We start from the raw sequence: 55,833 nt of genomic DNA, 5'->3' as shown, positions 1-55,833 counted from the left end.
CACCTTCACCGGCCCGGCCGTGTACACCGACGCCAAGAAGTACCAGAAGATCGAGTTCAAGGACATCGAGAACGGCAAGGTCGATATCCCCCGCGATTCGCCCAATGGTTATGTGGCCATGGTGCAGCATTACTTTGCCGCCGCCTGGCTGCTGGCCGACGGCACCCAGCGCGAGCTGTTCACCCGCAAGGTGGACACCAACCTGTACTCGGTGGGCATGCTGACTTCCCTGGGTGCCATCGAGCCCGGCACGAGCAAGACCGTGGACGCGCGCCTGTTTGCGGGCCCACAGGTCGAGACCATGATGGAGAAGCTCTACCCCGGCCTGGAACTGGTCAAGGACTACGGCTGGCTCACCATCCTGTCCAAGCCGCTGTACTGGCTGCTGGACCAGCTGCACAAGCTGCTGGGCAACTGGGGCTGGGCGATTGTGGGCCTGGTGCTGCTGCTCAAGATCGCGTTCTACTGGCTCAACGCCAAGGCCTACGCGAGCATGGCCAAGATGAAGGCCATCAACCCCAAGATCATGGAGATGCGCGAGCGCCTCAAGGACAAGCCGCAGCAGATGCAGCAGGAGATGATGCGCATCTACCGCGAGGAAAAGGTCAACCCCATGGGTGGCTGCTTCCCCATCATGATCCAGATCCCTGTGTTCATTGCGCTGTACTGGGTGCTGCTGTCCAGCGTCGAGATGCGCAATGCGCCCTGGATCGGCTGGATCCATGACCTGTCCACGCCCGACCCGTTCTTCATCCTGCCCCTGCTGATGACGCTCAGCTCGCTGCTGCAGACGGCCCTGAACCCCGCACCGCCCGACCCGATGCAGGCCAAGATGATGTGGTTCATGCCGCTGATCTTCAGCGTGATGTTCTTCTTCTTCCCGGCCGGTCTGGTGCTGTACTGGCTGACGAACAACATCCTGTCGATTGCACAGCAGTGGATCATTAACACCCGCATGGGCGTGCCACCGCAGTTCAATCTGCCCAGTTTCAAGTGATGGTGCTGCGGCAACGCTTGACGCCACCGAACTGACCCAAAAAGGCCGCGCAAGCGGCCTTTTTCTTGCCCACCCACCCTGTACAGTCGCCCCATGCTTGCCCGCCACCACGACCCCATCGTTGCCATCGCCACTGCCCCCGGGCGCGGGGCCGTCGGTATCGTGCGGGTGTCGGGCAAAGGGCTGGCAGCGCTAGTGCAGGCGCTGTGCGGCCGCACCCTCAAGCCCCGCGAGGCGACCTACCTGCCGTTTCGGGATGCGCAGGGCCAGGCCATCGACCAGGGGCTGGCGCTGTATTTCCCCGGCCCGCACAGCTACACCGGCGAGGACGTGCTGGAGCTGCAGGCCCACGGCGGCCCCGTGGTGCTGCAACTGCTGCTGGCGCGCTGCCTGGAGGCAGGTGCCGCCACCGACCCGGCCACGGGCCAGCCCTGCCTGCCGGGCCTGCGCGTGGCCCAGCCGGGCGAGTTCACCGAACGGGCTTTCCTGAACGACAAGATCGACCTGGCCCAGGCCGAGGCGATTGCCGACCTGATCGACGCGAGCACCGAGGCCGCAGCCCGCAGCGCCAGCCGCTCGCTCACCGGCGCGTTCTCGGCCGAGATCCACACACTGCGCGACGCGCTCATCCACCTGCGCATGCTGGTGGAGGCCACGCTGGACTTTCCTGAAGAAGAAATTGACTTCCTGCGCAAGGCGGATGCGCACGGGCAGCTATCGAACTTGCAGCAAACACTGGCCTCGGTCATGCAGCGGGCGCGCCAGGGCGCCTTGCTGCGCGAGGGCATCAAGGTGGTGATTGCCGGGCAGCCCAATGCGGGCAAAAGCTCGCTGCTCAATGCCCTGGCCGGGGCCGAGCTGGCCATCGTCACCCCCATTGCCGGCACTACGCGGGACAAGGTGCAGCAGACCATCCAGATCGAGGGTGTGCCCCTGCACATCATCGACACTGCGGGCCTGCGCGACAGCGAGGACGAGGTGGAGCGCATCGGCATCGCCCGCGCCTGGGACGAGATTGCGGGTGCCGATGCGGTGTTGTTCCTGCACGACCTGTCGCGCCAGGATGCTATGGAATACATAGCTGCTGAGGCAGAAATAGCGAGCGCACTGGCCCAAAAACTGCCCCAAACCATCCCGGTGATCGATGTCTGGAACAAGCTGGACCGCGCCCCGGCGGCGGCGGCCATCGCCGCAGAAGGGGCCGGGCAGGCCGAAACCCGGCGGGGCGTGTGGTTGTCTGCTCGCACGGGCGAGGGGCTGGACGGGCTGCGGCGCATCCTGCTGGAGGTGGCGGGCTGGCAGTCTGCGCCCGAAGGCCTCTACATCGCGCGCGCGCGCCACATCGAGGCGCTGCGCGCCGTATCGGCCCACCTGCAGGAGGCCGCCGACCAGCTGCAGGCCCAGGGCCCGGCCCTCGATCTGCTGGCCGAGGAGCTGCGCCTGGCCCAGAACGCCCTGAGCGCCATCACCGGCGAGTTCAGCTCCGACGACCTGCTGGGCGTGATCTTCTCCAGCTTCTGCATCGGCAAGTAGTTCTGGCGCCCGGCCAGGGTGCCCGCGCCGCCGCCTGTCGCTTATGTTGTAAACGGACGTAAACAGCGCTTGTGTCTGATCTGTAACAACGGTACTTTCGACGCATCATGAATGCCCCCACCCCCGCTGCCATCAAGGTTGACCTCAAAGGTTTGCTGGACGCCATTGCGCAAACCACCGCTGACGACAGCATGACCAACCCCCTCTCCCCCGCGCAGTGGGAGGTGCTCTCGTCCTACCTGCTGCCCGTGGTGCTGCCCGCCGGGCAGGTGCTTTTCAGCCAGGGGGCCACCGACCGCACCCTGTACCTGGTGGAGAGCGGCAGCCTGAGCGTGCACTACCAGGACGAAAAAGAACGCCTGCGCCTGGCCATCGTGGGCGCGGGCTCCGTGGTGGGCGAAGGAGCGTTTTTCTCGCACCGCGCGCGCAGTGCCACCGTGCAGGCCAGCGCGCCCTGCAAGCTCTGGAGCCTCACGGCCATCCGCTTCACCGAACTCACCAACCGCCAGCCCGCCATAGCCCTGGGCCTGGCGATGGCTGCCGGGGCGGTGCTGGCCAAGCGCCTGGGCAACCGCCGCCGCCGCGTTGCGGCGACCTGACAGGCGCCCCGCAGACGCGGGATTTGCGGGCTTGTTCGGGGCTGTGCAAGGGGTACAGCAAGTTACACTCGATTTGGATTTTGTCCAGGCACCATCCGAAGAAAGCAAGCCATGTCCCTGTTCAGCTGGTTCAGCCGCAAACCCGCCCCCCCCAAGCCCCGGCCAGCCGCAGAACCGTCGGGTCTGTTGAATGCCGACGCCACCGTGCCGCTGCACCCTGGCCGCTCGGGCAAACCCCTGGTCGAGCCCCCACCCCTCGAACACGCGGCCAATCGCAAGAACGAGCGCATGGAGCGCCGCGAGCTGCTCTACACCGTGGTGCGCGATGCCATGGTGCGCGCTGGGGTGCTGTCGGCCAGCTACAAGTTCAAGGTGCTGTCGCTGGACCAGCGTGGCCGGCAGTTCCTGGTGATGATGGACCTGGCGCGCGAATATGGCGGCGAGACGGTGCGCCTCTCCGAGATCGAGGCGCTGATCGCCCAGACCGCCAAGACCCGCTACGACATCCTGGTGACGGCCGTGTACTGGCGCATCAACGACCACGTGGCCGTGGGCATTCCCCAAAAGGGCGTGGCGCCCCAGGGGGCGGCGCTGCCTGTGCCACCGGCGCCGGTGGCCGCAGCACCGCTGCGCAAGCCGCCCGTGGCGGCGCCCGCCCCAGTAGTGGCACCTGCCAACCCCATCTTCCCCATAGCGTCAGCGCCAGCGCCTGCACCCACGGCCGCACCCGCCGCCGCAGCACCCCAGCGCCCGGCCCCTCCCCTGGTCGCCGCTGCGCCGTCCCGGCCCCCCGTGGCGGCGCCGGTGGGCGAGCCGCGCCCAGCCCCCCGGTTCGAACCCATCGAGGCCGACGAAGTGGCTGCCTTCAAGCGCGCCCTGGCCAACGCCGCAGGCGCCACGGCGGCCCCGGCAGCGGCTGCCAAGCCGGGTGTGCCTGTGCGCTCCGGCCCCCTGCTGCCTCCGGCGCAGCCCACCGGGTTTGAAGACACCGAAATGCCTGGGGCAGACAGCCCTTCGCCCGACCTGAGCAGCACCCAGTACGGCGAGCTGCGCTGAGCGCCGGGCGCGGCCTCCCAACAAAAGAAGCCCTCCATGCGGAGGGCTTCTTTGCTTGTGGCGGGTGCTGCAGGGCCGGGATTGCGGCGCGGTCCCGCCTGGCGCGTCAGCCAGGAAGTGATTCAGTGCCCCGCAAAATCCACCAGCGTGTACAGCGGCAGGCCCGATGCGCGCAGGCGCTCCGAGCCGCCCAGCTCGGGCAGATCCACGATGGCCGCGCCTTCGGTCACCGTGGCGCCCAGCTTCTCCAGCAGGCGCCGACCGGCCATCATGGTGCCGCCGGTGGCGATGAGGTCGTCGATCAGCAGCACGCGGTCGCCCGCCTTCACGGCGTCGGTGTGCAGCTCCACGGTGGCGCTGCCGTACTCCAGCTCGTAGGTCTCCTCCACCGTGGTGAAGGGCAGCTTGCCCTTCTTGCGGATGGGCACGAAGCCCACGTTGAGTTCATAGGCCACCACCGCACCCAGGATGAAGCCGCGCGCATCCAGCCCGGCCACCACATCGGGGCGCAGGGCCTTGTCCATGTAGCGGTGCACAAAGGCGTCGATGAGCACGCGGAACACCTTGGGGTCCTGCAGCAGTGGCGTGATGTCGCGGAACTGCACGCCCGCTGCGGGCCAGTCGGGCACGGTGCGGATGTGCTGGCGGAGGTAGTCGTTGACGCTGAGTGGCTGCATGGGAAAAGAGAAGGGGATCAAGGGGCGCAGGTGTGGGTGAGCCGGACAACGGCATTTCCGCGCGAAGGGCTGAAGTGTAATCAGCCGCCTGCGTGCGCTTTTCTGCGCTCCCGGGGCCACCGCCAGCCCCCATAATGTTTCACTGCTGTTACACCCTCCGGCACGGCTGCATTGCAGGCGGCGCCCCCCACAGAAGATTGGCCCATGCCCATCTCCATCCTGCTGATTGAAAGCGACCACACCCATGCCCAGGCGGTGGCGGGCGCTTTGGCAGACCCCTGGTCCGGCTGGCAGGTGGAGGTCTGTGCGTCGCTGGCACATGCGCGTGAACACCTGCAGCAACCGCATCGGCGGCCCGACATCGTGCTGGCTGCCCAGAACACCCTGGGGGGCACGGCCTTCGATTTGCTGCAGCTGCTGGCCGGTGTGCCCGCCATCATCATCGTGCGCATGGGGGCCGAAACCCATGCTGCGCAGGCCATGCGGCATGGTTTTGACGACTTTGCCGTGCAGGACCCGGCCCTGGACTACCTGCTCACATTGCCCGCGCAGATCGATGCGGTGCTTGAACGCAGCTCCAGCGACCGTGCGCGGCTGGCGGCCGAGGCCATGCTGGCGCGCCAGCACCGGCTGCTGCAGGCCATCTCGCGCGCCCAGGCCATGTTCATCGCCAGCTCCGGGCCCCGGGCGGCGTTCGAGGCCTTGCTCGAAGAACTGATGTCGCTCAGCCAGAGCGCGTTTGGCTTGGTGGGCCAGGTGCAGCGCGCGGCCGACGGGCACCCCTTCTTGCGGGTGCACGCCATGACCGACATCAGCTGGGACGCCGCCTCCCGCGCGCTGTACGCGCAGCACGCCGAGGAGGGCATGGTGTTTGACAGCCTGCACTCGCTGGTGGGCGCGGCCCTGGTGTCCGGCGAGCCCGTGATCAGCAACGACGCCTGCCACGACCCACGCGCCGCAGGCACCCCGCCGGGCCACCCCACGCTGCACACCTACCTGGGCCTGCCCATCCACGCGGCGGGCGAACTGGTGGCCATGGTGGGCCTGGCCAACCGCGCCGAGGGCTACTCGCAGGCGGATGTGGCGTTTCTGCAGCCCCTGCTCAATACCGTGGGCCAGCTGGAGACCGCACGCCGCGCCGAGCTGGCCCGCAGCACGGTCGAGGCCGAGCTGCTGCGCACCAGCGACCTGCTGGGCGAGAAAACCCAGGCGCTGGAGGCCACGCTCGCCAACATCTCCCAGGGCATCACCAACGTGGATGCCGAAGGGCGCATCCGCGTCTACAACCGGCGCTACCTGGAGCTGCTCGACCTGCCCGAGGACCTGCTGGCCAGCCAGCCCAAGGTGGAGGATGTGGTGCGCTTCCAGACCGAGCGGGGCGACTTCGGCCCGCAGTTCCAGCTCATCGAGCCCATGGCGCGCAACTACGTGGCCTCGGAATATGCAGCGCATGGCGGGCAGCTCACCATGCCCGACTCGTATGTGCGGCGCACGCACAGCGGTCGCTACATCGAGGTGCGCACCCGCGCGCTGGAGCCCGGCGGGCGGGTGCGCACCTTCACCGACGTCACCGACTACCTCAGCACCCTGGAGGCCCTGCGCCTGAGCGAGGCGCGCTGGCGCAGCCTCACGCAGCTCTCGTCAGACTGGTACTGGGAGCAGGATGCGCAGTACCGCTTTGTGCGGCTGGACGGCAATGCCCAGCAGAAAACCGGCGTGCCCGACGAGGTGCACTACGGCCTCACGCGCTGGGAGCTGCCCGACACCTTTGTGGACGAAGGCCAGTGGCGTGACCACCGCGCAGTGCTGGAGGCGCACCAGGTGTTCCACGATTTCGAAATGCAGCGGGTGACCCACGACGGCCAGCCCATCTGGGTGTCGATCAGCGGCGAGCCCATCTTCGATGCCGAAGGCACCTTCACCGGCTACCGGGGCGTGGCGCGCGACATCACCGAGCGCAAGCTGGCCGAGGCCCAGATCCAGCGCCTGGCGTTTTATGACGAACTCACTGGCCTGCCCAACCGGCGCCTGCTGATGGACCGGCTGGAGCGCGCCGTGGCCGCCAGCACCCGCGAGGGCTGCCACGGCGCCCTGCTGTTCCTCGACCTGGACAACTTCAAGGGCATCAACGACACCCTGGGCCACGAATGGGGCGACCGGCTGCTGGTGCAGGTGGGCGCCCGCGTGAGCGCCTGCGTGCGCGCCACCGACACCGTGGCACGCCTGGGGGGCGACGAGTTTGTGGTGGTGATCGAGGGCCTGCATGCCGAAGAGGCCGAGGCCGCCGCCGAGGCCGAAGCCGTGGCGCAGAAGGTGCTGGCTGCGCTCAACCAGCCCTACCAGATCGAGGGCTGCGAGATGCACAGCACGCCCAGCATCGGCATCGCGCTGTTCCGGGACGCGCAGCAGCCGGTGCAGGAGCTGCTCAAGCGCGCTGACCTGGCCATGTACCAGGCCAAGGCCCAGGGGCGCAACATGCTGTGTTTCTTCGATCCCGCCATGCAGGCAGCCGCGTCCGCGCGTTCGGCGCTGGAGGGCGACATCCGCCTGGGGCTTGCGCGCGCCGAGTTCCTCCTGCACTACCAGCCGGTGGTGGACGCCACCGGCCAGCTGCTGGGCGCTGAGGCCCTGGTGCGCTGGAACCACCCGCAGCGCGGCATGGTGCCGCCCGCCGAGTTCATCCCGCTGGCCGAGCAGACCGGCCTCATCCTGCCCCTGGGTCGGCAGGTGCTGGCCATGGCCTGCCACCAGCTCGCGCTGTGGGCGGCCGACCCCGCGAGGGCCAGCTGGACCCTGTCCGTGAACGTGAGCGCGCAGGAGTTTCGCCAGAGCGAGTTTGTGCAGGACGTGCTGGCCGTGCTGCGCGACTCGGGCGCGGATGCGCGGCGGCTCAAGCTGGAACTCACCGAAAGCCTGCTGCTGCACGACGTGGAGGACAGCATCCTCAAGATGCAGGCCCTGCGCACGCTGGGCGTGGGGTTTGCGCTGGACGACTTTGGCACGGGCTACTCGTCGCTGAGCTACCTCAAGCGCCTGCCGCTCGACCAGCTCAAGATCGACCAGAGCTTTGTGCGCGACGTGCTCACCGACCCCAACGACGCCGCCATCGCCTGCACCATCATCACCCTGGCCCACAGCCTGGCCCTGGACGTGGTGGCCGAGGGCGTGGAAACCGAAGGCCAGCGCGCGTTCTTGCTGCGCAACGGCTGCCAGCGCTTCCAGGGCTACCTGTTCGGGCGGCCCGGGCCTGCCGCTCTGCTCTGATTGCTATTAAATATATAGCTACAAAGGCAGGATGGACGCGCGGTGAGGTCGTTTTTATTCAAGGTTTTGCACGCTCCCTGCAACCGGTGCGCCCCTGGCCAGGGCTGCTGAGCAAGGGCAGCCCCGCAACCGCCCAGGGGGTCACCCTCGGAGCAGTTTGTCTTCCGCCAACGCCAGCGCCGCCGGGTGCCCCGAAAGCACCAGCGTGTCGCCCTCGGCCAGCAGGGCCTCGTCCACGGCGGCACTCATGTGGCCGTTGCCGCGCCGCAGGTTGACCACGCGCACGCCCATCGCGGGCAGGGCCAACTGGCCCAGGCTGTGGCCCAGGGCGGTGGCGCCGGGGGGCAGGTTCAAGGTGGACAGGCGCTCCTGGTCGCGCTCGTTCACCGTGTCATCGTCCGCGCCGTGGAAGTAGCCGCGCAACAGGTTGTAGCGCGCATCGCGCTGGTCCTGCACCAGGCGCAGCACGCGGCGCATGGGCACGCCCACCAGCGCCAGGGCATGGCTGGCCAGCATCAGCGATCCTTCAATCGCCTCGGGCACCACCTCGGTCGCACCGGCTTCCTGCAGTTTGTCGAGGTGGGCGTCGTCCTGCGTGCGCACCACCACCGGCACCTGCGGCGCGTGCGAGCGCGCATTGGCCAGCACCTTCAGCGCGGCGGGCACGTCGATGTAGGTCACGGCCACGGCGCTCGCGCGCACCAGGCCGGCGGCCATCAGCGCCTGCAGGCGGGTCGCATCGCCGTAGACCACCGAATCCCCGGCGGCGGCGGCCTGGCGCACACGGTCCGGGTCCAGGTCCAGCGCCATATAGGGGATGCCCTCATGCTCCAGCATGCGCGCCAGGTTCTGGCCGCAGCGGCCGTAGCCGCAGATGATCACGTGTTTGCTGGTGTTGATGGACTTGCGCGCAATCGACGTCATCTGCAGCGACTGCTGCAGCCAGTCGCTGGCCACCAGCTTCATCACGATGCGGTTGCTGTACATGATGAGGAAGGGCGTGGCCAGCATCGACAGCACCATGGCCGCGAGGATGGGGTTCATCAGTGCAGGCTGCACCAGCCCGTTGCCCTGCGTGAGCGACAGCAGCACAAACCCGAACTCGCCCGCCTGCGCCAGGTACAGCCCCGTGCGCAGCGCCACGCCCGTGGTGGCACCCATGCCGCGCGCCAGCACCAGGATGATCCCCAGCTTGAGCAGCAGCGGCACCACCAGCAGCGCCAGCACCAGCGCCCACCGGTCCACCAGGATGTGCCAGTCCAGCATCATGCCGATGGTGATGAAAAACAGGCCCAGCAGCACGTCGTGGAAGGGCCGGATGTCCGTGCCCACCTGGTGCTTGTATTCCGTCTCGGACACCAGCACCCCGGCGATGAAGGCGCCCAGCGCGAGGCTCAGGCCCGCCACCTCGGTCAGCCAGGCCAGCCCCAGCGTGATCAGCAGCAGGTTGAGCATGAACAGCTCGTCGCTCTTGCGCCGCGCCACCAGCGTGAGCCACCAGCGCATCAGCCGCTGCCCGCCGGTGAGCAGCAGGCCCACCAGCACCGTGGCCTTGATCAGTGCCCAGCCCAGGGAGGTGAGCAGCTGGTCGGGCGAAGATCCGAGGGCCGGAATCAGCACCAGCAGCGGCACCACGGCCAGGTCCTGGAACAGCAGGATGCCCATCACGCGGCGGCCATGTTCGCTCTCCAGCTCGGCCCGTTCGGCCATCAGCTTCACCACAATCGCCGTGCTGCTCATGGCCATCACACCCGACAGCGCCAGCGCCGTCTGCCAGCCCATGTCCCACACCCCGCCCGCCCAGCGCGACAGCACCAGGGCCAGCACCGTCAGCACCACCATGGTCAGCACCACCTGCATCAGCCCCAGGCCAAATACCTGTTTGCGCATGGCGCGCAGCTTGGGCAGGCTGAATTCAAGCCCGATGGCGAACATCAGGAACACCACGCCAAACTCGCCCAGGTGGCGCACGCCTTCGGAGTTCTGCGCCAGCGCCAGCGCATGCGGGCCAATCAGCACTCCGGCCGCCAGGTAGCCCAGCATGGGCGGCAGCTTGAGGCTGCGGCAGGTCACCACGCCCAGCACTGCGGCCAGCAGGTAAAGCAGGGTGAGGGCAAGAGAAGACATGGGTTCGATGCTATCCGAGGCTTGTGTGCCAGCAAGGATGTTTTCTGCAGGCGATGCACGGTCCGTGCCAGAGGGCATCCGTTGGCAGGGCCCGCCGGGCGTGCCCGGTCGATAGAATCCCCGGATGACTCCCGCCCCCGCCGCGCTGCCCCCTTTTGATGCCGACCAGGCCCTGCGCCTGGCCCGCGAAACCTTCGACATCGAGGCTGCGGCCCTGACCGGACTGGCGGCCCGCGTCGATGGCGTGTTTGCCCAGGCCGTACACATGGTGCTGCAGGCCCGGGGCCGTGTGGTGGTGATGGGCATGGGCAAAAGTGGCCATGTGGGCCGCAAGATTGCTGCCACGCTCGCATCCACCGGCACCCCCGCCTTTTTTGTGCACCCTGCCGAAGCCAGCCATGGCGACCTGGGCATGGTCACTGGCGACGACCTGGTGCTGGCCATCTCCAACAGCGGCGAAAGCGGCGAACTCACGGCCATCCTGCCCGTGCTGCGGCGCCTGGGAGCCCCGCTGATCGCCATGACCGGCGGCCTGCAGTCCACCCTGGCGCGTTATGCCGACCTGGTGCTCGACTGCAGCGTGGAGCGCGAAGCCTGCCCCCTGAACCTGGCCCCCACCGCCAGCACCACGGCCCAGCTGGCCATGGGCGACGCGCTGGCCGTGGCCCTGCTGGACGCCCGGGGCTTTCGCCCCGAAGACTTTGCCCGCTCGCACCCCGGCGGTGCGCTGGGCCGCAAGCTGCTCACCCATGTGAGCGACGTGATGCGCTCGGGCAGCGAAGTGCCGCGCGTGGCGCCCGAGGCCTCGTTCAGCGACCTCATGCGCGAGATGAGCGCCAAAGGCCTGGGCGCCTCGGCCATCGTGGACGCCGCCGGGCAGGTGCTGGGCATCTTCACCGACGGCGACCTGCGCCGCCGGATCGAGGCCGGAGCCGACTTGCGCGCCGCCACCGCCCGCGAGGTCATGCACGCCAACCCGCGCCGGATTGCCCCCGACGCCCTGGCCGTGGACGCCGCCGAAATGATGGAAGCCCACGCCATCACCAGCGTGCTGGTGGTGGACGCAGCGGGCGTCCTGGTGGGCGTGGTGCACATCGGCGACTTGATGCGCGCGAAAGTGATCTGACGATGGCGCTGTCCCCGCAGACCTCTTCCTCCCCTGTCCTGCAGATCGACCCCGAGCTGCTGCTGCGCGCCCAGGGCGTGCGCGTGGCCTTTTTCGACGTGGACGGCGTGCTCACCGACGGCGGGCTGTACTTCAGCGAAGCGGGCGAGACCATCAAGCGCTTCAACACGCTGGACGGCCACGGCCTCAAGCTGCTGCAAAAGGCGGGCATCACGCCTGCCGTGATCACGGGGCGCGACTCTGCGCCGCTGCGCGTGCGCCTGAAGGCTTTGGGCGTGGAGCACGCGGTGTTCGGCACCGAAGACAAACGCCCCGCCGCCGAGCAGATTCTGGCCGCCCTGGGCCTGACCTGGGCCCAGGCCGCCGCCATGGGCGACGACTGGCCCGATCTGCCCGTGATGCGCCGCAGTGCCTTTGCCTGCGCGCCCGCCAATGCCCAGACCGAGGTGCGCCACGCTGCGCATTTCGTCACCCAGGCGCGCGGCGGCGACGGCGCGGCGCGCGAGCTGTGCGACCTGCTGCTCGTGGCCACGGGCCGCTATGCCGCGCTGCTGGCGGACTACACCGCATGATCCGTGTGATCCGCCAGGGCTGGGACCAGCTCTCGATCTACCTGCCCGTGCTGCTGATGGGCCTGCTGGCCCTGGGCACCTGGTGGCTGGTGCGCAATGCGCCCATGCCGCAATTGCCCGCCATCGACCGCCCCGTGAAGCACCAGCCCGACTACTTCATGAAGAATTTTTCGGTGAAGAGTTTTGACGCCACGGGCCGCCTGCAGAGCGAGGTGCAGGGCGTTGAGGCGCGGCACTACCCCGACACGGACACGCTGGAGATCGACCGGGTCCGCATGCGCTCCATTGGCCCCGATGGCCGCCTCACGGTGGCCACGGCCGATCGCGCCCTGAGCAATGCCGATGGCTCGGAGGTGCAGCTGTTTGGCAACGCCATCGTCACCCGCGAGCCCCTGCCCGCCAAACCCGGGGCGCCAGCGCAGCCGCGCATGGAGTTCCGGGGCGAGTTCTTGCATGCCTTCACCAACACCGAGCGCGTGCGGTCGGACCAGCCTGTGACCCTCACGCGGGGCAACGACCGCTTCACGGCCGATGGCATGGACTACGACAACCTCGACCAGGTGCTGCAACTGCGCGGGCGCGTGCGCGGCATGATCCTGCCGGGCAAAAAATGAGACAACCCCCTGAGTCGCTTCGCGCCTTCCCCCCCGTCTCTCTACGCGCTTCGCGCCAAGGGATGGGGGATGCAGCCAGCGCGGCGGCCCCCCTTGCGCGGCTGCCCGTGCATGGTGCTCGCCAGTTTCACGCGCTGCGGGTGATTCACGGCACAACGGATAACTGAGATGGCCACCCCCCTTGTTTTCATCACCGGCGCGTCCAGCGGCATTGGCCAGGCACTGGCCCTGCGCTTTCACCAGGCCGGATACCGGCTGGCCCTGGCTGCGCGCCGCACAGAAGAGGTCAAAACATGGGCTGCCGCCCAAGGGATAAGCGCTGATAGCTATGAAATTTATAGTGCTGACGTGGCGGTGGCTGACAGCATCGTGGCCGCAGGCCAGGCCTGCCTGGCGCGCCAGGGGGTGCCCGACGTGGTGATTGCCAATGCGGGCATCAGCGTGGGCATGGACACGGCCGTGCGCGGCGATATCGATGTGATGGCGCGCACCTTTGCCACCAACAACATCGGCATGGCCGCCACCTTCCAGCCCTTTGTGGACGGCATGGTGCAGCGCGGCAGCGGCACGCTGGTGGGCATTGGGAGCGTGGCGGGCATCCGGGGCCTGCCGGGGCACGGCGCCTATTGCGCCAGCAAGGCGGCCGTCATCAGCTACTGCGAAAGCCTGCGTGGCGAAATGCGCCCGCATGGGGTGCGGGTGGTCACCATTTCGCCGGGCTACATCGACACGCCGCTCACCCAGAAAAACCGCTACGGCATGCCTTTCCTGATGCAGCCCGGGGATTTTGCCGACCGCGCCTACCGGGCCATCACGGCGGGCGTGAGCTACCGGGTCATCCCTTGGCAGATGGGTGTGGTGGCCAAACTGCTGCGCATGCTGCCCAATGTCGTGTTCGACAAGGTGCTGGCTGGGCGCCCGCGCAAACGCCGGATAGACGAGTAGCACTCTGAGGCGCTGCTCGACGGCCCTTGCGCAGGAGCGCTGGCCGGTGCAGCGCCAGCTTTGCAGGCGGTGGGCCGTCTCAGCTTCGCCCAGGTTGGGCAGGACTGAATGCCTTTCACATCGCGGCATGAAAAAAGCCCCCGAAGGGGCTTTTTGCAAGAGAACCGGATGGTGGAAGACTCAGTAGCCGCCGTTGCCGCCACCGCCGTAGCCGCCGCCACCATTGCGACCGCCGCCACCGCCGTTGCGCGAGCCGGAGCCGTAGGGGCTGCGGAAACCGCCTTCGCCACGGCCGCCGCCACCGTAACCGCCGCCGCCATCGCGGCCACCGCCACCGTAGCCACCACCGCCGCCTTCACGGCCACCGCCGTAACCACCGCCACTGCGGCCACCGCCGCCGTAGCCACCACCACCGCCGCCAAAACCGCCACTGCGGGGCGGCCGGGGCTCCATGGGACGGGCTTCATTGACCACGATGCTGCGGCCGCCCAGAGGCTGGCCGTTCATGCCATTGATGGCCGCCTGGGCTTCTGCGTCGCTGCCCATTTCCACAAAGCCAAAGCCCTTGGAACGGCCTGTGTCGCGCTCCATCATGACCTTGGCACTGGTGACCGCGCCGAATTGGCCAAAAGCCTGTTCCAGATCGTTGTCGCGCACCGAGTACGGCAGGTTGCCGACGTAGAGTTTGTTGCCCATCGAGGGACTCCTCAAAAACACATGAATAAAGCGATGGAGTCCCGAAAACGCAGCCAGCTAATCTCAATGACGCTCTCAGCGCGAAACTGACGGATCACCGCAAACTTGGAAAGCGGGAACACCCCGCCGACCCATTATGCGCCACACTTTTGTGGAAAAAGCAAGCGGCAATGTGCGCTGTGGCGCCCATGCTGCGCGGGCGCCGGAAATGCCCCCGGGCGCCAGTTCCACGCAGGCCTGCGACCCCGGGGAAGGAACTGTTCCGCAGGACGGTTCAACAATAAAAAAAGGAGCCCGAAGGCTCCTTGTTTTGCCATCTGCAGACGCGAGCGCCTGCAGAAAAGGTCTTTTTAGTAACCGCCGCGGCCACCGCCGTAGCCGCCACCGCCGCCTTCACGGCCACCGCCGTAACCACCGCCACCATAGCCGCCGCCACCGCTACGGCCACCGCCGTAACCGCCGCCGCCGCCATTGCCGCCACCGAAGCCACCGCTACGGGGAGCGCGGGGCTCCATAGGACGGGCTTCGTTGACCACGAGGTCACGGCCGCCAAAATTTTGACCATGCACGCCTTGGATGGCGGCTTGTGCTTCGGCATCGCTGCCCATTTCGACAAAGCCGAAACCCTTAGAACGGCCGGTGTCGCGCTCCATCATGACCTTGGCGCTACCCACAGAGCCGAACTGGCTGAAGGTTTGCTCCAGATCTTGGTCGCGGAAGGAATAGGGCAGGTTGCCCACGTAGAGTTTGTTGCCCATGAAGGACTCCTGAAAAAACATGAAAACGCGATGGAGCCCGACGCAATCAACAAACCTGTGACGACTTCAAAGACGCGAAACTGACCAATCACCGCTAAGTTAGCTGCCCCTCTGCAAGCAGAAAAGCGAACCCATTATCAATCACTTTATGGGCAGTGTGGGTGTTTATTTCTGGGCCGGATGCCCCAAAACAGGCGATTTGCGTGGTTTTGAGGCCAATCTCCGGACAAACCATAGGGTAAAATCGCCGGGTCTTTGGGGAGTAGCCCGCCCGGCTGTGCAATGCGCCGGGGGCATGCGTCAACAAACTTGGGCCCGGTGGGCCTATGGCGTATGCGGTTTTTGAGCTGGGCGAGACCATTGACTGCATGCCGATCCAAATGGCCGGAGTCGGGGTGCAGTCAATGCGTTTTCCACCCATCCGGCCGGATAGGACCCCCACATGGAACCGTTTTTTATCTCCACCGCCATCGTCGCGCTCGCCGAAATGGGCGACAAGACGCAGCTTCTGGCGCTGGTGCTCGCCGCCCGCTTTCGCAAACCCTGGCCCATCGTGCTCGGCATCCTGGTCGCCACGCTGGTCAACCACGGCCTGGCCGGGGCTGTGGGCGCGTGGGTCACCACCTTCGTGGGGCCGCAGGTGCTGCGCTGGATCCTGGGCGCGTCGTTCATCGCGATGGCCATCTGGATGCTGATCCCCGACAAGCTCGACGAGGGCGAGGCCGATGGATCGCCGCGCTGGGGCGTGTTTGGCACCACCGTGGTCGCTTTCTTCCTGGCCGAGATGGGCGACAAGACGCAGATCGCCACCGTCATGCTGGCCGCGCAGTACAACGCCTACCTGTGGGTGGTGGCGGGCACCACGCTCGGGATGATGATCGCCAACGCGCCCGTGGTCTGGCTGGGCGAGCGCATCACGCGCCGCGTGCCGATCCGTGCGGTGCACGTGGTGTCGGCGGTGATCTTCCTGGTGCTGGGGTTGCTGGCGATCTTCGCGCCCACCGGCAACTGACGGACACGGACATGGTCACAGCGGCAGGCGCTTTTGGTATATTTGCCGGACGCGCCGATTTGCCACAGCTTGCGGGCGCTTTATAAATCCTGCTAAAGACCCGTCCGACACATCTGCCCGGCCTCGTTTTTAGCGACGCCGGGTTTTTTTATGTCTTTTTTTGCCACGCCCCAGTCCATGCATTTTCCGGAGGTGCTCCCGCTGCAAAGCGGAGCGTCCATCCGCGACTACCACCTGGCCTACGAGACCTACGGCACGCTCAATGCCGACCGCTCCAACGCCGTGCTCGTGTGCCATGCCCTCAACGCCTCTCACCATGTGGCGGGCGTGTATGCCGGGCAGGACAAGAGCGAGGGCTGGTGGGACAACATGATCGGCCCGGGCAAGCCCGTGGACACCGACCGATTCTTCGTGGTCGGCGTGAACAACCTGGGCTCCTGTTTTGGCTCCACCGGCCCCATGCACAACCATCCCGATACGGGCGAGGTTTATGGTGCGGACTTCCCCGTGGTCACGGTGGAGGACTGGGTCAATGCCCAGGCCCGCCTGCTCGACCGCCTTGGCATCCAGCAGCTGGCCGCCGTGCTGGGTGGCAGCCTGGGCGGCATGCAGGCATTGAGTTGGACGTTGCAATACCCCGAGCGCATGCGCCACGCCGTGGTGGTGGCCAGCGCGCCCAACCTCACGGCCGAGAACATCGCCTTCAACGAAGTGGCCCGCCGCGCCATCGTGACCGACCCGGACTTCCACGGCGGCCACTTTTACCGCCACGGCGTGATCCCCAAGCGCGGCCTGCGCATCGCGCGCATGATCGGCCACATCACGTACCTCAGCGACGACGTGATGAACGAGAAGTTCGGGCGTCAACTGAGAGAAGGCCTGGAGCTGAAATACAGCACCCAGGATATTGAATTCCAGATCGAAAGCTACCTGCGCTACCAGGGCGACAAGTTCAGCGACTACTTTGACGCCAACACCTATTTGCTGATCACGCGCGCGCTCGACTACTTCGACCCCGCCCGCAAGCACGGTGGCAATCTCACGCGCGCCCTGGCCCGCGCCACGGCGAAGTTTCTGCTCGTGAGCTTCACCACCGACTGGCGCTTCTCGCCCCAGCGCAGCCGCGAGATCGTCAAGGCCCTGCTCGACAACCGCCGCCGCGTGAGCTATGCCGAGATCGACGCGCCCCACGGGCACGATGCCTTTTTGCTCGATGACGCCCGCTACATGGGCGTAATGCGCTCTTACTTCGATAGCATTGCCAAGGAGTTGCAAGCATGACGGACAAAGCGGCGATGCAAGCCCTGGCGCGCCTGGTGCCCCCCGGCTCGCGCGTGCTCGACCTGGGTTGTGGCAACGGCGCCATGCTCGACTACCTGCAGCGCAGCAGAGGCTGCAGCGGCTACGGCGTGGAGATTGACGACGCCAACGTGCTGGCCTGCGTGCAGCGCGGCGTCGATGTGATCCAGCTCAACCTCGACGAAGGCCTCGCCATGTTTGGCGACAACAGCTTTGACGTGGTGCTGCAGATCGACACGCTGCAGCACCTGCGCAATGCCGAAACCATGCTGCGCGAAACGGCGCGCGTGGGCCGCACGGGTGTGGTGGCGTTTCCCAACTTTGCGCACTGGCCCAACCGTCTGTCCATCCTGCGCGGGCGCATGCCCGTGACGCGGCGCCTGCCCTACCAGTGGTACGACACGCCCAACATCCGCGTGGGCACCTACAAGGACTTCGAAGTGCTGGCCACCAAGAACAGCCTGCGCATCCTGGACTCCTTCGGGCTGCAGGATGGCGAAGAAGTGCGCTGGCTGCCCAACGCGCGCGCGGGCACGGCTGTCTTCCACTTCGAACACGCGTAGCGCTTACCGGGGTGTACGCCCCGGCGACACGCCGCTGTCAACCGCATCGGCTAAGGTGCGGGCTCCGTTTAGAGGAGATCCGCATGAAACGCATTGCACTGCGCGCCGTGACTGCTGCCGCGCTGCTGACCACCTGGGCGCTGGGCGCCGTCGCCCAGGCCTGGCCGCCCACCCCCACCGTCATTGCCCACCGGGGCGCCTCGGCCCTGCGGCCGGAGCACACGCTCGCCGCGTACCAGAAGGCCATTGACGACGGCGCCGACATCATCGAGCCCGACCTGGTCATCACCAAGGACGGCGTGCTGGTGGCCCGGCACGAGAACGCCATCGCCATCCTGAACGCCGACGGCTCGGTGAAGGAAGCCACCACCGACGTGGTGGACCGCCCCGAGTTCGCGGGCCGCAAGACCACCAAGACCATCGACGGCCAGGCCATCACCGGCTGGTTCACCGAAGACTTCACGCTGGCCGAACTCAAGACCCTGCGCGCCCGCGAGCGCATCCCCGCGCAGCGCCCGGCCAACGTGGCCTACAACGGCCAGTTCGAGGTGCCCACGCTGCAGGAAGTCATCGATCTGGCCAAGGCCCAGAGCGCGAAGACGGGCCGCACCATCGGCATCTACCCCGAGACCAAACACCCCACCTACTTCCAGTCCATCGGCCTGCCGCTGGAGGCGCCGCTGCTGGCCGTGCTGGAGAAGAACGGCTGGAACCACAAGGATGCGCCTGTGTTCGTGCAGTCGTTCGAGGTCAGCAACCTGCAGGCGATCCGCAAGCTCAGCAGCGTGCGCCTGGTGCAGCTGGTGGCACCCTCGGGCCGGCCGTATGACTTTGTGGCCCAGGGTGCGGCCAACACGCGTGCCTATGCCGACCTGATCACGCCCGAAGGCCTGAAGCAGGTGGCCACCTATGCCAATGCCATTGGCCCGTTCAAGACCCTGGTGGTGCCGGTCAAGGACGGCGTGCCGGGCGAATCCACCCCGCTGGTGGCGCGCGCCCGTGCCGAAGGCCTGGGCGTGCATATCTGGACGCTGCGGCCCGAAAACGCCTTCCTACCCGCCGGGCTGAAAAAGGCACCCGCCACCGACGGCACGGTGCGCGGCGACAGCGTGGCCGAGATCACGGCCTACCTGCGTGCAGGCATCGACGGGTTCTTCACCGACGACCCGGCCGTGGGCCGCGCGGCGGTGTCGGCCTTCACGTCGGCGTCGAAGGTGTCGTTGTTGCCGAAGCCGTAGCCGTAGCCGAGGGCGACACCACCGGCCGTGCGCTGCGGTCCGGTGGCCCGCGCCGGGCCTGCCGGTTGCCCAGCTGGCGCGCGGCGTTCACCCACTGCGCCAGCCGCTCGGTGCTGGCGCTGCGCACCGGGCCAAAGCTGTGCACCCGTACGGGCCGGATGCCGCAGAACTCCAGGATGGCCTTCTTCATCTGGTGGTGGCCCGGCATGCGCGTGACCCAGCGGAAGTACCAGGGCGGTGAGTCCATGGTCACCAGCAGCTCGGCCGAGCGCCCGGCCAGCAGCTTGTCCCACAGCGACGAACCCTGGCGGTACTTGAACGCGTACCCCGGCAGCAGCACGCGGTCGATGAAACCCTTGAGCAGCGCGGGCATGGCGCCCCACCAGATGGGGTAGACCCACACCAGGTGGTCCGCCCAGCTGATGTCGGCCTGCGCGGCCAGCAGGTCGGGCTCCAGCGGCTGCGCCGCGCCATAGCCCTGGAACAGCGGGTTGAACGCGAGCTGCCCCAGGTCCAGAAAGCGCACGTCGGCGCCCGTCTGGCGCGCGCCCTCGGCATAGGCGTGTGCCATGCCCGCGCACAGGCTGTCGGCGGCGGGGTGGCCCAGGATGACCAGGATGTGTTGTTTTGTCACGGAATCTCCATCACACAGAAGTTGTTGATGGAGGCATGCTCACCTTGCCCCATGGGGCAGAGTCAAGCGGTCAGGTCAAAAGATGCCGATGTGGTGTCGAACGACGTGCGGAATGTGCAGATGGCGGCTGGTCCACCAACGCGCTGGGCGCCACGCAGGTCTGGGGCGTGGCGGGTACGGCTAGCGTGTCGCAGGTGTGCAGCTCGGCCTCCAGCACGGCCAGCTGGGCGTCCAGCGCAGCCAGGCGGGCCAGCTCCTGGGCCACGGCGGCGCGGCGCTGGGCCACCAGCTGGGCCATGCGCTCCCAGCCCGCGGTGGTGTCGATGTGGGGCAGGCCGTCCAGCTCCGCCAGCCGAAAACCCAGCGCCTGGGCCTGGCGGATCAGCAGCACACGCGCCACATCGGCCTCGCCATAGTGGCGGTAGCTGCCCGCACGCGCCACAGCGCCCATCAGGCCGCGTGCTTCGTACAGGCGGATGGCCTTGGGCGTGGTGTCGGTGCGGCGGGCGAGTTCTCCGATGCGCATGGTGGGCGGGCGTTTTGTGGGTTGAGTGTAATGCTATCAAAATTGTAGCTACAAAGGCATGTTCATCGCGCGCAGAAGGCCTTTTTTGCTTGCACTTTGGGTGTGGTGTGCGAGGGCGTGCGCGCCGTGCAGGATAAGCTGCCGCGTTCTCCTTGCGTTCCTTGTTGTCTTGCGCCCCCGCCTGCCATGCCCCAGTTCGCCGCCAACCTGAGCCTGATGTACCCCGAGCTGCCCTTCCTAGACCGTTTTGCCGCCGCCGCGCGCGACCGGTTCACAGCGGTGGAATGCCAGTTCCCCTACGCGTTCGCGCCCACCGAGCTGGCCGCGCGGCTGGCGGACCACGGCCTGCAGCTGGTGCTGATGAACGCCCCGGCCGGTGGCGCCGACCGCGCCGCCATGGCCACGGCCTGGGAGCAAGGTGCGCGGGGCACGGCCGCGCTGCCCGGGCGCGAGGCCGAGTTCCGCGCGGGCGTGCACGAGGCGCTGCGCTATGCCGAGGCGCTGGACTGCCCGCACATCCATGTGCTCGCGGGCATCGTGCCGCCGGGGGTGGAGCGTGAATCCCTCAAGGACCTGTGCACGGGCAACCTGCGCTGGGCGGCTGCCGAGGCCGCGCGCGCCGGGCGCAAGGTGTTGATCGAACCCATCAATCTGCGCGACGTGCCGCGCTATTTCTTGAACCGCCAGGACCATGCGCACGAACTGCTCGACGCCGTGCAGGCCGACAACCTCCAGGTGCTGATGGACCTGTACCACTGCCAGATCGTGGAGGGCGACGTGGCCACCAAGCTGCAGCGCTACCTGCCCACGGGCCGCGTGGCGCATGTCCAGATCGCGGGCGTGCCCGGCCGCCACGAACCCGACCGGGGCGAGCTGCACTACCCGTTCCTGTTCGAGACGCTGGACGCGCTGGGCTACCGCGGCTGGGTGGGGTGTGAATACCGCCCGGCGGCCGGCACGTCCGAAGGCCTGGGCTGGCGGGATCGGGCACTGATGGTGTCAGCAGTGAGCGCCTAAGCGCAATCGCCCCGCGCCTCCAGTCCGCGCAATTGCGTAAGGGAATGCGTGAATAAATGTAACAAGACTCTGGCCGTAGATTCAGAGCAGACCGGCCCAGCCGGCTTTGTGCATTTGTATTCACCCGCAGGAGACATCCCCCATGGCAGCATCCCTGGCCAACAACCGTTCTGTCGCGCGGCAGGTCACGCTGGCCGCCATTGGGCTGGTGGCCCTGGTGCTGGTGCTGGTGGGGCTGGCGATTGCGGTGCTGACCGAACGCAGCACCCGCGCGCAGGTGGTGGCCAGCGTGGGCGACACGGCGCAGAGCGTGGCGCAGTCGCTGGACGCGGCCGACAACACCAACCGCGAGCTGGTGCAGCTCACCATGAAGGGCTTCCAGCGCTACTTCGAGGCCACCATGCAGCTTGACGAGGCCACGGGCGAGCTGCGCAGCTACGGCGCGCTGGTTAACGAGGACTATGGCTCGGTCGATAAATTCGCCAACGAAACCGGCGGTATCGCCACGGTGTTCGCCAAGAAGGGCGACGACTTCATCCGCATCACCACCTCGGTGAAGAACGACAAGGGCGAGCGCCAGCAGGGCACACCGCTGGGCAAGGACGACCCGGCCTATGCCACCGTGTCCAAGGGCGAACCCTACACCGGCGTCACCGTGGCGGGCGGCAAGCCCTACATGGGCCACTACCTGCCCGCCAAGGATGCTTCGGGCAAGGTGATTGCGCTGCTGTTCATCGGCAACGACATCAGCGTGTTCCACGCCATGCTGCAAAAGCAGGTCACGCAGACCAAGTTCTTCGAACACGGCGGCACCTACGTGATCAACCCCGGCACCTCGCTCGACAAGGCGGTGTTTGTGTACCACCCCACGGCACGCGGCAAGCGCGTGCTGGAGGCCTACCCGCAGGCCCGCCCCTTCTTTGAAGCCCTGGCCGCGTCACAGGACGGCTTTGTGCGCGAGGCCGCCCCCGTGCTGGGCGCGGGCGCCACGGACCCCTGGGCACTGGTGCGCAAGACCGGCGGCGGCTGGTGGGTGGTGGCCGAGGTGGCGGATGGCGAGGCCATGGCCAGCCAGCGCCGCGTGACGCTGGCCGTGTGGGGCCTGATGGCCATGGCCGTGGTGCTGCTGGCCATCGGCCTGTTCGTGATGCTGCGCCGGGGCGTGAGCCGCCCGCTGCAGGACCTGACCCAGGCCATCACGCTCGTGGCCCAGGGCGACCTGACCGAGGCCTTCCGCACCACGCGGCGTGACGAGATCGGCGCGCTGGTGCAGGAGGTCGAGGGCATGCGCCAGCGCTACACCCAGATGCTGCAGCAGGTGCGCACGGCGGTGGACAGCATCACCACCGCCAGCGCCGAGATCGCCAGCGGCAACCAGGATCTGTCGGCCCGCACCGAGGCCACGGCCAGCAGCCTGGCCCAGACCGCGCAGAGCATGGACCAGCTCACCGCCACCGTACGCCAGTCGGCCGACGCAGCGCGCCAGGCCAACCAGCTGGCCAGCAGCGCCGCCGAGGTGGCCGCACGCGGCGGCCAGGTGGTGGGCGAGGTGGTCACCACCATGGGCGACATCAACCAAAGCTCGCGCAAGATCGCCGACATCATTGGCGTGATTGATTCCATCGCCTTCCAGACCAACATCCTCGCGCTCAACGCGGCCGTGGAAGCCGCCCGTGCGGGCGAACAGGGCCGGGGCTTTGCCGTGGTGGCCAGCGAGGTGCGCAACCTCGCCGGGCGCAGCGCCGAGGCCGCGCGCGAGATCAAGGCGCTCATCGGCGCCTCGGTGGAGCGGGTGGAATCGGGCGCGCGCCTGGTGCAGAACGCCGGCAGCACCATGGACGAGATCGTGGGCTCCGTCAAACGCGTGGGCGACATCATTGGCGAGATCACGGCCGCCTCGGGTGAGCAGTCGGACGGCATTGGCCAGGTCAACACCGCCGTGAACCAGCTCGACCAGATGACCCAGCAGAACGCCGCGCTGGTCGAGCAGTCGGCCGCTGCCGCACAAAGCCTGCGGGAGCAGGCGACGCGGCTGGCGGGCGCGGTGCAGGTGTTCAAGCTGCACCACGGTGCGGGTGACGGGCATGAGGACCTGCAAGCCCTGGCCGCGCCACAGGCTGGCAGCGGTCCCGGCCCGGCCCTGCGGGCGCCGGGCAGTGCCCCCACTGGTGGCCGCCGCCGGGGTGAACCCGCGCAGCTGCACTGAACCGTGCCCTCAGTCCCCGGAGTGCGGAAAGGGCGGATGGTGCCAGCCCGCCGCCGGGGCGCCTGGGGGATGGCACATTGCTGTTTCGCGCGCCGCGCCGCTTGGTTTATGCTGGGCTGACCCACCACCCCTCCCACAGGCCCCCCGCGCTCCATGGCTGCCCACGTTCCCACCATGCTGGCAATGATCATTGTCAGCTCGCTGATGATGGCCGCCTCCATGGCGGTGGTGGGCTGGGGGCGCCGGCGCGACGGCCTGGGGCGCTGGGCGGCGGCCCTGCTGGTCAACGCCATTGGGCACGGCCTCATCATGCTGCGCGGCCTGGTGCCCGACCTGCTGTCTGTGGTGCTGGGCAACCTGCTGCTGTCCTGCGTGTTTGTGGGCATGATTGCAGCGATCCGCCAGTTCCAGGGCCGCCCGGCCGGGTGGGGGCTGCTGCTGGTGCCCCCGGCACTGGTCACCGGCTTTGTGATCGCCTTCATCGACAACTTTGCGGCCCGTGTGAGTTTTGTGGGCCTGGTGATCAGCCTGCAGGCCGTGTGGGCCCTGGCCACGGCGCTGGAGCGCCGCGATGCCACGGTGGGGCGCGGGCAGTGGCTGCTGGTGGCGGGGCTGGCGCTGGAGGCCGTCGTGCTCAGCGGCCGCGCCCTGCTGGCGCTGAGCAGCACGGCCGTGGCCTCCGGCATCCTGCAGGCCAGCGCGCTGCAGACGCTCACCTTTCTGGCCACGTTTTCGGTGGTGCTCATCAGCTCCATGGGTTTTGTGTTCATGGCGCGCGACCAGGCCGACGAGAACAACCGCATCATGGCCGCCATCGACCCGCTCACCGGTGTGGCCAACCGCCGCTCGCTGATCTCCGCGCTGGACCGCGATGTCTCGCGTGCCGTGCGCACCCGCGAACCCATCGCACTCATGATGGTGGACATCGACCACTTCAAGCGCGTGAATGATCGCTACGGCCACCCGGTGGGCGACCAGGTGCTGTGCCATGTGGTTGAGGTGCTGCGTGGCCGGGTGCGCGCGCAGGACCTGGTAGGCCGCTACGGTGGCGAGGAGTTCATGGTGGTGCTGCCCGACACCACGCTGCTGGGCGCCGAACAGCTGGCGCGCGAGCTGTGCCGCGCGGTGGCCGAGTCCCGGTGCCGCATTGGCAGCACCGAAGGGGGCAGCGACACCCGCACCGAGCCCGGCGGCACCAACATTGCCGTCACCGTGAGCATTGGCGTGTTCGGCGGCCGCCTGGAAACGGGCGACAGCTGGGACATGCTGATCGCCGCCGCCGACCGCGCGCTCTACCAGGCCAAGGAGAACGGCCGCAACCGCGTGGAGGTGGCCACGGGCCTGCGGCGCCCGTCCGCACAGCGCGCCAACCTGGACAACCCCGAGACCCATCCCGTCTCCCGGTACTGAGCCGCGCGAAACCCCGGCGGGTGCCCCGCCGGCGCCAGGCACATGCTGCGGCGCAACAGAGCCCTTTGCAGGTGTTTGGCCGCGCCCGGTGGCATATGCACGGGGCTTGTGTTGGAATGCTGGTTTTGGCCCACAAGAACCTGTTGGCCGTCCCGTCGCAACCCGAACGGGACGGCACTCAGGCTCCCATTCCCCCCATCCAGGAGAGCTGTCCATGAACGCCCGAGTCCCCGCCCACGCCCTGCAACCCGCCCTGGCCCTTGAACGGGTCAGCCAGGCCTGGGACAACGACATTGTTCGCCAGCTCACCGACTACATCGCCATCCCCGCCAAGTCGCCCATGTTCTCGCCCGACTGGGCCGCGCAGGGCCTGCTCGACACCGTGGTGCGCAACGCCGCCGCCTGGGTTGAATCGCAAAAGGTCGAAGGCCTGAAGCTTGAAGTGGTGCGCCTGGAAGGCCGCACCCCTGTGCTGTTCTTTGAAATCGACGCTACCCAGGCGGGCGCCACCGACACCGTGCTCATGTACGGCCACCTGGACAAGCAGCCCGAGTTCAGCGGCTGGCGCAACGACCTCGGCCCCTGGACGCCCAAGTACGAGGACGGCAAGCTCTACGGCCGGGGCGGCGCCGACGACGGCTACGCGGTCTACGCCAGCATCGCCGCCGTGCAGGAACTCAAACGCCAGAACGTGCCCCACCCGCGCATCGTGGGCCTGATCGAAACCTGCGAAGAAAGCGGCTCGCGCGACCTGCTGCCCTACATCGAGGCCTTGAAGCCCCGCATGGGCAACGTGGCGCTGGTGGTGTGCCTGGATTCGGGCGCGGGCAACTACGACCAGCTGTGGCTCACCACCAGCCTGCGCGGCATGGCCACGGGAACGCTCAAGGTCGAGATCCTGACCGAAGGCATCCACTCCGGCGACGCATCGGGCCTGGTGCCCTCGTCGTTCCGCATCATGCGCCAGGTGCTCGACCGCCTGGAAGACAGCGCCACCGGCCGCCTGCTGCCCGCCAGCTTCCACTGCGAAGTGCCCGCCGACCGCCTGGCGCAAGCCCGCGCCACTGCCGCCATCCTGGGCGACGAGGTGTACAAGCGCTTCCCCTGGGCGCACTACGACTGCGGCGGTGCCACCACCTTTGCGCTGCCCACCACCACCGATCCGGTGCAGGCGCTGCTCAAGCGCACCTGGGAGCCCACGCTCTCTGTGACCGGTGCCGAGGGCTTCCCCGCGCTGCAGGACGCAGGCAACGTGCTGCGCCCCTACACCGCCTTCAAGCTCAGCCTGCGCCTGCCGCCTCTGGTGGACGCCGCCGCCGCTGTGCAGGAGCTCAAAGCCCTGCTCGAAGACAACGCGCCCTACCAGGCCAAGGTCACCTTCCAGGGCACGAGCGGCGCCACGGGCTGGAATGCGCCCAGCACCACGCCCTGGTTCGAACAGGCGCTCAACGAGGCCTCGCAGGCGCACTTTGGCGCACCCTGCGGCTACATCGGCCAGGGCGGCACCATCCCGCTCATGAACATGCTCAGCGAAGGCTTTCCCACCGCGCAGATGATGGTCTGCGGTGTGCTGGGCCCCAAGAGCAACGCGCACGGCCCCAACGAGTTCCTGCATGTGCCCTATGCCAAGAAGCTCACCGCCGCCGTGGCGCAGGTGATTGCGGGCATGGCGCAGCACCAGGCTGCAGCCACCACTCAGGCCGCCTGACCCCGGTCACCCACCGTCCCTGAAAACAGGCTCTGAGGGGCTGCAGTCCATGCAGCCCCTTTTTTTTGCGTTGGGCTTTTGAAGCCTGCCGGGTATGCTGCGTGCCATCCCCCTGACAGCCCCGCTGCCCATGAACGCCGACGACCTGACCCCCTCGACCCTGACCACCTTCACCGCCAGCGACGGCGAAACCCTGGCCGTGCAGGACTGGCCTCTGCCCGAGGGCGAACCCTGCCGGGGCACCGTGCTGCTGGTGCATGGCCTGGGCGAGCATGTGGGCCGCTACGACCCTGTGGCGCGCAGGCTGAACGACTGGGGGTTTGCCGTGCGTGGCTACGACCATTACGGCCACGGCGAATCGACCGGGCCACGTGGCGGCCTCACCAGCGACCTGCGTCTGCTCGACGACCTGACCGACCTGGTGGACGCCACCCGCGCCCGCATGCCGCAAGGCCAGCCCCTGGTGCTGCTGGGCCACAGCATGGGTGGCCTGGTCGCCGCGCGGTTTGTGGCCATGCACCTGCGGCCTGTCGATGCGCTGGTGCTGTCATCCCCCGCGCTGGACCCGGGCCTGAACGCCGTGCAAAAGCTGCTGCTGGCCACGCTGCCCCGTGTGGCTCCCAACCTGCGCGTGGGCAACGGGCTCGATGCGCAGTACCTCTCGCACGACCCGGCCGTGCCCGCCGCCTACCTGGCCGACCCGCTGTGCCACGACCGCATCAGCGCCCGCTTGGCGCGCTTCATCGCTGACGGCGGCCCCGCCACCGTGGCACGCGCCGCGCACTGGAGCGTGCCCACGCTGCTGATCTGGGCGGGCAGCGACAAGCTGGTGAACCCCGCAGGCAGCCGTGCCTTTGCCGCTGCCGCGCCCCAGGCCCTGGTGCAGTCGCACTGTTTCGAGCCGCTATACCACGAGCTGTTCAATGAAAGCCCTGAGCTGGCCGCGCCCGTTTTTGACAGGCTGCGCGGCTGGCTGGTGCAGCACTGCCCCTTGCCACGGTGAAGAATCAACGCGGCTTTCTTGGCGCCCATTTGCGGGCGCCGGGGGCTGTCGGAACTTTTTGAGCGAACAGTGGCTGCGGCGCTTACTGAGACTGAGAAAGCGCTGATAGCTATCAATTTAGAGACGACCCGTGCTCTGGACCGACCGCTGGCGCCAGCTGCTGCTGCCGTCGGTACATCACCGTGCCATAGAGCCCCAGGGTATACACCGCAGTGAACGCCAGCGCCACTACCCAGCCCCCGGCGGTGCAGGCGTCTAGGCTCTCCAGGGCGTCGCTCCAGCTGGGGTCGTCCAGCGTCTGCAAGTCGCGCCGCACTGCCAGCACCTTGGCCGTGGCAAAGTACAGCAGCATCTGCGCCGCCGCCACACGGCTGCGCCGGTAAAGGCCCCACCCCAGCGCGGCGATCAGGACCACGTCCAGCCACATCCAGGGCACATAGTTGAAGCCATTGGTGCCCAGGCTGGCGCCCAGGGTGACGGCCGCAGTCATGGAGCCCGTGAGCAGCGCAGCGATCCAGGCGGCGCGGATGCAGCGCACGCCCGCAGGCGCAGGGGTCACAGCCAACGATTGTCGCCCAGCACAATCTTCTTGTAATAGTCGCGGTTGGCTTGGTAGGCGAACAGGCCAATCCAACCACCCGTGTAATGCACGCCGTCCAGCAGGTGACCAAAGCCCGCCAGGCTGATCAGCGTCTCCAGCATCACGATGCCCGCCAGCCCTAGGCCGACGTAGGCCAGTCCCCGCTTCCACATGCCCTTGGTGGCGTAGTAGATGGGGCCGAACAGGCCTGCCAGCAGGTTGAAGTTGCAGCGTATGCGCTCGCCAAAACTCAGGTCCTTGAGCCGGGTCATCTTCAGGCCGCCAGCGCGTTCGATCAGCTCGAACCGCTTTTTCCACACCTCCGGCAGGCCGGGTGGCAGGGGGGTGGTGGCGGTGTTGGGCCCTGCGATGGCCGTTGCGGCCGCAGCCAGGGGATCGGTGCCGTGGGCTGCCGGGTTGCCGTTGCTCATGCTGAAAACTCCCTCGAAGTGTTGTGTGTGCGCTCGGTCACCCCGGCAGCGTCCGTTCGTGGCAGGCAGCGCTGGCCGGGTGGTGGCCCGGGATGCTAGGGGACTCTTCGGGGAAAAGGGTGTGAGCAGTTCTCTGAGTTGTTTGCAACGGTAACCGGCGTCCGTGCGCGGGGGCCTGGAGAGAGAAAAATCTCCTCGCGTGCTCCCATCAAGCGCTAGAAGCTATCATTTTTGAAGCAATCCACCCAGCATCCCCAACAGGTCGCTGGCATTGCCAAACCCGCCCTGCGGCGCATGGCCCTGGGGGCTGAGCTGGTCCACCAGGCCCGGCAGCACCTGGGCCAGCTGGCCTGCGGCGGCGCTGCTGCCCACGCCCAGCTGCGCGGCGATTTGTGATAGCGGCCCGCTGCCCAGCACCTGCGACAGCTGCTCGCCCGAGATCGCCTGGTTGGGCCCGCTGCTCAGCCACGAGGCAATCACATTGCCCAGCCCCGCCTGCTGGAACTTGGCCATCAAACCCGGCAGCCCGCCCAGCCCGCCGGCCGAGGCCTGTGCGCCGCCCTGCGACGCGTTGTTGATGACGGCACCCAAGACGGAATCGAGCAAGCCCATGGTGATCTCCTGCGGAAGAAAAAAGAAAGGGGAAGGGAGGAAGAAGGACGGATGAGAGGAACCCGCCCGCAGGCGCCCCAGGGCGGATGGTACGCACCCGGGCCGATGCCCTGTGTCAACAAACGTGAATTCTTCCGGTCTTTTCTTCCACTACCTGCGCCGGGGCGGTGCCCTGGCTTCGACGGGCTCAGCCCGAACGGATGGAGGGCTTTTTACTTCTTCCGTTTTTCCAGCAGCGGCTCGCTCACCCCCTGCACACCCACCAGGCCCAGAACGGTGATGAGCGAGGTCTGCGCGCCTTGCCAGGCGTCGGTCAGGTCGATCCACTCCGACAGCGCATGAAAGCCGCCCGTCTTGCCGCCGCCGCCCATCACGATGGCCGGGATGCCCAGCGACATGGGCACGTTGGCGTCAGTGCTCGCCCCGCCCAGGGTGGTCTTGCGGCCGTGCGCGCGGTTGGCGCGCACGGCGGCCTGCACGATGAGGGCGTCCGATGCGGTCTGTCCGCCCGGGCGGTCACCAATCAGCTTGTGCGACACGCTGAGCGACTGCACGCCCCAGCGCTGGTTTTCTTCGGCCACGGCCTCGTCGATGGCGGCGAGGATTTTCTTTTCGGTCTCCAGCAGCGGCGCCATCGCGTCCGAGCGGATGTCCACCGCCATGCGCGCATCGGGCGCAATGGTGTTCACCGAGGTGCCGCCACCCACCGTGCCCACGGTGAAGGTGGTCTTGGGGTAGCTGGGGGTCTTGATGTCGGCGATCTTGGCAATGGCACGGCCCATGCCGTGGATGGCGCTGGGCACGCGGCCAAATGCGGCGTAGCTGTGGCCACCCGGGCCCTTGAAGGTGACCTCGTAGCGGTGGCTGCCCGTGCCCAGCACCAGCACGTTGCCGTCGGCGGCGGGCTCCAGGGCCACCATGCCGTCGATGTCGCGGTGCTCGGCAAACAGGTGTTTCATGCCGCGCAGGTTGCCCAGCTCCTCCTCGCCCACATTGCCCACAAACAGCAGGTCGCCCACGGTCTCGATCTTCTGCTCGTTCAGCACCTTGAGCCACGACAGCAGCACGGCCAGGCTGCGGGTGTTGTCCGAAATGCCGGGGGCCATTAGCTTGCCGTCCTGCTCTTTCACCTTCACATCGGTGCCCGCAGGGAACACCGTGTCCAGGTGGGCCGAGATCACCAGCTTGGGCCCCTTGCCCGTGCCCTTGCGCAGGCCCACCACATTGCCTTCGGCGTCGATGGTGGCGTGCGTCAGGCCCAGGGCCTGCAGCCGCGCCAGAAAGGCCTCGGCGCGTTTTTGCTCCTTGAAGGGTGGCGCCTCGATCTCGGTGAGCATCTTCAGGTCGTCGATGGAGCGGGTGTGGTCGGCCCGCACCGCGTCCATCAGCTGGGTGATGCGGGGCGCGGCCAGCAGGCGCGTGAAGGCCGTCTCCACGGCGGGACTGAGCTTCTCTGGCGCCGAGGCCACGGCGCTTTGTGCGGCGGCGGGCGCCGTCCAGGTGGCGGCGGCCAGGGCAATGGCGCACAGCGCGTGGGTGGCGTGGGGGCGGCGGATGCGGGAGGGAGTGGATGTCATGGAAAGGTAGGGCAAAGCAAAAGCAGCAATGAAAGGCGCAGCTCCCCACCGTGGGCGCGGAGCTTGCATGCCCCGCATCGTCGCGCGAGTGCGCGGCGCCCGCTTTGCTTTAATTTGGCGGGCTGAAAGTTTTTCTTACACCTCCCCGCTTTGCCTGCCCCTTCCATGCACCGCCACATCCCCAGCACCCGCGCCCTCCTGGCCTTCGAGGCCGTGGCCCGCCACCACAGCGTGAGCCAGGCGGCCGAGGAGCTGTGCATCACGCACAGCGCCGTCAGCCAGCAGATTCGCCACCTGGAGGCCCAGCTGGGCGTGCTGCTGTTCGAGCGCAGCGCGCGTGGCTCGCGCCTCACGCCCGCCGGGCGGCGCTACCACGGCCAGGTGGTGGGCGACCTGCTGCGGCTGCAGAACCATACGCTCGAAGCCATGGCCCAGCGGCCCGACGGCACGCGCCTGCTGGTGGGCTGCGTGCCCGTGTTTGCCGAGCGCTGGCTGCTGCCGCGCCTGCCTGCCTTTCTGGCCCGGCACCGCCACTGCAGTCTGCATTTGCAGGTGTTTCCCACGCAGACCTACATGGCCGAGCTGCCGTTCGACCTGGCCGTGCAGTACGACGATGCGAGCTGGCCCGGCGCCCAGGCCACGCCGCTGATGCGCGAGGTGGTGGTGGCCGTGTGTGCGCCCGGCGCGCGCCACCGGCGGGCCATGGCGAGGGGCGACTTCCGCGCCGCGCCGCTGCTGCAGCTCAGCTCGCGCCTGGGTGCTTGGGACGACTGGTTTGCGCGCGCGGGCATCACCCGCGTGCCGGAACACCGGCTGGGCGGCCACCGGTTCGATCTTTTCTCGATGCTGGTGGAGGCTGTGCGCGCCGACCTGGGCGTGGGCCTGGTGCCGCAGTATTTTGTGCAGCGCGAGCTGGACGCGGGCACGCTGGCCCTGGCCCACCCACATGCCGACACGGGGGCCCGGGGCTACAGCCTGTTCATGCCACCTGCGCGCGAGCCCGACCCCACGGTGGCGGCTTTCACGCAGTGGCTGCAGGCCGAGGTGGCGGCCTCTGGCGCTGGCGTCACACCACCGCAGCGCGGCGGCGCTGCAGCGCCAGCCACAGCAGCGCCAGCCCGGTGAGGGTGATGGGCACCAGCGACCCGGCGTTCAGCAGCGTCCAGCCCTGGGTGGTGACCAGCACGCCGGATGAAAACGCACTCAGCGCCAGCGTGGCGTACACGCAGAAGTTGATGGCTGCCTGGGCGCGGTCCTTCTCTTCCGGGCGGTAGGCCGTCATCGCCAGCGTGGTGGAGCCGGTGAACAGGAAGTTCCAGCCCACACCTAGGAAGAACAGCGCAATGCCGAAGTGGTGCAGCTCCAGGCCCATCAGCGCCACGGCCACGCAGGCAAAGTTCAGCAGCACGCCCACGCCCATGACGGGCAGCACGCCAAAGCGCTTGATGAGGTGGCCGGTGACAAAGCCGGGCGCGAACATGCCGATCACGTGCCATTCCAGCACCAGCGCCGAGGCGTCGAAGTCAAAGCCACACACCTGCATGGCCAGCGGCGTGGCGGCCATCAGCAGGTTCATCACGCCGTAGCCCAGCGCGGCGCCCACAATGGCCACGATGAAGGCGGGCTGGCGCATCAGCACGGTGAGGGGGCGGCCCTGCTCGCGCTGGCCCGCTGCATTGAGCACCACGGGTTGCGCCTCGAAGCGAATGGCCGACATGCACAGCATGGACAACAGCGCCACGCCGATCAGCGCAATGTAGGCGCCCGCAAAAGGCACCGGGAACAGCGTGCGCGTGGCGCTGGCCAGGTTGGGGCCCGCCACGGCCCCCAGCAGGCCACCGGCCAGCACCAGCGACACGGCCTTTTCACGGTAGTCCGGCGTGGCCAGTTCGGCCGCGGCAAAGCGGTACAGCCCGCCATTGGCGCTGTAGTAGCCCGCCACCACCGTGGCGGTGCACAGCAGCCAGAAGCTGGCGCTGAACGCCGCCCAGGCACACAGGGCGGCCGATGCCACGGCCACGGCCAGCCCGATCTGGAACGACACCTTGCGCCCCCAGCGCGACTGCGTGCGCGCCACCAGCGGGGTGGACAGTGCCCCGCCCACCACGTAGCCCATCACCGGCAGCGTGGCCATCCAGCCAAACGGCGCGAGCTGCAGGCCCACCAGCCCGTTGATGGCGATGAAGACGACGTTGTTGGTGAGAAAAAGGCCTTGGCACAGGGCCAGCAGCCACAGGTTTCTGTTCATGCGAGAGCGCCACACGGGCAGGAGGGGCCGCGTAAAGCTGCGGCGAAGGGCGGGATCACCTGGGGCGATTGTGCACAAGCGGGCGGCGGCGCGCCGTCTTGTTTCGGCAGCGTGGGCTGCAGGGGCCGCGCAGTCTGCATTCGCTGCAGTCGCGCACACGACAAGCCCGCCCCGCGTTGTTTGCGACGATGTGCCCGCCCCGGTAAAGAGGGCTCTGCACCGGCCCCCTATGGGTGCCGCGATGCAGCAAGGCGCACATCCTAGGAGACAACGGCAATGCAGCAGCAGCACCAGCCCGGCAGCATGATGGACCGACCCTTACTGATTTCGGCCATTCTTGAGCATGGCGAGAACCAGTACGGCGATCAGCAGATCGTCTCGCGCGATACCGATGGAAGCCTGCACCGTTACCGCTTTGCTGACATGGCCCAGCGCGCCCGGCAGCTCGCCAACGCATTGCAGGCGCTGGGCCTGCGCCCTGGCAGCGTGGTGGGGTCGCTGGCCTGGAACAACCACCGCCACCTGGAGGCGTATTACGCCGTGTCGGGCAGCGGCATGGTCATGCACACCTGCAACCCGCGCCTGCACCCCGAGCAGCTCGCCTACATCGTCAACCACGCCGACGATGAGGTGGTGCTGTTTGACACCAGCTTTGCGCCGCTGGTGCGTGCCATTGCGGCGTCGTGCCCCCGCGTGCGGCACTGGGTGGCGCTGTGTGATGCCGACACGCTGGGCTCCATCGACCTGCAAGGAGTCACCGGCGTCGAGGCGTACGAGACGCTGGTGGCCCGCCAGGCCGACCGCTTCACTTGGCCCCTGTGCGATGAAAAGGCTGGCGCGGCGCTGTGCTACACGTCGGGCACCACCGGCAACCCCAAGGGCGTGCTGTATTCGCACCGGGCGCTCGTGCTCAGCGCCCTGTCGGCCTGCATGCCGGGCGTGCTCAGCATCAGCGCGCGGGAGACCATCCTGCCCGTGGTGCCCATGTTCCACATCAACGCCTGGTGCCTGCCCTATGCGGCGCTGATCGGCGGCGCCAAGCTGGTGCTGCCCGGCCCGCGCCTGGACGCTGCCAGCCTGTACGAGCTGATGGAGACCGAGCGCGTCACCGTCAGCGCGGGCGTGCCCACCATCTGGATGGGCCTGATCCAGCATGTGGAGCAGCACGGGCTGCGCTTTACCACCATGCGGCGCACGGGCGTGGGCGGATCGGCCATGCCCAAGGCGCTGATCGCCAAGTTCAACGACGTGTACGACGTGGAAGTGCGCCACGGCTGGGGCATGACCGAGACCACGGCCATTGCCACCATGAGCGTGCTGGGCGCGGCCGATGCCGAGCTGCCGCCCGAGGACCGCCACGCGCTGGTGGCCAAGCAGGGCAAGTCGGTGTTCGGCATCGAACTCAAGCTGGTGGATGAAAACGGCGCCAGCCTGCCGCGCGACGGCGTGGCGCAGGGCGAGCTGATGGTGCGCGGCCAGTGGATCGTGGACCGGTACCACAAGGCCGAGCGTTCGGCGCTGGTCGATGGCTGGTTCCCCACGGGCGACATCGCCACCATCAACCCGCAGGGCGTGGTGCAGATCCGCGACCGCACCAAGGACGTGATCAAGTCAGGCGGCGAGTGGATCAGCTCCATCGACCTGGAGAACGCCGCCGTGGCCCACCCTGCGGTGGCCATGGCGGCGGTCATCGGCGTCAAGCACCCCAAGTGGGACGAACGCCCGTTGCTCTTCATCGTGCGCAAGCCAGGCCAGTCGCTGGACAAGGCGCAGATCCTGGACTTTCTGGCGCAGCGCGTGGCCAAGTGGTGGCTGCCCGACGACGTGCTGTTTGTCGAGAGCCTGCCGCTGGGCGGCACCGGCAAGGTCCAGAAAAACGAGCTGCGGCAGCGCCATGGCGCGGTGTTTGGCGGCGAATGACACGGCCATGCGCTGACGGCCTTCGGTTTTGGCTTTCCTTTCTTTCCCAACCACCCACCCCACGGAGACAGACATGAATTTGGTTCCCCGGAAATGGCCGCGCCATTGGTTGAAGGCCGGCGCATGCGCCGCAGCGCTGGTGATGTCCGCGCATGCCGGTGCGGCCGAGACGGTGAAGATCGGCTTTATCGACCTGCTGTCCGGCCCGTTCGCGCTCACCGGCCAAAGCTCGCTCAACCAGCTGCGTGAGGTGGTGGCGCAGGTCAATGCCAAGGCCGGGCCCAACGAGCCCAAGTTCGAGGTGATGGACTTCGACAACAAGGGCACACCGCAGGAGAGCCTGAACGCGCTCAAGGCCGCCACCGACCGGGGCGTGCGCTACATCACCCAGGGCGGTGGCTCGGGCGTGGCGCTGGCGCTGGTGGATGCGCTCAACAAGCTCGCCGAGCGCGACCCCGAGCGCGCGACCGTGTACCTGAACTACGCCGCCATGGACCCGCAGCTCACCAACGAGCGCTGCAGCTTCTGGCACTTCCGCTTCTATCCGTCGAGCGAGATGAAGATGGAGGCGCTGACCACCTACCTGCAAGGCCGCAAGGACGTGAAGCGCGTGTATCTGCTCAACCAGGATTACACCCACGGCCGCCAGGTTTCCAAGGCCGCCAAGGAATACTTGGCGCGCAAACGGCCTGACATCGAGGTCGTGGGCGATGACTTCATCCCCATCGCCCAGACGCGCGATTTCGCCTCGTACGTGGCCAAGATCGCCGCCACCAAGGCCGACACCGTCATCACCTCCAACTGGGGCAGCGACCTTACGCTGTTGTTCAAGTCCTCGCGCGACTACGGCCTGAACATCAACTACTTCACGCTCAACGCCAACAACCCCGGCACGCCCGCGCAGATCGGGCCCTGGGGCGAAGGCAAGGTCGGGGTGATCTGGAACTGGGTGCACAACGCCCCCACCCCCGAGCTGGAAAAGATCTACGTGGACTACAAGAAGAAGACAGGCGACGACTTTGTGTTTGCCGCTCACTGGAACAGCATGCACATGCTGCGTGAGGCCATGCGCAAGGCCCAGTCCACCGACGCCAAGAAGGTCGCTTTTGCGCTGGAAAACATGACCTACAAGAGCCCCATGGGCGAGGTGCGCATGCGCAAGACCGACCACCAGCTCGAAGCCCCGCTGTACCTGGGCATCTGGGCCAAGCAGGGCAGCAAGGGCGTGAAGTACGACGCCGAAAAGACCGGCTACGGTTTCCGCTCCGAAGTGGCATGGGACAACTACATCAGCGCCCAGCCCACGTCCTGCCAGATGAAGCGGCCGTCCTAAGCGCCCTGTAGCTCAGACGTTCCCTCGGCAGCACGCCGCGCACGCTGCGCAGGCAAGCTGGCGACGCTTTGGTGGGCGTCGTCGGCATGGGCCCCGTTCCCTCTCGCCTGGGAGCGGGGTCTGCACACGTTCAAGCGCTTTGTACGTGATGGCTTCAACGCGTCGCCCGGGGCACACAGTCCGCAGCCCCCGCTGACGGGCGCCCCATACCTCCAAGCCCCCTTCGCTGCAGGCTCTGTGTCGGTGTGCGCCACCGGGGCCTCTTGCGCCGCCGGTGGCGCCTTCAAGCCCCTGGCTCCCTGCTGGTGCGCAAGCCGCAAAGAGACAAGTCCTTTCTCCGCAGAGATTGCGGCCAGCCCGGGCCCCTTCTTTCGCTCTCTGCGTTCCCATCAGATGATTTGGTTGTAAAGAAAACGATTTTTATTCGTTTGGTTTTTGCGGACCCCCGCATAAATTGGTGGCTATCCCCACCCAAAACCGCTTTCCCCCACGTTCCAGGAGACCCCGTCCATGTCCGCCGAAGCCCTTGAGATCGCCCTGCCCGAAGCCTTGGAGGCTGCCCGCGCCGATGCCGCTGCCCAGGGGCTGAGCTACGCCGGTGGCGTGCGCCCGGCGGTGGCGTGGGCACTGGTGCAGTCGGGCCAGGCCGTGTTGGTGGACGTGCGTTCGGCCGAGGAGCGCAAGTTTGTGGGCCATGTGCCCGGCAGCCAGCATGTGGCCTGGGCCACGGGCACGGCGCTCACACGCAACCCGCGCTTTGTGCGCGAGCTGGAAGCCAAGCTGGCCAAGGACGGCGGCAAGGACGCCGTGGTGCTGCTGCTGTGCCGCAGTGGAAAGCGCTCGGTGCTGGCGGCCGAGGCGGCGGCGGCCGCCGGGTTTCACCACGTGTTCAACGTGCTCGAAGGCTTTGAGGGCGAGATCGATGAACTGCAACACCGGGGCGGCGGCGATGGCTGGCGCTTTCACCAGTTGCCCTGGGTGCAGGACTGAACAGCGCGCTGGACCCCCGAACTTTTGCAGATTGGAAAGACCGGCACAGCCGGCATGACACCCCATGGCCCTTTTCGACATTGAACAGATCGCGCAATCGCTGAGCGCGGCCCGGCGCGAGTGGCGCGATGCGCACAACCGCGTGCAGGATGCGGGCGAGCGCGAGTTCCCCTCGCGCGACGCCCTCGCCCAGGTGCTGCACCAGCTCAAGGGTGCGCTCTTCCCCATGCGGTTGGGGCCTTACGACCTGCGCCAGGAGAGCGAAGATTTCTATGTGGCCCACACGCTGGACAGCGCCTTGCATGCGCTGCACGTGCAGATCGGGCTGGAGCTGCGCTACAGCGCCCGCCGCCAGGCGCTGGACGGGTCGGATGTGGAAGCACAGGCGCGCCGGTCGGCCCAGGCGTTTGCGCAGTCGCTGCCCGCCATCCGCCGCCTGCTCGACAGCGATGTGCTGGCGGCCTACCAGGGCGACCCGGCGGCGCGCAGCGTGGATGAGGTGCTGCTGTGCTACCCCGGCATCCTGGCCATGATCCACCACCGGCTGGCGCACCGGCTCTACCAGCTGGGCCTGCCCCTGCTGGCCCGCATCGTGGCGGAGCTGGCGCACAGTGAAACGGGCATCGACATCCACCCTGGCGCGCAGATTGGCGCAGGCTTTTTCATCGACCACGGCACCGGCGTGGTGATTGGTGAGACGGCGGTGATCGGCGAGCGCGTGCGGGTGTACCAGGCCGTCACGCTGGGTGCCAAGCGGTTTCCCACCGGTGCCGACGGCCATCTGCAAAAAGGCCTGCCCCGCCACCCGGTGGTGCAGGACGATGTGGTCATCTATGCGGGCGCCACCATCCTGGGCCGCGTCACGCTGGGTCGGGGTGCCGTGATTGGCGGCAATGTCTGGGTCACGCACGACGTGCCCGCTGGCAGCCATGTCACGCAGGCCAGTTCGCAAGAGTCGGACCGTTTTGCCTCGGTACTGGCGGGGGCTGCGCTGTGAGCACGCTGGTCCAAGGTTTTGGCCTGGCCGTGCGGCAGTCGCGCGAGGCCCGGGGCTGGTCGCAGGAGCGCCTGGCCGAACACTCCGACCTCAACCGCTCCTATGTGGGCGAGATCGAGCGCGGCAGTGTGATCGCCTCGCTCGCCACCGTCGAAAAGCTGGCCGGTGCGCTGGGCGTGGCGCCGTCGGGCCTGGTGGTGCGGGGCGAGGCCGTCCAGCGGGCCCAGCTGGTGCGAGGCATCCAGTTGGCGGCTATAGCCTGTTGAGGCCACCTGCCTCGCCACAGGACACTGCGCGCATTCCATTTTTCATCACTGATTTTTTACCCCAGGGAGTTTCACTATGTCGGCAACAGTGGGCGGCACGACCGCACTTGGCGATAGCGCCGCACGGCAACTAGCCAATGCAACCAAGACCGTCCCCCAACTGGAGACCATCAGCCCCCGCTGGCTCACCCATCTGCTGCAGTGGGTGCCGGTGGAGGCGGGCATCTACCGCCTCAACAAGGTCAAGAACCCCGAGGCCATCAAGGTGGCCTGCACCGCCAAGGAGTCGGAGAACCAGCTCCCGCGCACCTTCGTGGACTACGAAGAAACCCCCCGCGAGTACCACCTGAATGCCGTGAGCACGGTGCTCGACGTGCACACCCGCGTGTCGGACCTGTACAGCAGCCCGCACGACCAGATCAAGGAGCAGCTGCGCCTGACGATCGAAACGATCAAGGAAAACCAGGAAAGCGAGCTCATCAACCACCCCGACTACGGCCTGCTGGCCCAGGTGACGGAAGAGCAGCGCATCTTCCCCCTCACCGGTGCCCCCACGCCCGACGACCTGGACGAGCTGCTGACCAAGGTCTGGAAAGAGCCCGCCTTCTTCCTGGCGCACCCCCTGGCGATCGCTGCATTCGGGCGCGAAGCCACCCGCCGTGGCACGCCGCCCCCCACCGTGAGCCTGTTCGGCTCGCAGTTCATCACCTGGCGCGGCATTCCGCTGATCCCTTCGGACAAGGTGCCCGTGGCCGATGGCAAGAGCAAGATCCTGCTGCTGCGCGTGGGCGACAAGCGCCAGGGCGTGGTGGGCCTGTTCCAGCCGGGCCTGCCGGGCGAACAGGGCCCCGGCCTGTCGGTGCGTTTCATGGGCATCAACAACCACGCGATCGCGTCGTACCTGATCTCGCTGTACTGCTCGCTCGCCGTGCTGACCAGCGACGCGCTGGCGGTGCTGGATGACGTCGAGGTCAACAAGTACCACGACTACCCTGACACCTACAAGTAATCTGCGGTGAGCAACATTCCTTCCACCTCTGTGGGCGTGCCTGACGCGCCGGAGGCGCCGATCCATCCGGCGCTGCTGGCACAGATGGCCACGGCGTTTTTCTCGGCCCGGCCGGGTGAGACGCCTCAGCTGCCCACCGGCAACCCTTCTAGCCCGGCAAGCCCGGTGGCTGGCCTGGGGTTGCCATCGACACCACCGGCCACCGTCCCGAGCTTTGCCCAGGCATCGCCCGGGCCGGCCGGTGTGCAGGCACCGGTCAACATCGCGCCTGCAGGCTCGCCGCTGGCCAGCCCTGCGGGCTTCGGGCCCAGCGTGCCCGGTACGCCGTTCCCGCAAGGGCAGGTGCCGGGCGCCAATCTGGCGCCGGCCTCGCCCACGCCCGTGCTGTCGCTGGCGCACAGGGCGCCTGCACTGCTGCCCCACGCCACCGCAGCCAATGGCGTGCCCGACACCGTGGTCACTGCCGTGCCCGGCTACGAGCCCCGGTTTGGCAGTGGCGTGCTGGGTGTGCCCGAGGCGGCGGGTGCCAGCGGTGCATCGGCTGGCAGCGACCCTGCAGCCAGCGCATCGCCGTTCTATTTCCTGTCGCCCCAGCACGGGCAGCCCTCGCCCGGTGGCCACATCGGCACGCCAGGCAATGCGCTGGGCCCCACGCGTGTCAGCGACGAACTGGCCCGCCAGCCGTTTGCCAACCTGCAAGGGGTGGACCTGCGCGGCACACCTGCGCCTTCGTCCGCACCTTTGGCGCAGGCGTCTCCCGGCACCGCACCGCAGTTCTACTTTGCCGATGCGGTGGTGCTGCCCAGCGGCTATGTCACCCCGGCCAAGCCCGCGCCGCACGCCACGGTGCCGCTGGCGGGGCAGGGGCAGCATCCGCCGTTTGACGTGCATGCCATCCGCCGCGACTTTCCTGTGCTCTCCGAGCGCGTGAACGGACGCCAGCTGGTGTGGTTTGACAACGCGGCCACCACGCACAAGCCCAAGGCGGTCATCGACCGCATCAGCTACTTTTACGAGCACGAGAACTCCAACATCCACCGCGCTGCCCATGAACTGGCCGCACGCGCCACCGACGCCTACGAAGGCGCCCGCCAGCGCGTGAAGAACTTCATCAACGCGCCGGATGTGAACGAGGTGATCTTTGTGCGCGGCACCACCGAGGCCATCAACCTCGTGGCCAAGAGCTGGGGGGCGCAGCACATCGGCGAGGGCGACGAGATCATCGTCAGCCACCTGGAGCACCACGCCAACATCGTTCCCTGGCAGCAGCTTGCGGCCGCCAAGGGCGCCAAGCTGCGCGTGATTCCCGTGGACGACTCGGGCCAGGTGCTGCTCGATGAATACCAGAAGCTCCTGAACGACCGCACCAGGATCGTGTCCGTCACGCAGGTGTCGAACGCGCTCGGTACGGTGGTGCCCGTCAAGGAGATCGTGGCCCTGGCGCACCGCGCAGGGGCCAAGGCGCTGGTCGATGGCGCGCAGTCCATCTCGCACATGCGGGTGGACGTGCAGGACATCGGCGCCGACTTCTTCGTGTTCTCGGGCCACAAGGTCTTCGGGCCGACCGGCGTTGGCGTGGTGTGGGGCAAGCGCGAGGTGCTGGAAGACATGCCTCCCTGGCAGGGCGGCGGCAACATGATTGCCGACGTGACCTTCGAAAAGACGGTGTTCCAGCCCATTCCCAACAAGTTCGAGGCAGGCACCGGCAACATTGCCGACGCCGTGGGCCTGGGGGCGGCCATCGACTACGTGAACCGCGTGGGCATCGAGAACATTGCGCAGTACGAGCACGACCTGCTGGTGTACGGCATGCAGCAGCTCGGCGCCATCCCGGGCGTGCGCTTGATCGGCACGGCGGCCCACAAGGCCAGCGTGATGTCCTTCGTTCTCGCGGGTTACACCACCGAGGAAGTGGGCAAGGCCCTCAACCAGGAGGGCATTGCCGTGCGCACGGGCCACCACTGCGCCCAGCCCATCCTGCGCCGCTTTGGCGTGGAGACCACGGTGCGGCCGTCGCTCGCGTTCTACAACACGTTTGACGAAATCGACTGCCTCACGACCGTGGTGCGCAGGCTGGCGGCACAACGGCGCTAGCCAGAGCGCACACCGGTTGCAGTGGCAGCCGGTTGGCGATCAAAAAAAGGGGAAGTGGGTGTTGTGCCCACTTCCCCTTTTTGATGGCGGTGCGGATGTGCTGGGGCCAGCCGCGGTCAACCCACCACCAGTTCAATCGCGGCGCCGTGGGTCAGCTCCCGATGCCATGCCTGGTGTGGCTGTGCGGCCGGTGAACCGGTGCCCAGCACCACGGCAAACGGGCCAGGGCCGCGCTTGGCCAGTTGGTGCGCCTGTGTGGTGTGCGGCGCGGCTCCAGGGATCGGCTGCGTCAGCACCAAGGTGGTGGCGCCCAGGGCAATGGTAGCCACCCGCGCTGCAGCGCCCGGCAACACAAAGGGTGTGCCAATGTGTGTGCCCTGCGCGTCGCCCAGCAAGGCGCGGTAGCGGGCCAGGCTGGCGTCCAGGTCTTGCACGGCAATCGACAGGCTGAGTACAGCACGTGCGCCGTTGGGGTGCACGCGGGCGTCGCCCTCGGGCACCCGCAGCGCGCGGGGGGTGATGTCTCCGCACAGAAATGGCAGGTCGGTCGATGGCGGGCGGGAGGTTTGCCACTGCAGCCGTTCGCCATCGGGCCGCAAGCGGCCTCCGTCGTGGGGGCCGCTGTAGGCCAGGCCCCGTTCGTTGGCTCCCTTCACGGTGACCGCCGTTCCGGGCGGCAGCAGGGCAAAGTCCACGATGCCTTCGCCATGCTGGTTCAGCAGCTCCCACCAGCGGTCGCCGGGCGAGGGGCTGCGCCAGGCGATGAGTTCAAAGTAGGCGCCATCGGCCAACACGACCAGCGCGTTGTAGGTGGGTCGGCCCGGGTGCTCGCCGCCCTGCAGCACGTTGAAGCCAAGGGCGCGGTAGTCGGTGATGGTCTGCTCCAGATCCTTTACCGCGATCACGATGTGGTCGAGTGTCAATGCCATGGGGTTCCTTGGGGGCTTCTCGGCGTTCAGGCCGCCACCGCGTCTGCGGTGGCGCGTTGGGGTGCGGAGGCGGCGGAGTTCACCAGCTTCACCTCGGCGTGGATGTGCTGCGGGTTGCGCAGCAGGTTGAGGATGGGGCAGGTCTGCTCGACCGCCTGGAACAGCGCGTCGATATCGGCCCGGCTGGCGGGCGAGTCGATGTGCACCGTGTAGGCGATGTTGTGTGGCCAGATGGGCGTGGCCTCATGCCCGGGCTTGCCGCCGCGCGGGTCGATCACGCCGCTGACTTCCACCTCCAGGCTGGTCAATGGCACCTGGCCCAGAGCCGCCTGGATCAGGAAGATGTGCGTCACGCAGCTGCCCAGCACCCCCAGTTGCAGCTCGGGCGAGCTGGGGCCCAGGTGGTAGCCCGCGAAGTCGGGCGGGCTGTCGCTGATGACCTGGTGGTCGCGGATGCGGATGCGGCGTACGCCGCTGCGGCCCTCGGCGCTCACGCGCGCGTTCAGGGCGGCCGGTTGTGCAGTGCCTGCATCAATGGCGGCGTTACGTGCCAGCACGGCGGCACGTTTTTCCGCCAGGTAGTCGTTCAGATGGGTCATGAATGCTCTTTCCAACGCCTTCCGCGCCCGGACATCGGGCGTGGGGAGGGCAGCGTTGCACACCGATTGTTCGAGTCCACACCCGCGCTGGAAACAAACAAAACTGCGCTCGCATATGCAGGTTTCAGATATGCCCGGCGGGGCCGGGTGCTGCGACCTGCTTCGTCGTTTTCCGAATATGCATGCTACGTAATAGGTGCACGTTTGGATGGTGCGTCGATAGCATGCATACACATGAATCGGCCCACTTTGGGGCCGGTGTTTCATGGTCTGTCAATGCCGGTCCGGCGACGAGGTACGAACGTGTTTTCTCTGAAGAAATCAATGGGATGGAGGGTGTGGGGTGCGTCGGCGCTGGCGCTGGGCGTGCTGGTGGCGGGCTGCTCCAAGCAGGCCAGCGAGCCAGCCGCCACGGCCGGTGCGTCCACAGACCAGCCTGTGCAGGGCGGCACGCTGGTGTACTTGGAGCAGCAGGCGCACACCAACCTGTACCCGCCGGCTGGGGGCTTCTATCCCAACGGCGGCGTGCTCAACCAGATCACCGACAAGCTCACCTACCAGGATCCCAAGACGCTGGAGATCCAGCCCTGGATCGCCGAGTCGTGGGAGGTGAACCCTACCGCCACCGAGTACACCTTCAAGCTGAAGAAAGGGGTGACCTTCTCGGACGGCACCCCGCTGGATGCCGCCGCCGTGGCCAAGAACTACGACACCTATGGCCTGGGCAACAAGGAGCTCAAGTTGCCCGCGTCCGAAGTCATCAACAACTACGAACGCAGCGAGGTGGTGGACCCGCTCACGGTCAAGTTCTACTTCAAGAAGCCTTCGCCGGGTTTCCTGCAGGGCACGTCGGTCATCGGCTCGGGCCTGGTGTCGGTGGCCACGTTGGCACGGCCGTTTGAAGAGCTGGGCGATGCGACCAAGATCATCGGCTCGGGCCCCTTCGTGGTGAGCAGCGAGACGCTGGGCAAGGAAATTGTTTTCACGGCGCGCAAGGACTACGCCTGGGGCCCCGCCAAACACGCCCACCAGGGCCGCGCGCGCCTCGACGAAATCAAGCTCATCGTCACGCCCGAAGACAGCGTGCGCATCGGCGCGCTGCTGTCGGGCCAGGCGGGCTTTATCCGCCAGGTGCAGGCCTATGACGAAAATCGCGTGCTGGACCAGAAGTTCGCCATCTACGCGCCCTCCACGCGCGGTGTGAACAACAGCGTGGTCTTTCGCCCCGACAACGCGCTGGTGGCCGATGTGAAGGTGCGCAAGGCGTTGCTGCATGCCACCAACACCAAGGAGATCGTGCAGACCCTGTTCTCGGCCAACTACCCGCAGGCCACCTCGGTCATCGCGTCCACGGCCCTGGGCTATGTGAACCTGTCGGCCAAGCTGGGCTACGACGAGGCCAAGGCCAGGCAACTGCTCGATGAAGCAGGCTGGAAGCTCAATGCCAATGGTCTGCGCGAGAAGGATGGCAAGGAGCTGGTGCTGGCCGCCTATGAATCGCTGCCGCAGCCGCAGAACAAGGAAACCCTGCAGCTTGTAGCGCAGCAGTGGGCCAAGGTGGGCGTCAAACTCAACGTGCTGGCGGGCGACTCCGGCAGCCGTACCGTGGACAGCCTCGACCCCGAGAAGACCCCCGTGGCCCCCGGCATGGTGGGCCGCGCCGACCCGGACGTGATCAAGAGCAACTACTACCCCACCAACCGCAACGTGCTGCTGCAAAAAGGCGGTGTGAGCACCAAGGTCAAGTCGTTCGAGGACACCAGGCTCAACGGTTTGCTCGAAGCCATTGCGGCCGAGACCGACCCGGCCAAGCGCCTGGCGCTCACGGCCGATGTGCAGAACTACCTGATCGACCAGGCCTATGTGATCCCGGTGTTCGAAGAGCCACAGGCCTTTGCCGGTGCGCCGTCGGTGAAGGGTGTCGGTTTTGAGGCCGTGGGCCGCCCCAGCTTCTACGGCACGTGGATTGCGGCAAAGCACTGATCTTTGGAGGCCACCCGCCTGTCTGGCCTGATGCCCTCGGCCGTGGAAGGAAAGTTCGACATGTTCAAGTACCTTGCCAACCGCACGGGCCAGGCCCTGCTGGTGCTGTGGGCCGCCTTCACGGCATCGTTCGTGCTGCTGCAGTTGCTGCCGGGCGATGCGATCCTGATCAAGTTCCTGAACCCTGAGTTCGGCCTGGGGCCACAGGAGATCGCGGACATCCGGGCCGCCTATGGTGCAGACACGTCCGTGTGGCAGCAGTACCAGCACACGCTGCTGGGCTTCCTCAGCGGCAACTTCGGTTACTCGGTGCAGGCGGGCGTGCCGGTGAGCCAGGGCTTGGCCACCAACCTTCCGCCCACGCTGCGCCTGGCGGGGCTGGGATTCGCTGCAGCGCTGCTGCTGGCGGTGGTGCTGGCCTTCGTGTCGCAGCTCACGCGCTGGGGCTGGTTGCGCTCGGCGCTGCAGTCGCTGCCCTCGCTGTTCATCTCGGTGCCGGTGTTCTGGCTCGGCATCATGCTGATCCAGGTGGTGTCGTTCCGCCTGGGGTGGATTCCGGTGATCAACCCTGGCAAGTGGCAGGGCCTTGTGCTGCCCACGCTCACGCTGGCCATTCCCATCGCTGCGCCGCTGGCGCAGATCCTGATCCGCAACATCGACGAGGTGCTGACCCAGCCTTTCGTGGCTGTGGCGCGCGCCAAGGGCGCCACGCGCCAGTGGGTGCTGTGGAAACACGTGGCGCGCAACGCCGTGCTGCCCACGCTGACCATCGCGGGCGTGCTGTTTGGCGAACTGCTGGCTGGGGCTGTGGTGACCGAGGCGGTCTTTGGCCTCAACGGCCTGGGCAGCCTCACGCAGCAGGCGGTGGGCAACCAGGACACCGCCGTGCTACAGGCCGTGGTGGTGGTTTCGGCCACGGCCTTCGTGTTCATCAACCTGGTGGTGGACCTGCTCTACCCCGTGTTCGACCCCCGCCTGCGCATCCGCCTGGGTGCCTGAGGAGACTCCCATGACCACCACATCTTCAATCGCCGACCTGGGCGCCTTCACTGGCGCCGCACAGCCTGCACCGCAACGTTACGAGCGTGCGGCAGTCGTCCCCGCCGCTGTGGTGGTGCCCACGGGGCCCATCCCTGCGGCCCCGCCGCCGCGCACGCGCCGTGGCACATGGGCCCACCGCGCCATTCAGCACGTGCGCAGCGCCCCCCTCAGCCTGTGGCTGGCCTGGGGCGTGATCGCGCTGGTGGCGCTCTGGGCAATGGTGCCGGGCCTGTTCACGGGCTACAGCGCCACCGTGGGCGTGGCCGGCCAGCAGCTGCAGGCGCCGTCGGCCGCGCACTGGCTGGGCACCGATGCGCTGGGCCGCGACGGCTATGCGCGCCTGGTGTTCGGCGCGGTGCATTCGCTCTCGGGTGCGTTCCTGGCCGTGGCGGTGGGGTTGGTGCTGGGCACGCTACTGGGTGTGCTGGCGGGCTCCATCGGCGGCTGGGTGGAGGACGTGATCATGCGCACCGTCGATGTGCTGCTCTCGGTGCCTTCGCTGCTGCTGTCGCTGTCCATCATCATCATCCTGGGCTTTGGCACGCTGAATGCGGCGGTGGCTGTGGGTGTGGCCTCGGTGGCCAGCTTTGCACGGCTCATGCGCTCCGAAGTGGTGCGGGTCCGCCGCTCCGAGTATGTGGAGGCAGCCTTTGGCAGCGGCGGGCGTTTTGGCGTGGTGCTGTGGCGCCATGTGCTGCCCAATTCGCTCACCTCGGTGATCGCCATGGCGGCGCTGCAGTTCGGCTCCGCGATCCTGTCGATTTCCACCCTCGGCTTTCTGGGCTATGGCGCACCGCCCCCCACGCCCGAATGGGGCCTGCTGATTGCGGAGGGGCGCAACTACATCGCTACGGCCTGGTGGCTGACCACCGTGCCCGGGCTGGTGGTGGTGGCCGTGGTACTGTCGGCCAACCGCATCAGCGCTGCGCTGACCCAGGGGCGCACATGACGGCCACCACGGTCCCCGCACCCATCCCCCTTCTGGAGGTGGAGAACCTCGCCATCGCCTACCGCGACCGGGGCCATGAACAGCGCGTGGTGCATGGCGTGTCGTTTGCCATCGCGCCCGGCGAGGTGGTGGCGCTGGTGGGCGAGTCCGGCTCGGGCAAGACCACCACCGCACAGGCCCTCATCGGCCTGCTGGCCGACAACGGCCGGGTGGAGCAAGGGGCGATCCGGCTCAACGGTACGGACATTGCAGCTTGGTCGCCCGACCGCTTCGACACGGTGCGCGGCCGCGTGATCAGCCTCATTCCGCAGGACCCGACCAGCTCGCTCAACCCCGTGCGCACGGTGGGCGAACAGGTGGGCGAGATCCTGAAGATCCACCGCTACGGCGACCGCTGGGCCATCGCGCAGCGCGTGGTTGAGCTGCTGGCCAAGGTGGGCCTGTCGCAGCCCGAGCTGCGCGCGCGGCAGTATCCGCACGAGCTGTCGGGCGGCATGAAGCAGCGCGTGCTGATCGCCATTGCGATTGCGCTGCAGCCCGCGCTCATCATTGCCGACGAGCCCACCAGTGCGCTCGACGTGACGGTGCAGCGGCGCATCCTCGACCTCATCGACGAACTGCGCCATGAGTTCGGCACCGCCGTGCTGCTGGTCACGCATGACCTGGGCGTGGCGGCCGACCGCGCCCACCGGCTGGTGGTGCTGCAGGGCGGGCGCATCCAGGAGCAGGGCGAGACGGCCAGCGTGCTGCGCAACCCGCAAAGCGCCTACACGCGCAAGCTGCTGGCCGATGCGCCCTCGCTGGCCAGTGCTGCCTTCCGCGCGCCCCGTGTCCTGGCGGCCAACGATGCGCCCGAGCGGCCCGGGGACTTCGCCATCGTGGTCGAAGGCCTGGTGCACGACTTTCCGGTGGTGGGGCAGAAACAGCCGTTCCGCGCTGTGGACGGCGTGTCCTTCCGTGTGCGGCGCGGCACCACGCACGCCATCGTGGGCGAGTCGGGCTCGGGCAAGACCACCACCATTCGCGACGTGGTGGGCTTTCGCCAGCCCACGGCGGGCCGCATCGTCATCGAGGGCACGGACCTCACCACCCTGCGCGGTGAGGCGCTGCGCCAGTTCCGCCGCACGGTGCAGCTGGTCTACCAGAACCCCTTCAGCTCGCTGGACCCGCGCCAGACCATCTTCCAGATCATCGAAGAGCCCCTGCTCAACTTCGAGCCCCTGCCCGCCGCCGAGCGCGCGCACCGCGTGCACGACATCCTGGCGCGCGTGGGCCTGCCAGCGGCCGTGCTGGAGCGTCGGCCGCTGGCCCTGTCCGGCGGGCAGCGCCAGCGCGTGGCCATTGCGCGCGCCCTCGTCCTGCAGCCCCGCGTGCTGGTGCTTGACGAGGCCGTCTCGGCCCTGGACGTGACCGTGCAGGCGCAGATCCTGGCGCTGCTGGACACCTTGCAGCGCGACCTGGGCCTGACCTACCTCTTCATTTCGCACGACCTCGCCGTGGTGCGCCAGATTGCAGACACCGTGTCGGTGCTGCAGGGCGGCCGCCAGGTGGATGCGGGGCGCGTGGAAGACGTGTTCCTGCGCCCCGGCAGCGACTACACGCGAGAACTGATAGCCGCCATTCCCGGAAAGAAGAACCATCTCCATGACCCTCTCGACACCCACACCACCCACCCCCACCAAGCGCCTGGGCTTCTTCAGCAGGCTGCTTGACGACGCGCCTGCGGGCGAGCGCTACCGGCTCGTGACCGAGCAGATCGCCCACGCCGAGGCCTTCGGCTTCGACTCCGCCTGGGTGGCGCAGCACCACTTCCATGAACACGAGGGCGGCCTGCCTTCGCCTTTTGTGTTCCTGGCACACGTGGCGGCGCGCACGCGGCGCATCCGGCTGGGGACCGGCATCGTGACCCTGCCCATGGAAAACGCGGTCCGTGTGGCCGAGGACGCCATCGTGCTCGACCTGCTCTCGGGCGGGCGGCTGGAGCTGGGCGTGGGCACGGGCGGCACGCCCGAATCGTTCGCCGCCTTCGGCATCACCAGCGAAGACCGCAGCGCTGTCTATGCGCGGCACCTGGCGGCCGTGCGCGCGGCCTGGGCCGGGCGGCCATTGCCCGGTGGCGACCGGCTGTACCCGGCCGCCGAGCAGCTGCTGGGCCGCATCTGGCAGGCCACGTTCTCGGTGGCGGGTGGCGAGCGTGCGGGGCAGGCGGGTGACGGGCTCATGCTGTCGCGCACCCAGCCGCGCACGGCCGATGCGCCCAACGCGTCGCTGTCGGACCTGCAGCATCCCATCATCGATGCCTACCTGGCGGCACTGCCTGTGGGCAGCACACCGCGCATCGTGGGCTCGCGCAGCCTGTTCGTGGCCGATGACCGCAACGAGGCGCTGCGCCTGGCCGATGTGGGCCTGCGCCGTTCTGCCGCACGTTTTGCAGCGGCGGTTTCGCCGGGGCAGGCCCCGCGCCCTGGGCCCGATGCACCGCTCGCCACCTTGATTGCCGCGTACGACGTGCATGTGGGCACGCCCGACGACGTGATCGCCTCGCTGCGGGCCGACACGGCGCTGGCGCGCACCACCGACATCGTGTTCCAGGTGCACTCCGTGGACCCGCCACACGCGCACATCCTGCGTTCCATCGAACTCACGGCCACCCACGTCGCCCCGGCGCTGGGCTGGGTGCGCAAGCTGCCCGGCAACGCCACGGCCGCATCCGTGGCCGCACCCACTTTCGCAACCCGTACCGAGGCCTTTGCATGAGCCAAGCCAACCCCTCCTCTTTGCCGGGCCAGACACTGCCCGATGTGATCGACCTGCTCGTGGGCATCGAGCCCGGCGACCGCCTCGACACCATCCGCCGCCATCGCCTGCAGGCGCGCACCCACGCGCAGGAAAGCTACCGCGCGCTGTTTGCGCCCACGGCCCCCGCGCCCGGTGCGGTGACGCTGGCCGAGCGCCTGGCGGTCGCCGCGTTCGTCGCTGGCCTGCACCAGCAGCCCGATGCTGCTGCGTTCTATGCCGCCGCGCTGGTGGCGCAAGATGCGGGCGCGGGGCTGGCGCAGGCGATTGCGGCCGAGGTGAGCCGGGGTGCGGCGCAGGGACCCTATGGTCACTATCCCGCCGGTCCCTTGAGCCGCGAGAACACCGACGGCCTGGCCTACGCCGTGGGCGAGGCGCAGCGCGCGGTGCTGGGCGCGCGGCTGTCGGCGGGCCTGGCGCATGCGCACCTGCTCACCTTTCGCCCGCGCGATGCGAGCCCCGAGGCCTTGCAGGCGCTGCTCAGCGCGGGCTGGTCGGCCACCGACATCGTGATCCTGTCGCAGCTGGTGGCGTTTCTGTCGTTCCAGATCCGCGTGGTGGTGGGCCTGCGCACGTTGGCCGCCCACCCGGCGCCCCACACACCGTTGTCCCCCCGCACCGCAGAGGCCCAGCCATGAGCAATACCGCTGTCATCACCCACCCCGGCAACCACGAACCCACGGCCTTCACGCAAGCGCAGCTGGAATGGCTGCCCTGGCTGCCGCCGCTGCCCGAGGACGAACTGACCGAGCGCCACTACGCGGGCCTGGTGGATGCCGCACGCGCCAAGTCGCCCTACTTCCGTCTGCTGGCGCGCGACCCGGACACGCTGGGGGCGCGCACCCGCACCGACAAGGACATCTTCTACAACCCCGACGCCGGCCTGCCCCGCGCAGAGCGCGAGCTCTCGGCCACGGCCACGTCGCGCTCCAACGGCTGCATTTACTGCGCATCGGTGCATGCGCGGTTTGCCTCGCACTTCTCGCACCGCGAGGCCGATGTGCAGCGCCTGCTGGACGAAGGCGTGCGGGCCGACCTGGGCCCGCGCTGGAACGCCATTGTGGAAACCTCCGTGGCCCTCACGGCCACCCCCACGGCGCTGGATGGAACGCACGTCGAGCGCCTGCGCGCCGAGGGGTTCGACGACTTCGCGATCTCCGACGCGCTGCACGGCGCGGCCTTCTTCAACTGGGCGAATCGGCTGATGCTATCGCTGGGGGAGCCGCAGCAGCAGGCCGCATCAGCGGCCTGACAAGAGAACCGGAAAACAGCCCAGCGAAGGGCCCCGCACCCACCGGCCAGTTCCCTGCCCGGTTGGGCTGAGTGTGTCGAGGCCCGGCGCAGCGCTGCGAAAAGCGCTGTGTGAACGGTGTGGAGGGGCGCAGCGCTCCCTCAATCCAGCCACCCCTTCGGCACCTTGTCGGCCTTCTTTTCCACCGGGTTGGCCGTGAGCCACTGGGGTGCGTACTGCCGCATGAACTCCTTGGCCTTGTCGGGTCGGGCCGACAGCCAGGCGTCGTAGGCGCCTTCGTTCAGGATGGCGGGCATGTTCTTCTCGCTGCCCGGCGGGCCGTAGCGCTGCAGCAGCGCGTGGTTGTTGGCGTTCACGGTGAGCAGGCAGTAGCTCACGATCACCTCGCCGTCCGCCCCTTGCCAGCGCGCCCACAGGCCCGCCACGCCCATGGGCTTGCCGTCCACGCGGGCGATGCGGGTGGGCACGGCCTTGCCGGTGCGCCAGTCGTCTTCAAAAAACGCCTGCACCGGCACGATGCAGCGCTGGCCGTTCAGCCATGCGTCGCGGAACGCGGTGCCGGTGGAGGCGAGGTCGGACTTGGCGTGGGCCAACTTGGGTGCGCGCAGCCTGGCGTCGGACGCCGACTTGACCCAGTGGGGCACCAGGCCCCATTGTGCGGGCACCAGCACGCGCTCCGCGCTGTTGCTGCTGGCCTCCTCGCCCGCTGGTGTCGGCGGGGCCGCACCCAGGGCGGTGGCGCTGGCGGCGGGCACGATGCAGGCCCCGGGTTTGCGCGGGCGCAGGTGGCGGTCCAGCGGCGTGTCGGGCGGCGCCACGGCAAAGGCCTCGCGGTAGCTGTCGGCGGGGTGCAGGGTTTCGTAGTGGGTGGCCATGGGGCGATGGTAGCGGGTGGTGGCTGGGTTTATGAATAAAAATCGGCCTTTCCGCGCATCCAGTAAAGGTTTTTAGCTATGAAAAATGTAGTTGACTGATGGGGCGGCGCCACTTGGCAGTGCTGCCCGGCTTGGAGATACTGGCCCATTGCCGGATTCCCGCATGTCCCACTCTGGAGAAGCCACACCATGCACCACCCCGCCATCGCCCTGACCACGGCCCTGTTGTTGACCGGTGTGCTGGCGCCCGCCCAGGCCCAGGTGCAGAAGATGCGCCCCGGCCTTTGGGAACACAGCGTGGCCATGAAAAGCCAGAGCGGCGAGATGGAAGCGGCCATGGCGCAGATGCAGAAGTCCATGGCCAGCATGACGCCCGCGCAGCGCAAGCAGATGGAGCAGATGCTGGCGCAGCAGGGCGTGGCCATGGGGCCGGGGGGCAGCACCACCACCGTGAAGGTGTGCATCAGCCCCGAGCAGGCCGACCTGGACCGCATCCCGCCGCAGGAAGGTTGCACGCAGACCGTGACCCGCACCGGGCCGAACACCGTGGCCATGCGCTTCAGCTGCAAGGGCGCGCAGGGTCAGCCGCCCACCACGGGCGAGGGCACCATGACCTTCAACGGCCCCACGGCCTACACGGGCCAGTTCAAGGTCAAGACCACCAGCAACGGCAAGCCCGACCAGCTCGACATGGCGCAGACCGGCAAGTGGCTGGCCACCGACTGCGGCGCGCTCAAACCCGTGCGTTGAAGGGGGACGGGCCCGCAGCGGGGCGCGGCGGGTGCTGCGGGCCGCTGGGCGCCACCACCCAGCGGTTGCGCCCCAGGGCCTTGGCGGTGTAGAGCGCCTGGTCGGCGCGCTCCAGCGTGTGCACCACGGTGTCGCCCGGCAGATGCAGGGCCAGGCCTGCCGATACCGACATGCGCAGCGTGCCCGTGGCGTGGGGGATTTCGAGCGCCTCCACCGCCAGCCGCACGCGTTCCAGCAGCTCGCGGGCGTCGTCCAGCTGGGTCTCGCAGAGCATCAGCACAAACTCCTCGCCGCCCCAGCGGGCCAGCACGTCAGTGTCGCGCACATGGGCGCGCACGGTGCCTGCAAAGGCTTGCAGCGCGCGGTCGCCGGTGGCGTGGCCGTGCTGGTCGTTGATGGGCTTGAAGTGGTCGATGTCGAGCTGTGCCAGCAGCAGCGGGCGGCCGCTGCGCAGGCTGCGGCGGTGTTCCAGCTCCATCAGGTCGAGCATGGCGCGGCGGTTGATGAGCCCGGTCAGCTCGTCGCGTGTGGCCAGCTCGCGGTTGATGTCCAGTGCCTGCGCCAGCGCCTCACGCTGCTGCTGCAGCCGGGCGCGGATGCGGTGGATGCGCAGGTTCAGCGCCACACAGCCGCCGAGCACGATCACCACCATGAGGGCATAGGCCGTGTCGAGATAGCCCGAGGCGTTGGCACTGAGGCGCGAACTCACGCCGATCGCGCACCCAAAGGCCACCAGCGCATAGATGCCGATGCCGATCACCTCGGCCACCGTGAGGCCGAAGGTGCCGAAGAACAGGATCATGGCCAGCACGCTGGGCACCAGCCCGCGCGCCTCGCCCGCCAGCACATAGGCCACGGCGCCGCTGGTGATGGTCCAGGCCATCTGGGGCAGGGTGAGCGAGGGGTCGCGCAGCGCCAGCGTGGCGCCGGACCGGATGAAGGCCGTCATCACGGCCAGCCCGCCCACCGAGAGGGCGGCCCACCAGTGCACGGCGGTGGCGTTCAGCGCAGCACTGGCATGCGCCACCAGCAGCATCACGCCCGCGCTGGCGGCCATCAGCAGCAGGGCCAGCAGCGCCATCCCCACCAGCGTGCGCCGCCGGGGATCAGTGGAAAGGATCACGTCCCTGAGGCGCTGCCAGCGGGAAGGTGGGCGCAAGGTGGGGGCTCCTGCCAGAGGTGGGGCCACGCGCTGGGCGCGGCCGATCGGGCATTTTAGGCCGCAGGGGGCCGCGCGTACATCCTTGGAGCCTGTTCAAAGCCTTTTTGGAGATCGCATTGGAGTGCAATCGGGAGGAGTGGATGCTTCGGATGCGCCGCATGGGCTCGTGCCCATGCAAGCAGCCGGGGCGTCCAATCGCCCGATTTCACTCCAACCCTTCGGGCAAGTGCCTTGCCGGGCGGTCTGCGGCGTTGCGGCGCTTGCCGATAGCACGGGCTATCGGCTGCGCACCGCGCCTAGCATCCCATCCCGGCAAGGGACTTGTGCGGCTCCAAAAAGACTTTGAGCAGGCTCCTACAGCAGCGTCAGCGCCGCCAGGGCCGCCAGCGGCGCGGTTTCGGCGCGCAGTACGCGGGGGCCGAGCGTGACGGGGGCAAAGCCATGCAACAGGGCCAGGTCTTCCTCGGCGCCGCTGAGCCCGCCTTCTGGGCCGGAGAGGAACAGCACCGGCCCGGCCGGGGCCGCCGCCTGCTGCAGCGGCAAGGTGCCTGCGCGCAGCGACAGCAGCAGGCGCTGCGCTGCCACGGCCCCGTCGGACGCTGCGGCCCCTGCCTGCGCACGCGCCCAGCCCGCGAGGTCGATGGCATCGTGCACCACGGGCACGCGGTTGCGGCCACATTGTTCGCAGGCGGCCACGGCCACGGCCTGCCAGTGGGCGATTTTCTTGTCGGCGCGCTCGCCCTTGAGCTTGAGCACGCTGCGCTCGGCCACCAGCGGGGTGATGCTGGCCACGCCGAGTTCGGTGGCTTTTTCCACGAGCCAGTCCATGCGCTCATTGGCGGTGATGCCCGCCAGCAGGTGCACGGCGCGCGGCGCCTCGCGCTCGGTGGCGTGGTGGGCGCCCACCTGCACCAGCACATCGCTGCGGCCCATCTTCAGCACCGTGGCCTCGAACTCGCCGCCTTCGCCGTTGAAGAGCGTCAGCGCATCGCCGGGCTGCTGGCGCAGCACCTGCACATGGCGCGCGGCGCCGGGGGGCAATGCAATCTCGGCGCCCGTGGCCAGCGGAGCGGGGCAGTGGAAACGGGGCATTTGCTATGTTTTTAATAGCTATCTGGGCAATGTGATCGCGCGCAGAGGGCTGTTTTTGCTTGAATATTTTGGCGTCTGGGCGGCGGTGCCTGCCTACATGCGGCCGTAGGCAAAGCCCACCACGGGTTCGGTGCCCTCGATCTGGTCGAGCATCTGCAGCAGCGGGCCCAGCTGGCGGTAGCGGTTGGCGGTGGCGCGGATGTAGGCCATGAACCGGGGCGCGTCGGCCAGGTACTTGGGCTTGCCGTCGCGCAGCGTCAGACGCGCAAAGATGCCCGCGACCTTGAGGTGGCGCTGCAGGCCCATCCATTCCACCGCACGGTAGAACTCGCCAAAGTCATCGCCCCAGCCGCTGGCGCTGTTGGCGCCCAGCAGCCCGGCCTTGCGCGCCTTCTCCCAGTAGCGCACGGTGATGTCGATGACGAATTCCTCTTCCCAGCTGATGAACGCGTCGCGCAGCAGGCTGGCGATGTCGTAGGTGATGGGGCCGTAGACCGCGTCCTGGAAGTCGAGCACGCCCAGCGGTGCACCAGCTTCCACAGGCGCCATCAGGTTGCGGGTCATGAAGTCGCGGTGCACATAGACCTGGGGTGCGGCCAGGTTGTGCGCCACGATGGTGTCAAAGGCGCTGCTCAAGGTGGCCTGCTGCTTGTCGTCCAGGGCGATGGCGCGGTGCTTGGCGAGGTACCAGTCGGGGAACAGCGCCAGTTCGCGGCGCAGCAGCGCGTCGTCGTACACGGGCAGCACGCCGGGGGTGGAGGCTTTTTG

General features: G+C 67.9%; 51 protein-coding genes and 1 riboswitch (2 of these 52 only partly in view). Of the genes, 34 read left to right on the top strand and 17 right to left on the bottom strand.

What is annotated here, in order from left to right:
• The 4 genes from yidC to CBY09_RS12140 form a co-directional block, all read left to right on the top strand.
• Positions 1-997 carry the 3' portion of a membrane protein insertase YidC gene (gene yidC / locus CBY09_RS12155; RefSeq protein ID WP_094289871.1) on the top strand. It extends 716 nt beyond the left edge of the window, so the window shows 997 of its 1,713 coding nt (coding positions 717-1,713); the start codon falls outside the window, past its left edge; its stop codon occupies positions 995-997.
• A 93-nt stretch (positions 998-1,090) separates the two neighbouring features.
• Positions 1,091-2,530: a tRNA uridine-5-carboxymethylaminomethyl(34) synthesis GTPase MnmE gene (mnmE, locus tag CBY09_RS12150; protein WP_094289869.1), complete on the top strand. Its 1,440-nt coding sequence runs from the start codon at positions 1,091-1,093 to the stop codon at positions 2,528-2,530.
• 107 nt (positions 2,531-2,637) lie between these two features.
• Entirely contained in the window at positions 2,638-3,129 is a 492-nt protein-coding gene (locus CBY09_RS12145) for a Crp/Fnr family transcriptional regulator (protein WP_063461441.1), read from the top strand.
• Between the two features lie 111 nt (positions 3,130-3,240).
• Positions 3,241-4,185 carry a hypothetical protein gene (locus CBY09_RS12140; RefSeq protein ID WP_094289867.1) on the top strand — a complete coding sequence of 315 codons (945 nt, stop codon included), beginning with the start codon at positions 3,241-3,243 and terminating at the stop codon, positions 4,183-4,185.
• Between the two features lie 122 nt (positions 4,186-4,307).
• Here the strand turns inward: CBY09_RS12140 and CBY09_RS12135 are convergent, their stop codons facing one another.
• On the bottom strand, positions 4,308-4,862 hold the full coding sequence (locus tag CBY09_RS12135) for an adenine phosphoribosyltransferase (RefSeq protein WP_094289865.1): 555 nt from the start codon (positions 4,860-4,862) through the stop codon (positions 4,308-4,310).
• 204 nt (positions 4,863-5,066) lie between these two features.
• Between CBY09_RS12135 and CBY09_RS12130 the strand changes: the two genes are divergently transcribed.
• Positions 5,067-8,126: an EAL domain-containing protein gene (locus CBY09_RS12130; protein WP_094289863.1), complete on the top strand. Its 3,060-nt coding sequence runs from the start codon at positions 5,067-5,069 to the stop codon at positions 8,124-8,126.
• Between the two features lie 141 nt (positions 8,127-8,267).
• Here CBY09_RS12130 and CBY09_RS12125 read toward each other — a convergent pair whose 3' ends face one another.
• Complete coding sequence (locus CBY09_RS12125) at positions 8,268-10,253, bottom strand: monovalent cation:proton antiporter-2 (CPA2) family protein (RefSeq protein ID WP_094290198.1); 1,986 nt, start codon at positions 10,251-10,253, stop codon at positions 8,268-8,270.
• 124 nt (positions 10,254-10,377) lie between these two features.
• Here CBY09_RS12125 and CBY09_RS12120 point away from each other — a divergent pair, with 124 nt between their 5' ends.
• The 4 genes from CBY09_RS12120 (at position 10,378) to CBY09_RS12105 (ending at position 13,510) form a co-directional block, all read left to right on the top strand.
• Entirely contained in the window at positions 10,378-11,379 is a 1,002-nt protein-coding gene (locus tag CBY09_RS12120) for a KpsF/GutQ family sugar-phosphate isomerase (RefSeq protein ID WP_094289861.1), read from the top strand.
• Between the two features lie 2 nt (positions 11,380-11,381).
• Positions 11,382-11,951, top strand: a complete 570-nt coding sequence (locus CBY09_RS12115) for a KdsC family phosphatase (RefSeq protein ID WP_205734132.1) — start codon at positions 11,382-11,384, stop codon at positions 11,949-11,951.
• Complete coding sequence (gene lptC / locus CBY09_RS12110) at positions 11,948-12,565, top strand: LPS export ABC transporter periplasmic protein LptC (RefSeq protein ID WP_094289859.1); 618 nt, start codon at positions 11,948-11,950, stop codon at positions 12,563-12,565. Before CBY09_RS12115 ends, lptC begins: the two co-directional genes overlap by 4 nt.
• A 168-nt stretch (positions 12,566-12,733) precedes the next feature.
• Positions 12,734-13,510 carry an SDR family oxidoreductase gene (locus CBY09_RS12105; RefSeq protein ID WP_094289857.1) on the top strand — a complete coding sequence of 259 codons (777 nt, stop codon included), beginning with the start codon at positions 12,734-12,736 and terminating at the stop codon, positions 13,508-13,510.
• Positions 13,511-13,690: 180 nt separating this feature from the next.
• Here the strand turns inward: CBY09_RS12105 and CBY09_RS12100 are convergent, their stop codons facing one another.
• A complete protein-coding gene (locus CBY09_RS12100; RefSeq protein WP_094289855.1) occupies positions 13,691-14,206 on the bottom strand; it encodes an RNA recognition motif domain-containing protein in 516 nt (171 codons plus the stop codon).
• A gap of 350 nt (positions 14,207-14,556) precedes the next feature.
• Positions 14,557-14,964: an RNA recognition motif domain-containing protein gene (locus CBY09_RS12095; protein ID WP_094290196.1), complete on the bottom strand. Its 408-nt coding sequence runs from the start codon at positions 14,962-14,964 to the stop codon at positions 14,557-14,559.
• A gap of 245 nt (positions 14,965-15,209) precedes the next feature.
• Positions 15,210-15,402, top strand: a riboswitch (yybP-ykoY riboswitch).
• A 4-nt stretch (positions 15,403-15,406) separates the two neighbouring features.
• Between CBY09_RS12095 and CBY09_RS12090 the strand changes: the two genes are divergently transcribed.
• The 4 genes from CBY09_RS12090 to CBY09_RS12075 all read left to right on the top strand — a co-directional run bounded on the left by CBY09_RS12090 (position 15,407) and on the right by CBY09_RS12075 (position 19,076).
• Complete coding sequence (locus CBY09_RS12090; protein WP_094289853.1) at positions 15,407-15,976, top strand: TMEM165/GDT1 family protein; 570 nt, start codon at positions 15,407-15,409, stop codon at positions 15,974-15,976.
• A gap of 150 nt (positions 15,977-16,126) precedes the next feature.
• Positions 16,127-17,257 carry a homoserine O-succinyltransferase MetX gene (gene metX / locus CBY09_RS12085; protein WP_094289851.1) on the top strand — a complete coding sequence of 377 codons (1,131 nt, stop codon included), beginning with the start codon at positions 16,127-16,129 and terminating at the stop codon, positions 17,255-17,257.
• Positions 17,254-17,838 carry a methionine biosynthesis protein MetW gene (metW, locus tag CBY09_RS12080; protein WP_094289849.1) on the top strand — a complete coding sequence of 195 codons (585 nt, stop codon included), beginning with the start codon at positions 17,254-17,256 and terminating at the stop codon, positions 17,836-17,838. Before metX ends, metW begins: the two co-directional genes overlap by 4 nt.
• A gap of 83 nt (positions 17,839-17,921) precedes the next feature.
• On the top strand, positions 17,922-19,076 hold the full coding sequence (locus CBY09_RS12075; protein WP_094289847.1) for a glycerophosphodiester phosphodiesterase: 1,155 nt from the start codon (positions 17,922-17,924) through the stop codon (positions 19,074-19,076).
• Here the strand turns inward: CBY09_RS12075 and CBY09_RS12070 are convergent.
• Complete coding sequence (locus CBY09_RS12070) at positions 19,036-19,710, bottom strand: NAD(P)H-dependent oxidoreductase (protein ID WP_205734131.1); 675 nt, start codon at positions 19,708-19,710, stop codon at positions 19,036-19,038. The genes CBY09_RS12075 and CBY09_RS12070 overlap by 41 nt on opposite strands.
• A 70-nt stretch (positions 19,711-19,780) precedes the next feature.
• The gene (locus tag CBY09_RS12065) at positions 19,781-20,236 is read right to left on the bottom strand and encodes a MerR family transcriptional regulator (protein WP_094289843.1); all 456 of its coding nucleotides are present in this window, start codon (positions 20,234-20,236) and stop codon (positions 19,781-19,783) included.
• 186 nt (positions 20,237-20,422) lie between these two features.
• Between CBY09_RS12065 and otnI the strand changes: the two genes are divergently transcribed.
• The 5 genes from otnI to CBY09_RS12040 all read left to right on the top strand — a co-directional run bounded on the left by otnI (position 20,423) and on the right by CBY09_RS12040 (position 27,580).
• Positions 20,423-21,253 (top strand): 2-oxo-tetronate isomerase, encoded by an 831-nt coding sequence (gene otnI / locus CBY09_RS12060; protein ID WP_094289841.1) that lies wholly within the window; start codon positions 20,423-20,425, stop codon positions 21,251-21,253.
• 142 nt (positions 21,254-21,395) lie between these two features.
• Positions 21,396-23,459: a methyl-accepting chemotaxis protein gene (locus CBY09_RS12055; protein WP_094289839.1), complete on the top strand. Its 2,064-nt coding sequence runs from the start codon at positions 21,396-21,398 to the stop codon at positions 23,457-23,459.
• Between the two features lie 153 nt (positions 23,460-23,612).
• Positions 23,613-24,869 carry a GGDEF domain-containing protein gene (locus tag CBY09_RS12050; protein ID WP_094289837.1) on the top strand — a complete coding sequence of 419 codons (1,257 nt, stop codon included), beginning with the start codon at positions 23,613-23,615 and terminating at the stop codon, positions 24,867-24,869.
• Between the two features lie 214 nt (positions 24,870-25,083).
• Positions 25,084-26,577, top strand: coding sequence for a M20 family metallopeptidase (locus tag CBY09_RS12045; protein ID WP_094289835.1), 1,494 nt, complete (start codon positions 25,084-25,086; stop codon positions 26,575-26,577).
• 130 nt (positions 26,578-26,707) lie between these two features.
• Positions 26,708-27,580 carry an alpha/beta hydrolase gene (locus CBY09_RS12040; protein ID WP_094290195.1) on the top strand — a complete coding sequence of 291 codons (873 nt, stop codon included), beginning with the start codon at positions 26,708-26,710 and terminating at the stop codon, positions 27,578-27,580.
• Positions 27,581-27,692: 112 nt separating this feature from the next.
• Here CBY09_RS12040 and CBY09_RS12035 read toward each other — a convergent pair whose 3' ends face one another.
• The 4 genes from CBY09_RS12035 to CBY09_RS12020 form a co-directional block, all read right to left on the bottom strand.
• Positions 27,693-28,139, bottom strand: coding sequence for a hypothetical protein (locus CBY09_RS12035; RefSeq protein WP_094289833.1), 447 nt, complete (start codon positions 28,137-28,139; stop codon positions 27,693-27,695).
• Positions 28,136-28,591 carry a DUF2628 domain-containing protein gene (locus tag CBY09_RS12030; protein ID WP_094289831.1) on the bottom strand — a complete coding sequence of 152 codons (456 nt, stop codon included), beginning with the start codon at positions 28,589-28,591 and terminating at the stop codon, positions 28,136-28,138. The genes CBY09_RS12035 and CBY09_RS12030 overlap by 4 nt, the downstream gene beginning before the upstream one ends.
• 225 nt (positions 28,592-28,816) lie before the next feature.
• The gene (locus tag CBY09_RS12025; protein ID WP_094289829.1) at positions 28,817-29,203 is read right to left on the bottom strand and encodes a YidB family protein; all 387 of its coding nucleotides are present in this window, start codon (positions 29,201-29,203) and stop codon (positions 28,817-28,819) included.
• 212 nt (positions 29,204-29,415) lie between these two features.
• Complete coding sequence (locus tag CBY09_RS12020) at positions 29,416-30,780, bottom strand: M20/M25/M40 family metallo-hydrolase (RefSeq protein ID WP_094289827.1); 1,365 nt, start codon at positions 30,778-30,780, stop codon at positions 29,416-29,418.
• Between the two features lie 165 nt (positions 30,781-30,945).
• Here CBY09_RS12020 and CBY09_RS12015 point away from each other — a divergent pair, with 165 nt between their 5' ends.
• Positions 30,946-31,905, top strand: a complete 960-nt coding sequence (locus CBY09_RS12015) for a LysR substrate-binding domain-containing protein (protein ID WP_094289825.1) — start codon at positions 30,946-30,948, stop codon at positions 31,903-31,905.
• Here the strand turns inward: CBY09_RS12015 and CBY09_RS12010 are convergent.
• A complete protein-coding gene (locus CBY09_RS12010) occupies positions 31,847-33,028 on the bottom strand; it encodes an MFS transporter (RefSeq protein ID WP_094289823.1) in 1,182 nt (393 codons plus the stop codon). The two genes, CBY09_RS12015 and CBY09_RS12010, sit on opposite strands and share 59 nt — an antisense overlap.
• Positions 33,029-33,304: 276 nt before the next feature.
• Here CBY09_RS12010 and CBY09_RS12005 point away from each other — a divergent pair, with 276 nt between their 5' ends.
• The 7 genes from CBY09_RS12005 to CBY09_RS11975 all read left to right on the top strand — a co-directional run bounded on the left by CBY09_RS12005 (position 33,305) and on the right by CBY09_RS11975 (position 41,637).
• Complete coding sequence (locus tag CBY09_RS12005) at positions 33,305-34,948, top strand: long-chain-fatty-acid--CoA ligase (protein WP_240515699.1); 1,644 nt, start codon at positions 33,305-33,307, stop codon at positions 34,946-34,948.
• 73 nt (positions 34,949-35,021) lie between these two features.
• Positions 35,022-36,281 carry a branched-chain amino acid ABC transporter substrate-binding protein gene (locus CBY09_RS12000; protein WP_094289821.1) on the top strand — a complete coding sequence of 420 codons (1,260 nt, stop codon included), beginning with the start codon at positions 35,022-35,024 and terminating at the stop codon, positions 36,279-36,281.
• Positions 36,282-36,791: 510 nt separating this feature from the next.
• Entirely contained in the window at positions 36,792-37,271 is a 480-nt protein-coding gene (locus tag CBY09_RS11995) for a rhodanese-like domain-containing protein (protein WP_094289819.1), read from the top strand.
• Between the two features lie 64 nt (positions 37,272-37,335).
• Positions 37,336-38,268 carry a serine O-acetyltransferase EpsC gene (epsC, locus tag CBY09_RS11990; protein ID WP_094289817.1) on the top strand — a complete coding sequence of 311 codons (933 nt, stop codon included), beginning with the start codon at positions 37,336-37,338 and terminating at the stop codon, positions 38,266-38,268.
• On the top strand, positions 38,265-38,534 hold the full coding sequence (locus CBY09_RS11985) for a helix-turn-helix domain-containing protein (protein WP_094289815.1): 270 nt from the start codon (positions 38,265-38,267) through the stop codon (positions 38,532-38,534). The genes epsC and CBY09_RS11985 overlap by 4 nt, the downstream gene beginning before the upstream one ends.
• Positions 38,535-38,610: 76 nt before the next feature.
• On the top strand, positions 38,611-39,543 hold the full coding sequence (locus CBY09_RS11980) for a family 2A encapsulin nanocompartment shell protein (RefSeq protein ID WP_094289813.1): 933 nt from the start codon (positions 38,611-38,613) through the stop codon (positions 39,541-39,543).
• A gap of 84 nt (positions 39,544-39,627) precedes the next feature.
• Positions 39,628-41,637, top strand: coding sequence for a family 2A encapsulin nanocompartment cargo protein cysteine desulfurase (locus CBY09_RS11975; RefSeq protein ID WP_240515725.1), 2,010 nt, complete (start codon positions 39,628-39,630; stop codon positions 41,635-41,637).
• 116 nt (positions 41,638-41,753) lie between these two features.
• Here CBY09_RS11975 and CBY09_RS11970 read toward each other — a convergent pair whose 3' ends face one another.
• Positions 41,754-42,566, bottom strand: coding sequence for a VOC family protein (locus tag CBY09_RS11970; RefSeq protein ID WP_094289811.1), 813 nt, complete (start codon positions 42,564-42,566; stop codon positions 41,754-41,756).
• A gap of 26 nt (positions 42,567-42,592) precedes the next feature.
• Positions 42,593-43,165, bottom strand: a complete 573-nt coding sequence (locus tag CBY09_RS11965) for an OsmC family protein (RefSeq protein WP_094289809.1) — start codon at positions 43,163-43,165, stop codon at positions 42,593-42,595.
• A 324-nt stretch (positions 43,166-43,489) separates the two neighbouring features.
• Here CBY09_RS11965 and CBY09_RS11960 point away from each other — a divergent pair, with 324 nt between their 5' ends.
• Genes CBY09_RS11960 through CBY09_RS11930 form a run of 7 tightly spaced genes read left to right on the top strand, consistent with a single transcriptional unit; the run spans position 43,490 to position 51,186 of the window.
• A complete protein-coding gene (locus CBY09_RS11960; protein WP_240515698.1) occupies positions 43,490-45,148 on the top strand; it encodes a TIGR04028 family ABC transporter substrate-binding protein in 1,659 nt (552 codons plus the stop codon).
• Positions 45,149-45,208: 60 nt separating this feature from the next.
• Entirely contained in the window at positions 45,209-46,147 is a 939-nt protein-coding gene (locus CBY09_RS11955) for an ABC transporter permease (protein WP_094290192.1), read from the top strand.
• Positions 46,148-46,157: 10 nt separating this feature from the next.
• Positions 46,158-47,138, top strand: coding sequence for an ABC transporter permease (locus tag CBY09_RS11950; RefSeq protein WP_094289805.1), 981 nt, complete (start codon positions 46,158-46,160; stop codon positions 47,136-47,138).
• Entirely contained in the window at positions 47,135-48,850 is a 1,716-nt protein-coding gene (locus CBY09_RS11945; protein ID WP_094289803.1) for a dipeptide ABC transporter ATP-binding protein, read from the top strand. The genes CBY09_RS11950 and CBY09_RS11945 overlap by 4 nt, the downstream gene beginning before the upstream one ends.
• Positions 48,783-49,895, top strand: a complete 1,113-nt coding sequence (locus CBY09_RS11940) for a putative FMN-dependent luciferase-like monooxygenase (RefSeq protein WP_094289801.1) — start codon at positions 48,783-48,785, stop codon at positions 49,893-49,895. The genes CBY09_RS11945 and CBY09_RS11940 overlap by 68 nt, the downstream gene beginning before the upstream one ends.
• Positions 49,892-50,572: a CMD domain protein gene (locus tag CBY09_RS11935; protein ID WP_094289799.1), complete on the top strand. Its 681-nt coding sequence runs from the start codon at positions 49,892-49,894 to the stop codon at positions 50,570-50,572. The genes CBY09_RS11940 and CBY09_RS11935 overlap by 4 nt, the downstream gene beginning before the upstream one ends.
• Positions 50,569-51,186: an alkylhydroperoxidase domain protein gene (locus CBY09_RS11930; protein ID WP_094289797.1), complete on the top strand. Its 618-nt coding sequence runs from the start codon at positions 50,569-50,571 to the stop codon at positions 51,184-51,186. The genes CBY09_RS11935 and CBY09_RS11930 overlap by 4 nt, the downstream gene beginning before the upstream one ends.
• A gap of 140 nt (positions 51,187-51,326) precedes the next feature.
• Here CBY09_RS11930 and CBY09_RS11925 read toward each other — a convergent pair whose 3' ends face one another.
• Positions 51,327-52,061 (bottom strand): SOS response-associated peptidase, encoded by a 735-nt coding sequence (locus CBY09_RS11925; protein ID WP_094289795.1) that lies wholly within the window; start codon positions 52,059-52,061, stop codon positions 51,327-51,329.
• Between the two features lie 189 nt (positions 52,062-52,250).
• Between CBY09_RS11925 and CBY09_RS11920 the strand changes: the two genes are divergently transcribed.
• Complete coding sequence (locus tag CBY09_RS11920) at positions 52,251-52,811, top strand: DUF3617 domain-containing protein (RefSeq protein ID WP_094289793.1); 561 nt, start codon at positions 52,251-52,253, stop codon at positions 52,809-52,811.
• On the opposite strand, the gene CBY09_RS11915 is transcribed toward CBY09_RS11920, so the two are convergent.
• From CBY09_RS11915 to CBY09_RS11905, 3 genes are all read right to left on the bottom strand, one after another.
• On the bottom strand, positions 52,795-53,970 hold the full coding sequence (locus CBY09_RS11915; protein WP_240515697.1) for a diguanylate cyclase: 1,176 nt from the start codon (positions 53,968-53,970) through the stop codon (positions 52,795-52,797). The two genes, CBY09_RS11920 and CBY09_RS11915, sit on opposite strands and share 17 nt — an antisense overlap.
• Positions 53,971-54,327: 357 nt before the next feature.
• The gene (locus CBY09_RS11910) at positions 54,328-55,065 is read right to left on the bottom strand and encodes a 16S rRNA (uracil(1498)-N(3))-methyltransferase (RefSeq protein ID WP_094289789.1); all 738 of its coding nucleotides are present in this window, start codon (positions 55,063-55,065) and stop codon (positions 54,328-54,330) included.
• A 93-nt stretch (positions 55,066-55,158) separates the two neighbouring features.
• Positions 55,159-55,833, bottom strand: partial view of an aminoglycoside phosphotransferase family protein gene (locus CBY09_RS11905; RefSeq protein ID WP_094289787.1) — the 3' portion only. It continues 468 nt past the right edge of the window; 675 of the gene's 1,143 nt are visible here — the last part of the coding sequence; the start codon falls outside the window, past its right edge — the gene reads right to left on this strand; it ends in the stop codon at positions 55,159-55,161.

Origin of the sequence: Acidovorax kalamii (assembly GCF_002245625.1) — a bacterium.
In the GTDB taxonomy this organism is placed as follows: domain Bacteria; phylum Pseudomonadota; class Gammaproteobacteria; order Burkholderiales; family Burkholderiaceae_C; genus Acidovorax; species Acidovorax kalamii.
The sequence above is the reverse complement of the archived record's forward strand: the minus strand, read 5'-3'. Positions and strand labels throughout refer to the sequence as shown.

Excerpts from the sequence above, each read along its gene's own strand:
- mnmE (WP_094289869.1), top strand. The coding sequence starts at position 1,091 with ATGCTTGCCCGCCACCACGACCCCATCGTTGCCATCGCCACTGCCCCC.
- CBY09_RS12145 (WP_063461441.1), top strand. The coding sequence starts at position 2,638 with ATGAATGCCCCCACCCCCGCTGCCATCAAGGTTGACCTCAAAGGTTTG.
- CBY09_RS12140 (WP_094289867.1), top strand. The coding sequence starts at position 3,241 with ATGTCCCTGTTCAGCTGGTTCAGCCGCAAACCCGCCCCCCCCAAGCCC.
- CBY09_RS12135 (WP_094289865.1), bottom strand. The coding sequence starts at position 4,862 with ATGCAGCCACTCAGCGTCAACGACTACCTCCGCCAGCACATCCGCACC.
- CBY09_RS12130 (WP_094289863.1), top strand. The coding sequence starts at position 5,067 with ATGCCCATCTCCATCCTGCTGATTGAAAGCGACCACACCCATGCCCAG.
- CBY09_RS12125 (WP_094290198.1), bottom strand. The coding sequence starts at position 10,253 with ATGTCTTCTCTTGCCCTCACCCTGCTTTACCTGCTGGCCGCAGTGCTG.
- CBY09_RS12120 (WP_094289861.1), top strand. The coding sequence starts at position 10,378 with ATGACTCCCGCCCCCGCCGCGCTGCCCCCTTTTGATGCCGACCAGGCC.
- CBY09_RS12115 (WP_205734132.1), top strand. The coding sequence starts at position 11,382 with ATGGCGCTGTCCCCGCAGACCTCTTCCTCCCCTGTCCTGCAGATCGAC.
- lptC (WP_094289859.1), top strand. The coding sequence starts at position 11,948 with ATGATCCGTGTGATCCGCCAGGGCTGGGACCAGCTCTCGATCTACCTG.
- CBY09_RS12105 (WP_094289857.1), top strand. The coding sequence starts at position 12,734 with ATGGCCACCCCCCTTGTTTTCATCACCGGCGCGTCCAGCGGCATTGGC.
- CBY09_RS12100 (WP_094289855.1), bottom strand. The coding sequence starts at position 14,206 with ATGGGCAACAAACTCTACGTCGGCAACCTGCCGTACTCGGTGCGCGAC.
- CBY09_RS12095 (WP_094290196.1), bottom strand. The coding sequence starts at position 14,964 with ATGGGCAACAAACTCTACGTGGGCAACCTGCCCTATTCCTTCCGCGAC.
- CBY09_RS12090 (WP_094289853.1), top strand. The coding sequence starts at position 15,407 with ATGGAACCGTTTTTTATCTCCACCGCCATCGTCGCGCTCGCCGAAATG.
- metX (WP_094289851.1), top strand. The coding sequence starts at position 16,127 with ATGTCTTTTTTTGCCACGCCCCAGTCCATGCATTTTCCGGAGGTGCTC.
- metW (WP_094289849.1), top strand. The coding sequence starts at position 17,254 with ATGACGGACAAAGCGGCGATGCAAGCCCTGGCGCGCCTGGTGCCCCCC.
- CBY09_RS12075 (WP_094289847.1), top strand. The coding sequence starts at position 17,922 with ATGAAACGCATTGCACTGCGCGCCGTGACTGCTGCCGCGCTGCTGACC.
- CBY09_RS12065 (WP_094289843.1), bottom strand. The coding sequence starts at position 20,236 with ATGCGCATCGGAGAACTCGCCCGCCGCACCGACACCACGCCCAAGGCC.
- otnI (WP_094289841.1), top strand. The coding sequence starts at position 20,423 with ATGCCCCAGTTCGCCGCCAACCTGAGCCTGATGTACCCCGAGCTGCCC.
- CBY09_RS12055 (WP_094289839.1), top strand. The coding sequence starts at position 21,396 with ATGGCAGCATCCCTGGCCAACAACCGTTCTGTCGCGCGGCAGGTCACG.
- CBY09_RS12050 (WP_094289837.1), top strand. The coding sequence starts at position 23,613 with ATGGCTGCCCACGTTCCCACCATGCTGGCAATGATCATTGTCAGCTCG.
- CBY09_RS12045 (WP_094289835.1), top strand. The coding sequence starts at position 25,084 with ATGAACGCCCGAGTCCCCGCCCACGCCCTGCAACCCGCCCTGGCCCTT.
- CBY09_RS12040 (WP_094290195.1), top strand. The coding sequence starts at position 26,708 with ATGAACGCCGACGACCTGACCCCCTCGACCCTGACCACCTTCACCGCC.
- CBY09_RS12030 (WP_094289831.1), bottom strand. The coding sequence starts at position 28,591 with ATGAGCAACGGCAACCCGGCAGCCCACGGCACCGATCCCCTGGCTGCG.
- CBY09_RS12025 (WP_094289829.1), bottom strand. The coding sequence starts at position 29,203 with ATGGGCTTGCTCGATTCCGTCTTGGGTGCCGTCATCAACAACGCGTCG.
- CBY09_RS12020 (WP_094289827.1), bottom strand. The coding sequence starts at position 30,780 with ATGACATCCACTCCCTCCCGCATCCGCCGCCCCCACGCCACCCACGCG.
- CBY09_RS12015 (WP_094289825.1), top strand. The coding sequence starts at position 30,946 with ATGCACCGCCACATCCCCAGCACCCGCGCCCTCCTGGCCTTCGAGGCC.
- CBY09_RS12010 (WP_094289823.1), bottom strand. The coding sequence starts at position 33,028 with ATGAACAGAAACCTGTGGCTGCTGGCCCTGTGCCAAGGCCTTTTTCTC.
- CBY09_RS12005 (WP_240515699.1), top strand. The coding sequence starts at position 33,305 with ATGCAGCAGCAGCACCAGCCCGGCAGCATGATGGACCGACCCTTACTG.
- CBY09_RS12000 (WP_094289821.1), top strand. The coding sequence starts at position 35,022 with ATGAATTTGGTTCCCCGGAAATGGCCGCGCCATTGGTTGAAGGCCGGC.
- CBY09_RS11995 (WP_094289819.1), top strand. The coding sequence starts at position 36,792 with ATGTCCGCCGAAGCCCTTGAGATCGCCCTGCCCGAAGCCTTGGAGGCT.
- epsC (WP_094289817.1), top strand. The coding sequence starts at position 37,336 with ATGGCCCTTTTCGACATTGAACAGATCGCGCAATCGCTGAGCGCGGCC.
- CBY09_RS11980 (WP_094289813.1), top strand. The coding sequence starts at position 38,611 with ATGTCGGCAACAGTGGGCGGCACGACCGCACTTGGCGATAGCGCCGCA.
- CBY09_RS11975 (WP_240515725.1), top strand. The coding sequence starts at position 39,628 with ATGGCCACGGCGTTTTTCTCGGCCCGGCCGGGTGAGACGCCTCAGCTG.
- CBY09_RS11970 (WP_094289811.1), bottom strand. The coding sequence starts at position 42,566 with ATGGCATTGACACTCGACCACATCGTGATCGCGGTAAAGGATCTGGAG.
- CBY09_RS11965 (WP_094289809.1), bottom strand. The coding sequence starts at position 43,165 with ATGACCCATCTGAACGACTACCTGGCGGAAAAACGTGCCGCCGTGCTG.
- CBY09_RS11960 (WP_240515698.1), top strand. The coding sequence starts at position 43,490 with ATGGGATGGAGGGTGTGGGGTGCGTCGGCGCTGGCGCTGGGCGTGCTG.
- CBY09_RS11955 (WP_094290192.1), top strand. The coding sequence starts at position 45,209 with ATGTTCAAGTACCTTGCCAACCGCACGGGCCAGGCCCTGCTGGTGCTG.
- CBY09_RS11950 (WP_094289805.1), top strand. The coding sequence starts at position 46,158 with ATGACCACCACATCTTCAATCGCCGACCTGGGCGCCTTCACTGGCGCC.
- CBY09_RS11945 (WP_094289803.1), top strand. The coding sequence starts at position 47,135 with ATGACGGCCACCACGGTCCCCGCACCCATCCCCCTTCTGGAGGTGGAG.
- CBY09_RS11940 (WP_094289801.1), top strand. The coding sequence starts at position 48,783 with ATGACCCTCTCGACACCCACACCACCCACCCCCACCAAGCGCCTGGGC.
- CBY09_RS11935 (WP_094289799.1), top strand. The coding sequence starts at position 49,892 with ATGAGCCAAGCCAACCCCTCCTCTTTGCCGGGCCAGACACTGCCCGAT.
- CBY09_RS11930 (WP_094289797.1), top strand. The coding sequence starts at position 50,569 with ATGAGCAATACCGCTGTCATCACCCACCCCGGCAACCACGAACCCACG.
- CBY09_RS11925 (WP_094289795.1), bottom strand. The coding sequence starts at position 52,061 with ATGGCCACCCACTACGAAACCCTGCACCCCGCCGACAGCTACCGCGAG.
- CBY09_RS11920 (WP_094289793.1), top strand. The coding sequence starts at position 52,251 with ATGCACCACCCCGCCATCGCCCTGACCACGGCCCTGTTGTTGACCGGT.
- CBY09_RS11910 (WP_094289789.1), bottom strand. The coding sequence starts at position 55,065 with ATGCCCCGTTTCCACTGCCCCGCTCCGCTGGCCACGGGCGCCGAGATT.